Origin of the sequence: Paenarthrobacter sp. NPDC058040, from assembly GCF_042885775.1 — a bacterium.
Taxonomy (GTDB): domain Bacteria; phylum Actinomycetota; class Actinomycetes; order Actinomycetales; family Micrococcaceae; genus Arthrobacter.
The window spans coordinates 1-56,128 of sequence record NZ_JBHVRN010000016.1; the positions used below are offsets into that span (position 1 = coordinate 1).

The window sequence follows — 56,128 nt, forward strand, 5'->3', positions numbered from 1 at the left end:
CCCGAAGCCGCCCTCGAAAACCTCCGCGCCAACCACGACGTCCTCGCCTGGGAAGGTGAGGGGTCCATCAGCCGCGAAGAACTCCTCCGCCGCGTGGCAGGGGCCGACGCGATCGTCAGCCTCCTCACCGAACGCGTCGACGCCGAATTGCTCGACGCCGCAGGCCCGCAACTGAAGGTCGTCTCCAACGTCGCCGTCGGCTACGACAACATCGACGTCTCGGCCTGCACCGAACGCGGAATCACCGCCACCAACACCCCCGGTGTGCTCACCGAAGCCACCGCGGACATCGCCTTCGGGCTCATCCTCATGGCCACCCGCCGCCTCGGCGAAGGCGAGAGGCTCATCCGCGCCGGCCAACCGTGGAAATGGGGCATGTTCTTCCTGCTCGGCTCCAGCCTGCAAGGCAAGACCCTCGGCGTCGTCGGCATGGGCGGCATCGGCCAGGCCACCGCACGCCGCGCCAAGGCCTTCGGCATGGAGATCGTCTACCAATCCCGCAGCGAAATCGACCCCGCCATCGCCGCCGAACTCGGCGCCCGCCGGGTGGAACTCGACGAACTGCTCGCCATCTCCGACGTCGTCTCCCTGCACTGCCCGTACGGACCGAACACCCACCACCTCATCGGTCCCGAGCAGCTCGCCGCCATGAAGGACACCGCGTACCTGGTCAACACCGCACGCGGACCCATCATCGACGAAGCAGCCCTCGCCACGGCCCTGCGCGAAAACCAGATCGCCGGCGCAGGACTGGACGTCTTCGAGAACGAACCCAAGGTCCACCCCTGGCTCCTCGAACTCGAAAACGTCACCCTCGTCCCCCACCTCGGCTCAGCGACCGTCGAAACCCGAACCGCCATGGCCGTCCTCGCAGCCACCAACACCCTCGCCGTCCTCGGCGGCGAGCAACCACCAACACCCATCAACTAAGCGGCAGCATCGTTCGCGTGCTCCAGGATTAGAACGCCCGGAGCACGTGATCGGCCCGACCGAACGTCTGTGCTGATTGAAATGTTGCCCGGCGGCTTATGAAGGAAAAAACATGAAAACCATCGTTCTCGACGATGACCCCACCGGGACCCAGTCTGCGACAGCCGTGACCGTTCTCTTCGACAGCAATCCTGATCTCCTGACGGCTGCCCTGAGGGAAGCTTCCTCGGTCTACGTCCAGACGAATAGTCGCGCTCTCAGCGAAGAGGATGCCGTTGCTCTTGCCCGCAAGATCAAGAGCGATGGCGAAGCCGCCGCAAGACAGCTTAATGAAGAGGTGCGATTCGTTCTGAGGGGAGACTCCAACTCCGGGGTCATGTCTTTCCTGAAACCGAGGTGTTTCTCGGCAACGAGGGCGTAATTCTCTTCGCCCCTTCGTTTCCCGATGGGGGACGAACAACGCGTGATGGCGTCCACTATGTCCGCATCGAAGACAGAGAAATCCCGGCGCACGAGAGCGAATACGCCCAAGACCCCGTCTTCCCATTCACAACAGGAGTCCTTGCCGAGTACGTCGCGGAAAAATCCTCGCGTTCCGCTATCTCGGTAACAGCCGGACAGGTCCATAACGGCGAACTCGCCCAGATTCTCACCGAAGCCCCTGCAGGTGCTGTGATCATCCCTGACGCCGTCGACTCAAGAGACATCGCCGCGATCGCAGCAGCGGTAAACTCCGTGACGAACCGTCAGGTAGTGGTTCGTTCAGCGGCTCCTCTGGCTGCTGAGTTGGCCGGCGTTCCAAGCCGCCACTTGTTGCGAGCTCCACTCGTGGGTCACCCCGTGCGCGTCCTGGTTGTCTGCGGTTCCCACACCCAGGGAGCCAGCGCACAACTGCGTCCCCTCGCAGATTCCTGGGGGCATCCCGCCGTCGTGGACACTGCTGCGGCGCTCGACGCGCCGCTGACGGCCGGCCTCGAAGCCGCCGACCGCGCGCGTTTGACCTTCGACGGCAAACCCGTCGTAATGGTGGCCACCGAACGCACACGCTCGGCACAGCACAACACACTCGCCCACGGCGAAAACATCATGAGCGCCTTGACGACAGCTGTCCGTTCACTCCTTCCCAGCGTTGCCGTAGTCGTAGCCAAAGGCGGGATCACATCGGCAGAAACTGCGCGCCATGGCATAGGTGCCACCTCCGCCTTGGTACTTGGCCAAATCCTTCCGGGCATCTCAGTGTGGCAGCTGATGGATCGCGCTGGCAGGGAACTGCTCTATGTGGTGGTGCCCGGGAACGTCGGCGGCCCCGAGACATTGAAAACTGTTCTTGAATCATTGAACGTCAAAACCGCTTCGGCGTCCTGACCGTCTCCCAAGCCAGGAAGCTTCAGGTAGAGGCACTTGACGGGTGGTTATACATCCCCGGCACGAAGGCTTTGCTTAGTGTATTCCAGCTAGTATTCTAGTTTCTGTACTGGTTGGCTGCTTATTCATTAGGCACATCTAGAGGAGCAACATGACCGCTGCCCCTTTTGATCGACCTTGGAATGGAACAAACGACGACCACGACCCGCCTAGCCGATTTGGAATGACGACATGGGATTCAACGAAGATTTCGGCAAGCCTGGGCTGCTGGAAACGCTCAAGGACGTTTACCACAAGCAGTCGGTGTTTTACCGCAACCTGCGTGAGACTGCCGAGCGGGAACTAGGCCAGGATGCGACTGCTGCGATCAAGTCAGGTTTGGTCGAGTACGGTCGCTGGCGGGCCATGACCAACAGGACACAGTCAGCTGTTGTGATTGCCGGAGATACCGCGAGTTCTTGGCTGGAAAACTGGGAATGTGCCGACTTTCTGATGTTCAGCGGCGATGCCGGATTCCGTGTCAGCGAAGGTGTAAACAACGTCTCCGTAACCATGTCTACGCCACCAGAGCTGCAGTACTTCGAGCAGTACGGCCAGGGGGAGTGGCTGTTCGATTTCTGGGAATGGACCTTGCAGGGCGTCTCGGAGGAATTTGGTGCTCTGAATGTCGGCCCGAGCCGCTCGGTTGAAGAACCCTGGACCATTACCTTTGAGGGTGAAGCTGTCGAACAAGCGGCCGATTCGCTCGGAGAATCAGACACGACATTCGACCACCCGGTCCGCGCCATAGAGCTCATCCGGCAATCGGCCATCCACAACGGCGCCCTGTATTTCTTCCTCGCTCGCTCGATTTTCAAAGCCTATGACGCCTCAGGTGAGATGAGCGTCCGCAGCGCTGTAAGGTCCATCGGGCGGGAGCGGGGTGAGGCTCTCCGTGCCGATCATCTCAAACGCGGACTGCCGCTGAACATCAAGACCGAGATGGACAACTGGGACGGACCCCTAGTATCAGTGTGGACGTGGAAGCAGGAAAGCACGCTGACGCCAAACACTTGGAAACAGGAGTGCACGTGGTGCCCCTACGCTTCGGCATGGAGCCAGTTCGGGGCTGAGGGGCAAAAGTTCGGTTATCTATACGATGTCGAGCTTCATACGACTCTTTACAACACATACTTGCCCGGCACAGTAGTCCGCTGGGAGACACTGAAGACACGCGGCGATGCAACCTGCGGCTTCCGGATCGAAGCTTCTGACGAAGTGATAGCTGCAGCAGCCAACTCCCAATGACACCCCTCCAGGGGTGCTGCACCCTGCACTATGTGCCCTCTCAACATAGCCCTAACGCGGATGGCCTGTTCGGTCGCAGCCTGCCGAACACACGCCCGTCCTGGGTAAGTTAATGCTTGGCAGCCTGATGTTGGAGATGGCAGCCAATGGCCCGTAGGTCACTCGCAGCGGAGATCGCCGCCAGGATTCTGACCAGAATTGTCGATGGCGAGTTCCCGCCCGGGATGCCAATCCCCGGAGAAGTTGACCTGTCAGCCCAGTACGGAGCCAGTCGTATCACGGTGCGCGAAGCGGTAAAGACGCTGGAAGCGCAGGCAATCTTGAGCATCCACCGCGGTCGAGCAACCTTCGTCAGGCCTACTGCACGCTGGAACTCGCTTTACGCCATCCTGCGCGCCAAATCAGCCGACATGCTTGACGAAATAGCGGTTGCTCACCTTGCCGACCTTCAGCGCATCATCGAGACAGGCGCTTGCAGCCTGGCGACACGGCGAATCACTCAAGGAGACCTCGAAAACCTACAGGCGGCCGTTCGGGACATGCGACATGCCTACGAGACCAATGACATTGACCAGTTCAGGACCGCCGACTGTACTTTCCGAAACGTCCTTCTCGAAGCCTCTGGCAATGTCCTGCTCTCTGCAGTAATCCGGCCGATTTCCCAGATCCTGGCAGAGGAGCCAGCAGCAGGCGCCGAGGATAGGAAACACTTGCAACAAAGACTCATCTGGTATCAAGGCGAACTCGAAGCACTTCAGACGGCGTTCCGCTCGTGATCCGGGACGCGGAGGCCGACCGTCGCCGCCGGGGTAGAGACTACGCCATAACAGTAGCCCCATCGTTTAATGCACGATTCTCTCGTATCGTTGCGAATGGATCGAACTGGCATACGCGGGTATTCACGAGCCGGGAGTCGCGAAATTGCTTGGTTGATACGCGTTGGGTTCGCTCGTCAGGACATACTCGAATCATGACGCGATTGGAGTTCTGGCCCGACTACGGCCGCGGACCGCTGTGGAACGATGATGGCCAGCACGTTGAGCTGGACTCGCTTGCTATCTCTCCGGGATTGGCGGCCCGAGTCCGGTTGTGGAACTCGGCCTACGCAGAGGACAAGCTTCCACTTGACGGCTCTGGCGATGCGGGGTGGCTGGCCCAAGGCGTCGAGCTGCTGCTCCAGCTACGTACAGAGGTGTGCGATGGCGTCCACATACAGGTGACGGAACCCTGGTGGGGCGAAGCCCCCAGTTAGCAAAACCGTCGGTTTGAAAAGGCAGCAAGCATCCGGCCTGAAACCTGCATTAGATGCAGAAGACCTTTATTGCCGGCGCTGCTCGCGCCCGGCTCCGGCGACGCCAACACGTGCCGGCATGGATGGAAACCGGCGTCTGACCTGCGAAAACCCCTAATCCGCGCGTGGGCGGGAGTTCTTGCAGCTGCTTCCAATCCCGTGATCTGCCTCGCGACAACCATCGTTACGTCTTGCTGGCATAGCAAGACCCCCAGTGCGCATTCCTGGCTCCGCACGCTCACCCACAGCCGCGCGCGACCAATACAGTAGGCAGGTTCACTCTCCCCGGGGCGCAGCCTCTCCTGACCGGCAGGGGCGGTGGCCAACCGCTTCCGGCGGCATCGGCTCGCCGCGTGGTTCGAAGCTCTGCGTTGCACTTATATTCTGTCCTGAGACCCACCCGCATTATCCAAAGAAGCCGGGTCACGCAGCGAACGGAGCGCCTTGGTGTTGTTTGACGCGTTGGAGCGGCAGATCGTAGCCGCCCTGCAACTCGATCCGCGCTGCCCGTGGCGCAAGATGGCCGCCGTCCTGGGCGAGGCGGAGCGGACGGTCGCGCGGCGTGGGTCGCAGCTGCTGGAGTCCGGTGCCGTGGCCGTCGTCGGGGTTCGTCCCCGTCCCGCGGCGGTCCTTGTGGAGATGCGCTGCACTCCCGGGACCGTCCGGGCGGCGGCGAGGGCGCTGGCCCAACGTGGTGACACCACATTCGTTTACACCACCACCGGCACAGGAGACTGCGTCGCGGAAATCCTCACGGAACCCGATCAGATGGGCGACGTCCTCACCGACGAGCTCCCTTCCACCATTGGGCTCCGCGACTCCACGAGCTACCCGGTGCTCCGCTATTTCCGCACCATCCGGGGTTGGCGTCCAGAGATCCTGAGCGCCGACCGCGTGGAGGCACTCCGGTCCAGCCTCACCACGGACGCCGGAATCCTGGAGGCGCAGAAGGAGCTGAACCGCCAGGACACCGAGCTGGTGGAGGCCCTTTGTGCCGATGGCCGGATGAGCTTCGAGGCGCTGGGCCGCCGCGTGGGGGTTTCCGAGGCGACGGCCCGGCGCCGCAGCGAGTGGCTGCTGGCCAACAACCAAGTCCAACTGAGGGCCGTGATCGAGCCTGCCGCTTTTGGGCTCGCTGTTGAGGCGCTCCTGTGGATCCGGGCAGCGCCGCAGCACGTTGAGCAACTCGGGAAGAGCCTGGCTGAACTCCCTGTGGTCCGTTATGCCGCCGCGATCGCGGGTGACTACCAGGTCATTGCCGACGTCACGGTAGGGGACATGTCCTCGCTCTACCGCTTCATCACGGCCTCCGACTGGGCGCAGTATGCAGCCGGCGTCGATGTCTCCATCCTGCTGGACGCACACAAGCGCGGCGGCCGGTTCATGCGGACACGGTAGAGAGCGCCGCGGCGACGGACGGTGCGACGGCGGCGTACCCCGTCTGCTGCTCGAACGCCCGGCCCCAGCGGAGCAACTGCATGTCCGTGTAGTGGTTGCTGGCCAGCTGCAGTCCGATGGGCAGGCCGGCGGAGCTGAAGCCGGCAGGGACACTCAATACGGGAAGTCCCGTAGCGGAAAGCACGCAGGCCGAGCGCATCCAGTCGAGGTAGGTCTCGGAGGCCACGCCGGCCACGGAGGCTGGGTACCTCAGGCTCGCATCAAAGGGGAGCACCTGAGCGCAGGGGCTGGCGAAGAGATCGTAGCGGCCAAAGAATTCCTGGACACTCCGTTCCAAGCGGGTACGGGCCGCCGCGGTCTCGATCAGGTCCCGTGCGGTCAACGCGAGGCCCTTGTTGACGTTCCAGTGGACTTCCGGCTTGATCACATCGCCCGAGCGCTCCAGGACCGGGCCCAGGCCGGCGGCGAAGTCCATGGCCCGGGTGTTGCCAAAGACCAGATCCGCTTCGCTGAAGTCGGGCGTGGCTTCTTCCACGATGGCGCCCAAATCCTCAAACACGGACAGTTGCCGTTCCAGATGCTCCACGATTTCGGGTTCCACAGGCACGCCAATGCCGAAGTCCCGCGACCAGCCAATCCGCACGCCACGCAGGTCCGTCTCCAGGCTTGAGCGGAAGATATCCGGGTCCAGGCCGGCCCGGTGCGGAACCCTTGCATCCGGACCAGCCGTGACGGACATGAACAACGCGATGTCTTCCACGGTCCGGGCCATCGGCCCTGTCCTGCCCAGCCAGGCGTAGGCGTTCACATCCGACGGCATGGGGATCACCGCCGTCGACGGCCGGAAGCCAACCACGTTGCAGAAGGACGCCGGGATGCGGAGCGAACCGCCCATGTCGCTGCCGTCGCCCAGTGCTTGGATGCGGGAAGCAACGACGGCGGCAACTCCGCCGCTGCTGCCTCCGGCGCTCAGGGTTGGCGCATAGGGATTCGTGGTGGTTCCGAAAAGGTCGTTGAATGTGTGCGATCCGGCGCCGAATTCGGGGACGTTGGACTTGCCGGTGGTGACCACGCCGGCCGCCTTGAGCCGCGCAATGATGAGGTCGTCGGCGTCGGGCACGAAGTCGCGCAGGGCGAGTGAGCCCTGGGTGGTTCGCATCCCGGCGGTGTTGTTGGTGTCCTTATGCGTCATGGGCAGGCCGTGGAGCGGCGGGAGTGCGCCGCCGGCTGCCGTCAGTTGGTCGGCTTGGCGAGCCAGTGACTGGGCGCCTTCGGGGTCCAGCGTCACCACGGCGTTGATGACAGGGTTGATGTCCTCGATCCGCTGGAGGTGCTCGGCAAGGGCCTCCCGCGCCGAGATCTGCTTGGTGCGGATGGCGGCGGTGAGTTCGACGGCGGACAGCTCGCCAATGGTGCTGGGCATGGTGCTCCTTTGCTGGATATTCGCTTGCTGAAAAGTGTGCCGAGTCACACGCGGTGGCGGAAGTGTGTGCATCGGCAGAGTGTTGCTTTGACTGTTTCGGCCATTCGAGTGGCCGATTCCGTCATCTATTGTGTGTGATCCGGCTCATAGCAGAAGGTGTAGCTAACCCGCTGGCCGATTCGGTCGACGGACCCGAATTCGCCCTTGCTGCAGCAGCGCCGCACAATGTGGTCCGGACGTGGACCTGCAGAGGGCCTTTCAACCGGAGGTTCCCCATGCACCAACCCCTGGCCGTCAACAATCCAAGCGACATCCTCGCCATCGCCAACAACCCCGTCCTGTGGATCTGCGTCGCCGGCGTTTTTGGCGTCATCATCATCCAGTCCCTCATTTTCATGAAAGCCGCCCGCCGCGCAGCGCCCTCGGTGGAGATGAGCACGGAGGATATCAAGACGTCCTTCCGCTCCGGAGCTGTCTCGGCCATCGGACCCTCGCTGGCCGTTTCCCTGGTTGCCGTCGCGCTCCTGGGCCTCTTCGGCGCTCCTGCGGTGCTCTCGAGGATCGGCCTCATCGGTTCGGCCGCCTACGACGTCTCGGCAGCAGGCATTGCCGCGGGCTCAATGGGTGCCAAGCTCGGCGATGCCAGCTACACGCAAAGCGTCTTCGCAGTGGCTTTCTTTGCCATGAGTATCGGTGGTGCCATGTGGATGCTCGCCACTTTGATCCTTACCCCGCTGCTCCGCAAGGGCGACGCCAAGATCCGCTCCGTGAACCCCGCAGCCATGGCCATCGTTCCGGCCGCGGCACTGATCGGCGCGTTCTCCTGCCTGGGTCTGACCGAGCTTCCGAAGTCCGCCATCCACGTCCTTTCCTTCGTTGTCTCAGCTGCGGTCATGGGCCTTTGCCTCCTGCTGGCCAAGAAGCTCGACAAGAGCTGGCTCCGTGAGTGGGGACTCGGCTTTTCGATCGTCATTGGCCTCGGCGCGGCCTTCCTGGCCGCGGGCGCCTGAGCCCACACCCATCAGCTCCAGCACAAGAAAAGGAACAACCCCATGACTTCCACAACTTCTGCCGTTGCCACGCCAAGTACCACCAGCGCCATGGCGGACTTCAACCGCACCACGTCCCGCTGGGGCCAGATCACCATGATCGCCGGCCTGGTGATTTCCGTGGCCGGTCCGTTGTATCTGGTCTTTGCCGGCGGACTGGACATTGCTCCCGCCCAACTCTGGCTCGCCTTTGCCGCAGTGGCCGCAACCTTCGGCATCATCTGGATCGTTGAGCCGCTCACCTACTTCCCAATCCTCGGTCCGGCCGCCATGTACCAGGCCTTCATGATCGGCAATATCTCCAACAAGCTCCTCCCGGCGGCCCTCATTGCCCAAACCAACATCGGCGCCAAGCCGGGCACCAAGCGGGCCGAACTCGCCGCCGTCGTTGCCATCTGCGGAGCCGCAGTGGTCCACCTCGTCTCGCTCGCCATCTTCGTGGGCCTCCTGGGCAGCTGGCTCATCAGCGTCATTCCGCCGTCGGTCCTGACCGTCACTCGCCTCTATGTCCTGCCGACCGTCCTGGGCGCCGTACTGGTCCAGGCCATCGTCTCCATGAAGCAGCCCCGCACCACGGTGTTCGCGCTCCTGGTCTCCGCCGTCGTCGTGCTCGTCGTGCTGCCGCTGGTGCCGTCGCTCGCGATGGTGTCCACCGCCGTCGCCGTGCTCGGGACCATCCTGCTGGCCTGGTTCTTCCGGGGGAAGCAGGTGGCAGCTGCCAAACCTATCCACATCGAGTAGCAGCCGTCCGCGGTACCCACAACCACAGCACGCAGCAGAAAGAAGAGAACAATGACCCAAACCGCCACCGCCCTCGAACTCGATACCGATCAGACCGCAGCCCTTCACGCGCTGTACCGCCGGCTGCACGAACACCCTGAGCTGTCCATGCAGGAGCACGCCACGGCCGCCGTCATCGAGGAACAACTGGATGGCCTGGGCATTGAGCATTTCCGCTGCGGCGGCACAGGAGTGGTGGGTGTCCTCCGCAGCGGGGATGGCCCGGTGGTCGCGTTCCGTGCGGATACCGACGGGCTGCCCATCGAGGAAGCCACCGGCTTGGACTACGCCAGCACGGACAAGGGGATGCTGGATGGTTCCGAGGTTCCGGTGATGCACGGTTGCGGCCACGACACCCACGTGGCCAGCCTGCTGGGAGCCGCGGAAATCCTTGCTGGCAACCGGGACGCGTGGAGCGGGACCTTGGTGCTGATCTTCCAGCCCGGCGAGGAAACGGCGGCCGGTGCGCTGGCCATGCTCGACGACGGGCTGTGGGACAAGGCTCCACGTCCGGAGGTGGTGTTCGGGCAGCACGTCATGCCCCGGCCCGTAGGCACGGTATCCATCTCGAGCGGCCCGGTGGCGGCGATGGCCGATTCGCTCAGGGTCACCGTCCAGGGACAGCAGTCGCACGGCTCGCAGCCACAGGATTCCATCGATCCCATCGTCATGGCAGCCCACATGGTCACCCGGTTGCAAACCATCGTGAGCCGCGAGCTCGACCCCCGGAAGTCCGCCGTCGTCACCGTGGGAACCTTCCATGCGGGACTGAAGGAGAACATCATTCCCGCCTCGGCCGAGTTCACGCTCAATATCCGCACCTTCGATGAGGACGTCCGCGGCCAGGTGCTGGCCGCCGTCCGCCGGATCATCGAAGCCGAGGCAGCAGCCTCGGGGGCGCCCAAGCCGGAGATCGAGGAGCTGTACCGCTTCCCGCAGTGCTACAACGATCCCGATGCCGTTCCTTCCGTTCTGGAAGCGCTGCGCGGTGCGCTGGGGGCTGAGTCAGTGGAGGTCACTCCGCCCATGATGGGCAGCGAAGACTTCGGTCACCTGGGGACGGCCATTGGCGTGCCGTCCGTGTTCTGGATGTTCGGCGGCACTCCCGCCGCGGCCTTCGACGGTCAGGGACCTGTCCCCGTGAACCATTCGCCTTTCTTCGCCCCCGAGCTGGAAGGCACGCTGGCCGGCGGAGTCTCTGCCGCCGTCGCCGTCCTGCTGTCCCGGCTGGGCAACTGACTTTTCAAGGAACCTGTCATGACTTCGACACTGACCGAAACAACACCCGTCCTTCGGGACGCCGCCGGTCCGCTTTCCGGCAGGCTGGTGGTGGATCTCAGCCGGGCGCTCGCGGGTCCACACGCCGCCATGATGATGGGAGATCTTGGAGCGAGGGTGATCAAGATCGAAAACCCTGGCACGGGAGACGACACCCGCGGGTGGGGTCCTCCGTTCGTTGGCCCAGAGGAGCAGCAGCAGGCCACGTACTTCCTCTCTTGCAACCGCAACAAGGAATCCCTCGCCCTGGACCTCAAGAGCGAGGACGGCCGGACCGTCCTCCGGCAACTGCTGGAACGGGCAGACGTGGTGGTGGAAAACTTCCGGCCGGGCGTGCTGGAACGGCTGGGCTTCAGCACCGAGGCCATGCACGCCATCAACCCGCGGCTGGTCATCCTGTCCATTACCGGCTTCGGCCACGATGGCCCCGAATCGCACCGCAGCGGCTACGACCAGATCCTCCAGGGCGAGGCGGGGCTCATGTCGCTCACGGGTTCCGGTCCCGACGACCCCCAGCGCGTGGGTGTTCCCATCGCGGACCTCCTGTCCGGGATGTATGGCGCGTACGGAGTGGTGTCCGCGCTGCTGGAACGCGAACGCACGGGCCAGGGACAAGTGGTGCGGACCTCGCTGCTCGCGTCACTCGTGGGGGTGCATGCCTTCCAGGGAACCAAGGTCACCGTTGCAGGGGAGTCGCCCGAGGCACAGGGCAACCACCACCCCTCCATCGCGCCGTACGGGCTCTTCCGATGCCGGAACGGGACCGTGCAGATCAGCGTGGGCAGCGAAAAGCTGTGGACGGCGTTCACGTCTGCCTTCGGCCTCGATCCAGCGACCGAAGGCCTCGCCACCAACGCGGAGCGGGTGCGGAACCGCGCCCGGGTCATCGAGATCGTGGAAGGAGTCTTCGCGGAGTACGACGCCGAACCGCTCCTCGCCAAGCTCGCTTCCGCCGGCATACCCGCCGGAAAGGTGCGCTCCTTGAAAGAGGTCTACGAGTGGCCGCAAGTGGCTTCCCAAGGCCTGTTGGTTGACGTCGACCATCCGCTCCTGGGACCGGTCACCCTGCCTGGCCCGCCGCTGCGCTTCTTCGACAACGCGGCCGGAACGGAATCCACCAAGCGGGTCCACACCGCACCGCCACTCCTCAACCAGCACAGCGAGGGCATCCGGTCATGGCTCGACTCAGGGGAGGAGTCCTGAATGACTGACACCGCCACCCGCCGTCGGCTCGCCGCCCGGGACCTGCTGGACGTAACGCTCGACGCCGGGACCTTCCTTTCGTGGGACCGTCCGGTTCGCGGGGCGGCCGGCTTCCCATCGGTCCCCGCGGGGTACGCCGCCGATCTGGACGCCGCCGTGGAAAAGTCCGGCAGCGACGAGTCCGTCCTCACCGGCGAGGGCCGGATACGGAACCATCGCGTCGCCGTCGTGGTTTCCGATTTCGCCTTCCTGGCCGGTTCCATCGGGCGGGATGCGGCGCAAAGGCTGGTAGCCGCCGTCGAACGCGCCACCGAACTGGGCCTGCCACTCGTGGCCATGCCTGCCTCCGGGGGGACCCGCATGCAGGAGGGAACCAGCGCATTCCTGGCCATGGTGGAGATCGTCGCGGCGGTCCAAGCGCACCGCACCGCCGGTCTTCCCTACCTCGTGTACCTGCGGCATCCAACCACCGGGGGCGTCATGGCATCGTGGGGTTCGCTGGGCCATGTGACCGCCGCCGAACCCGGCGCTTTGTTGGGATTCCTGGGACCACGGGTTTATTCGGCCCTCCACGGCGAAGAATTCCCTGCAGGTGTCCAGCTCGCCGAGAACCTGTTCGATCGCGGACTCGTGGATGCAGTGGTGCCGCCGGAAGGGCTCGGCGACTACTTTGGCCGGGTCCTGGACCTGCTGCACGCTCCCGGTGCCCAAGGGACGGTTCCTTCCCGGCCTGCCCCGGAGCCCGATTCCGCCGACGCCTGTTCCGCCGACGCCTGGGATTCCGTCCTGCGTTCGCGGAACCCTTTGAGGCCCTCCACCGAGGAGCTCCTGCGTGAGGCAGCGGGCAACGTGGTGCTCCTGCGCGGCGCGGGCGACGGGGCCAAGGAACACGGCATGCTGGTGGCCCTCGCCCGCTTTGGGCCCAACCCTTGCGTGGTGGTGGGGCATGCGTCCGGGAACGCCATGGGACCCGCGTCCCTGCGCGACGCCCGGCGTGGGATGCGTCTGGCCGAGGAACTTGGGTTGCCCTTGGTGACCGTCATTGACACTCCGGGCGCAGCGTTGTCCAAGGAAGCCGAAGAAGGAGGGCTGGCCGCCGAGATCGCCCGTTCCCTGTACGACCTCCTCGGCTTGGGCACCCCCACCCTGTCCGTGCTCCTGGGCCAAGGTACCGGCGGGGGAGCGTTGGCCCTCTTGCCCGCGGACCGCACCATCGCAGCCCAGCACGCGTGGCTTGCCCCGCTGCCGCCCGAGGGTGCCTCGGCAATCGTCCACAGGACCACGTCCCAGGCTCCGGCGCTCGCGGAGAGCCAAGGCATCACGGCAGCGGCGCTCGCGGCCAGGGGAGTGGTGGACGTGGTGGTGGAGGAACTGCCCGATGCCGCCATGGAACCCGGTGCGTTCTGTCGGCGCCTGGGTGACGTGATCGCCGTCGAACTTCAAAGCCTGACCCGTGCGGGCGAGACTCGGGAGGCGGGTGCCCCTGGACTTCGGACGCGCCGGGCAAGGTACCGCGCGCTGGTGTCGTAGCGCCAATCACGTTGTGTGGCCCGCTTTACGTGCTTTGGGGCGGTCTTGGGGCGCAAAGCGGGCCCCACAACGCGGTGGTTAGTGCCGCCGTCGGGCGTTTTGGGTCAGTGGCTGCCCGGCGTTTCGCCGTCTTCGAAAATCCGGGACGCCGGTCCAACGATCAGGGCGTCGGGTTCGCCGACGAGTTCAACGTCCAGAACGGAGAAGCCGGGGAGATGGGAACCAAGAGCAGTCATGGCCAGACGGTAGCGCCGGGAAGTTAACGCATCGTGAATGCGCGGCGTTTCAGTGAGCGGACGGGGTGAGGGCGCTACGATGACCTCGTTGAGCAGTTCCCTGATAGGCCGGCCCCAGACCGGCAGCTACAAGGAGGAGCACGGCAATGGCAGGTAAGTTCGAAATTTACAAAGACAGCTCAGGGGGATTCCGTTTCCGGCTCAAGGCCGCCAACGGGGAGGTCATCGCCACCGGTGAGTCCTATACCACCAAAGCAGCTGCCAAAAAGGGCATCGAGTCAGTGAAGACCAACGCAGGATCGGTCGTGGTGGACCTGACTGAGTCGTAATCGGATGACTTGGCCGGCTGACGCCAGCCAAACCGGTTAAAGAAAGCAAGGCCCCGTGGTCCTTTACTGGACACGCGGGGCCTTGCTGCGTTGTCAGGCGCTGGTGGCGTCCTGAACTTCGCCCACGAGTTCTTCGATGATGTCCTCCAGGAACAGCATCCCCGTGGTGATTCCCTCCGCGTTGAAGACGCGGGCTATGTGGGCCCCGCTCCGGCGCATGGAAGCCAGGGCATCTTCGAGTTCGCTGCCAACGTAGGCAGAAGCCAGGCGACGGATCCGTTTCTCCGGGACGGGCCGGTTGAACTTCTCCGGCGTGGTCAGGTCCATGACGTCCTTCAGGTGGAGGTAACCGGACGGTTCACCGTTGGCATCCGTGAGGATGTACCGGGAGTAGCCGTGTTCCGCCACTGTTCGCTGGATGTCCGCCGGCGAGGAGGTCGCCGGCAGAAGCACCATGTTGGCAATGGGCACTTCCACATCACCGACCGTTTTTGACGTGAACTCGAAAGCCGCCGTCAGGGTGCCGCTGGTGTCATTGAGGGTTCCCACGCGAGTGGACTGCTCAACAATGTTGGCTACTTCGTCCAGGGTGTACGCGCTGGTTGCCTCGTCCTTCGGTTCAACACGGAACAGCCGAAGGATCGAGTTGGCAATGCCGTTCAGGGTCCAGATCACCGGCTTGAAAACCTTGGCGACCATGACCAGCGGTGGTGCCAGGATCAGCGCTGCCCGCGTGGGCACGGAGAACGAAATGTTCTTGGGGACCATTTCACCCACCACAACGTGCAGGAAGGTCACCAACAGGAGCGCCACCGCAAACGCGATGATGCCGATGGCCTCCGCCGGAAGCGAGGTCAGGCCCAGCGGGATTTCGAGGAGATGGTGGATGGCCGGTTCGGACACGTTCAGGATCACCAAGGAACACACCGTGATGCCCAGCTGGCTGGTTGCCAGCATCAGGGTGGCATGCTCCATGGCCCACAGCGTCGTCTTAGCGGCCTTGCTGCCAGCCTCGGCCTTGGGCTCGATCTGCGAACGGCGGGCTGAGATCACAGCGAACTCAGCGCCGACGAAGAACGCATTGACCACAAGGAGGATCACCAGCCAGATGATGCCGGGAAGGTACTCACTCATGGCCAAGCTCCTCGGAAATCTTGTCGATGATCTGGTCGTGGGTGCTGGTGGTTTCCGCTTCGGGGTCCGGTGTGAAGCGGACGCGTCCCAACTGCGGACCGGCTACCCTCTCCACGCGGAGCACGCCATCGGAGATGGCCACTTCGTCGCCGAGCTCCGGAACGCGGTCCAGCTGGTCGGACATGAATCCGGCCACAGTGTCGTATTCCTCGCCTTCGGGCACAACGATGCCGGTCCGGTCCAGCAATTCGTCCGGGCGCAGGGACGCGTCGAAGGTGATGGAGCGGCCAACGCGGACCACCCCGGCCCTGGCACGATCGTGTTCGTCCTCAAGTTCGCCCACGATTTCCTCCACGAGGTCCTCAAGGGTGACGATGCCGGCTGTTCCACCGTGTTCGTCGGAGACGATTGCCACCTGCAGGCCCTGCTTCCGGAGAAGCACCAGCAGGGCATCGACGTCCTTGGACTCGGGAACATACAGCGGTTCGGTCATCAATTCCGTGGCGGTCACGGCTTCGCGCTGATCCAATGCCACGGCGAAGGCGTGCTTGACGTGAAGGACACCCAACACGTCGTCACGGTCCCGACCGATCACAGGGAACCTGGAGAAGCCCGTGGCGGTGGCCAAAGCCACGATTTCGCCCGCCGTGTCATCGGCGTCTACTGCAACCATGCGGACACGCGGTGTCATGACATCGCCGGCTGTGTGCTCCGAAAAGCGGAGCGTCCTGTCCAGCAGTTCGGCATGGTCCTGGTCGAGGACACCTTCCAGCGCTGAGCGACGCACCAACGAGGTCAGTTCTTCCGCGGACCGGGCCCCGGACAGCTCTTCCTTCGGTTCAATACCGAAGGAGCGGATGATCCGGTTGGCGGTGTTGTTGAAGAGCAGGATCACGGGCTTGAACACGGTGGTGAACAGGGCCTGGAATGGAACAACAACCTTGGCGGTGGCCAGTGGCAGGGCCAGGGCGAAGTTCTTGGGAACCAGTTCACCGATCACCATGGAGAACACCGTGGCAATGAAGATGCCGACCACAGCACCAACGCCCGGAATGAACGCGTCCGGTAATCCGGCGGACTGGAGCGGGCCACGGAGCATGCTGCTGATGGCAGGTTCAAAGGTGTAGCCGGTGAGCAGCGTGGTCAAAGTGATGCCGAGCTGGGCACCGGAGAGGTGCGTCGACGTGATTTTCAGGGCATTGATTGTTGGCCCCAGCCGCTTTTCGCCGCGGGCTTGGCGGGCTTCGAGCTCGGTGCGGTCAAGATTGACCAGCGCAAACTCGGAAGCGACGAAGAATCCTGTGCCGACAGTGAGGACAAGGCCTATGCCGAGCATGATCCATTCATACATTCGGGCGCCCCTCTCCCGTGAGGACCGGCAATCCGGTCAGGGGGCAGAGGGGCCTGGGCATATGTGAAGGAGGGTCATCCATAGTGTGGCCAAGTCTACTGGGTGACCGTCCGCCGTCGTGCGCTTGTGCGCCGGAGGCTGAAACCGGAACCGGATGGTGGGCCCGGACGTTGGGTGTTTGGCTTTCCCTTACCAGGAACTCGCGCCCGCCTGATGTGACGCATAGGGCCCTTTAGTACAGTTGTACATATGGCTCACGACTACTTCTTGGGTGATCCGCGAACGAACCATCAACGCATGGTCGCCGGTGATCTCTATATCTCGGACGATCCGCAAATTTCGGCGCTTCAGCAGGCAGCGATCTCCTTGGCCGGCAAGTTTCATGCGGTTTTCCTCGAGGACGTCGACAAGGCGCAGGAGGTACTGCGGCAGTTGTTGGGCTTCGTAGGCGATGAGGTTCATGTCCGGGCCCCAATCTTTGTGGACTACGGTTCGAACATCAGCATAGGTGATGGAACGTTTATCAATTACAACCTCACCGCGCTGGACGTGGCGCCGATCCGTATCGGCAGGAACTGTCAGATCGGTCCAAATGTTCAACTGTTGACGCCTACTCACCCCGTCGAAGCAGGTCCGCGCCGGGACAAACTTGAAGCCGCAAAGCCAATCACCATTGGCGACAACGTGTGGCTGGGTGGCGGGGTCATCGTCCTCCCGGGCGTATCCATCGGTGATGACAGTGTCATTGGCGCAGGCTCTGTCGTGACCAAGGACATTCCGGCGGGCGTTGTGGCCATGGGCGCACCGGCACGTCCAGTTAAAGCAGTGGAGGAGGGTGTTGACCATGGTTCGTAGATTTGACCCCGAACGCCGGGACAGGATTATTGAGGCAACCCTCGATCTGATCGCATCCGAAGGTGTCGCCGGAACATCGCACAGGAAGGTTGCCGCCCTCGCCGACGTCCCGTTGGGTTCCATGACATACCACTTCTCCGGAATGGACGAACTCCTGCACGAAGCGCTGACCCTCTTCGCTACGAGGATCAGTGACAGATTCGAGCGACGCATGGATGAGGCGACTTCAGGGGAAGAGGTCAAGGAAGCTGTCGTTGAGATGATCCTTGAGGATACCTACGGTGACCGGAATGGGCTCGTTCTCACATTGGAGCTGTACACGTTGGCCGCCCGTAAGCCGGCGTTCCGCCACCTTACTCATGACTGGATGATACGAAGTAGAACCGCGTTTGAAAGACACTTTGACCCGGAGGTCGCCCGGCAACTGGATGCTTTGGTTGAAGGCCTTTCCATCCACAGGGCTTTTGAGCCGCAGGACTACGATCGAATTCTTGTCATGGACGCGGTGAGCAAGCTGCTCGACGGGGGAGTAGCTATCAAAGCATCCCCCGAACCGCTGGGCCCCGGGCTACTTTTCTCGGACGGGCCGACCACGCCTTGAGCCGTTAGGACAATGGTCCGCGCTGCTGCCTGCTTCGTTCAGCGGCCAATGTTTTCAATGCCAGTGCAACCTGGTCCAGGGAGTCCTGGCGCGATCGGCGTCGTCGTGCGGGGGACGCCTGTACCCGTTTCTGCCGTCCCTTCAATGGGGTAGCCGGGCGCTGGTAGTCCTTAACGCTGCCCCCGTCCTTGGCGAACGGGTCGTGGAAGATTACGTGGACGCTTCCGTCACGTGACCTGCGAAACGAACGCTGGGAGTGGATGTTGAGCTGAGACACTTTGCGTCCTTTCATTGGCTGCAGCATGCGTCGCCTACAGGAGAACTTGTGATCGTCGAACAGTACGAAACGACTGGAGCCAACTATAGGTAGTTCTTATGAAAAATTCTAATCGTAGGTATATTTACTTTTATAAAGTCGATCAAAGCTTTGGCGGGTAGTGGGGCTAGGAGTGTGGCCGATGCAGAGCCCTGTTCTAAGTGACATGGACAGGGCGGCCATTTCATCTCTGATGCTGGGGGAGAGCCGCTGACGGTGAAGGATTTCCTGTCGGAAGCGACCAGATCTTCAACAGACAACCTCATTCAGCAATTGGGCCTGGTACAGCCTGTTGAATATCTCCCGACGGGGACTTTTCTGACGGTGGAGGTCTCGCCACGTCAACGAACCGACCCGTCCCCACTCCAAATGGAAATCTCCGGCGAGGGCGGCGTGATCCTATGGGGCCCCCGCGCTGCAGGCGACGTCGCGTTCTTGGACCTCACTCGTCCGGTTCAAGAGCAGCGGTTTGGCTCTCTGAAGTGATCCATGACGCCTCTTGGCCCGCTCTGTAGTTGGCTACTTGTTACGCATCGCCGGCTCACCGTCCAGGTCCTGCTTCCGGCGAAGCTTCCGGGCGCTGCCAATATTCGCCGCCGAAGCCTTCGCCAGGAGATCCTCGCCCAGGAACCGGGAGTCGGTTTGCTTCAGTGCGACCCTTCGGAACGCGAGGCCGTCAAGTAGAACTTCCAGAATCCGCGCCGTCTCTGGATCAAAGCATCTTTCAAGAATCTGCAGACTCCCCTCGATCCACTCCGTTACCAGGGGAAGGCATTCCTCGTCGTGAAGAACCAGGGCCTGAAACTCGCGTGTTAGGGCCAACGCAAGTGAGGCGCTGGGGGACTCTTCCGTAATGAATGCCACGAGTTCTGCGCAGGCCTCGTCTGGATCAGAGATGCCGGAAAGGGAAACGTCCAAGCGATCCAGTTGAGCGTCTACGAACTGTCGAAATACCGCGCGAAGCAAGTCTTGCATCCCGGCAAAGTGATATGTGAGGGATCCAAGCGGAACATCCGCTTGCGCGGCAATCCTGCGAAGGCTCGTTCCGGCGACTCCGGTCTCTGCCACGACGAGAAGCGCAGCTTCAACGATCCGCTGCTTGCGTTGAGGGTCGTACCGGCGGGTGCGCCTTGGTGAAGGCCGGACAGACGCCTCACGTGCATTGCGGATTTCGAGGTTCTGGCCTCCTCTGGGAATGCCTCCATCATGGGTCGGAGGTGCATGGTTCTCGCTGGTCATTTCATGCCTCTCGAAAAAACCTAAAGATACGTACGTACGTACACTGGACTAGGGTTAGGGACGATCGTACACTAGATGCAGCAAGAATGTGACGAGGGTCACCAAATGGGGGCCAGAAATGGCCCATTCCGAACCCTATCCAAAGTTCATGCTTGAGTAAATCAATATTCCGTGTACTCTTGCTTATAGGTGATGCGCCTCACTGAGGACACCCATAACTCGTAGCCCCGGAGCACACCAAGGCTCAAGCAGACACTAGATGGCTACAATCGAGAGGTTTTTGAGGAATGACTGTTCAGACTTCTTTGCCGGCCCTTGGCCCGTCAAAGACGCACTACGATGTCGTTATCATCGGTAGCGGCATGGGCGGCGGGACCCTGGCTTATGCCGTGAAGGACAGCGGCGCCAGTGTATTGATCATCGAACGCGGCGGCTTTGTTCCACAGGAGCCGCAGAACTGGGATCCGGACGCCGTTTTCGAGCATGGCCGGTACAAGAACGCCGAGAAGTGGTACTCCTCTTCAGGAGAGCCCTTTAGCCCGGGCACGTATTACTACGTCGGTGGTAACACGAAGTTCTACGGTTCATCGCTGGTGCGATTCCGCCGCGAAGACTTTGCCGCTTCCGAGCACGAAGAAGGATCTTCCCCCCAGTGGCCCTTTGACTACGACGCCCTGGCTCCCTACTACTCGCGGGCCGAACGCGTCTACAAAGTCCACGGAGACAACACCGACGACCCCACGTTGCCCCGCGACGAACCGTTCCCATACCCCGCTATTGGGCACGAACCGGAGATCCAGAAGGTCGCCGATGATTTGCGCCGACAGGGACTTACCCCCTCCAACATCCCCCTGGGCATTGACTATCGGCAGGGCGGAGCCTGCATTCGCTGCCGCACGTGCGACGGATTCCCGTGCCGGGTCCTGGCCAAAATGGACGCCGACGTCGCGTGCGTCCGCCCCGCCCTTGAATCGGGGAACGTAGAAATTCTGACCGGCGCCTATGCCGAGAAAGTCCTGATGGACGCTTCCGGCCGTACAGCAACCGGCGTGCAGGTTGCGGTCGGTGGCGAGAACGTCATCGTTGACGCAGGAAAGGTCGTCATTTCCTGCGGTGCTGTGAACTCGGCCGCCCTGCTGCTCAGGTCGGCGACGGATAAGCACCCCCAAGGGCTCGCCAACTCCTCCGGTATGGTCGGCCGGAACTACATGGTGCACAACAACAGCATCATGGTCGCCTTCCACCCGAAGCGAAACAAGGTTGAATTCCAGAAGACTCTCTACTTCAACGACTACCTGCTCAAAGGCACGAAGGATTTTCCGTACCCCCTTGGCCATGTCCAGCTCATAGGCAAGCTTCAGGGAGCCATGCTGGTTGGGCAAAAGCCTCTGATCCCCAAGTGGGTCCTGGACATCGCTGCTGGCCACAGCATTGACTGGTGGCTGTTCACCGAAGATCTCCCTGACCCCGAAAACCGCGTGACCCTTAGGGACGACAAGGGAATCCAAATCAACTGGAAACCCAACAACGTGCGCGCCCACCAGTTGCTGGTCAAAGAGGTCAAAGGGATCCTGCGCAAAATGGGCTACCCGATGATCTTCAGTGAGACCACCGGAATCGCCGTGAACTCGCACCAGGCAGGCACGATCAAGGCCGGAGTTGATCCCAAAACATCCGTCCTGGACCCAAACTGCCGAACCCACGATGTCGACAACCTCTTTGTCGTTGACTCGTCCTTCTTCCCATCGCTGCCAGTGATGAACCCGGCGCTGACGATTGCCGCAAACGCCTTCCGCGTTGCAGACCACATAGTGCCTGGCGCCAGCCAGCACTGGTCAGCGGCCCGCCAGAACCAATTTCTACCGATAACACCCGTACTTACAGGAAGTAACCACAATGACTGAGAAGCAGCTGACCGGCGGACAAATGATTGTCGACTGCCTGATCCGCGAAGGCGTGGATCGAGTCTTTGCCGTACCCGGCCACGGCAACACCGCGCTTTTGGACGCTTTTGTGGACCGCTCAGATGAAATCCAGGTGATCCCGGCCATGCACGAGCAGGGCGCTGCACATATGGCAGACGGGTACTACCGTGCCTCGGGAAAGATCGCCGCCGTTTGTACGTCGATTGGCCCGGGCGCCACCAACACCCTGACCGGTCTTGTGACTGCCTTTGCTGACTCCCAGCCTTTCATCCTCATCACCGGCGCCGTCCACACGTACATGGAGAACCGAGGGGTGCTCCAGGAAATCGACCGGCCGCACGGTAACAACTTCCCTCGAATGGCCGAACCGGTCGTCAAGCGTTGGTGGCAGCCGAGCCGTCTGGATCAGATCCCGACGGTCATGGCCCAGGCATTCAACACCATGAACGAGGGTCGGAAAGGTCCCGTCCTCGTCGACGTCCCCCAGGATCTGCAGGCCGAGTTCGGCAGCTACGTGCACGTCCCTGGTGACCGACGCGCCCGGACGCGTCCAACCGGCGACGCTGGAGCCATCGCAGAGGCAGCTGCCCTGCTCGCCTCCGCCAAGCGCCCGGTCATTCTGGCCGGTGGTGGGGTGATCGCTGCCGATGCTAGCGAGGAATTGCGTGCCATTGCCGAACGCCTCGGTGCACCCGTCACCCACTCCTTCATGGGCAAGGGCGCATTCCCGGCCGACCACGACCTCTACGCTTGGCCATGTGGCGACATGGGATCCATCCCTGGCAACAGAATGACCACGCAGGCTGATGTCATCCTCGCCGTCGGCTGCCGTTTCAGCGACCGCATCACCTCCTCCTACAAGGAGGGCGTCACCTTCAACATTCCGTCCAAGACCAAGCTGGTCCAGATCGACATCGATGGTTTCGAAATCGGACGTAACTACCCGGTGGAAGTCGGCGTTGTCGGTGACGCAAAGAGTTCATTGGCTCAGCTCCGCGAACAGTTGGGCGAAGGCCCTGACTACCATGGCACTGAGTACTTCGAGGAACTACAGGACTACAAGCAGCGCTGGGAAAACCACCTCGCACCCATGCGCGAAACGGACTACCTGCCCATGACCAACTCCCGGGCCATGGTTGAGATCCGCAAGGCCCTGCCGCGTGAGGGCATCCTGGTTACCGACTCCAGCAACCCCGCCAACCAGGCGTTCAACGAGTTCCCCATCTACGGACCGAAGACCAACATCGTTGCCGGCGGCATGTCCGGCATCGGCTTCGGCCTTCCCGCGGCCATCGGCGCGCAAATCGCCGTCCCGGAGACACCCGTCCTCGCGATGGTCGGTGACGGCAGCTTCCTGCAGACCGGAACCGAGCTCTCAACGGCTGTCATGCTGGGTACCCCGCTTGTCGTCGTTGTGTTGAACAACGGTGGCTGGGAGGCCATCAAGGATCTCCAGATCAGCTTGTTCGGCGCTGACCGGAGGCTCATCACCAACTGGTGCACTCCGGACGGAAAGCCCTACTTCGCAAACATCGCAGAATTCGCGCGCTCCCTGGGCTGCACCGCCGAACGGGTCGAGGATCCGGCACGACTGGCGGAGGCAATCCAGCGTGGCTTCGCGACGGATGGCCCCGTCGTCATCGAGGCCATGAGCGCCCACGAACTTCCGTGGAGCGAAATGCATCCGACCGGTTGGTGGGACATCACCGTACCCGCCTACCACGGTGAAACCCGCGACGAATACGTCGCTCAGCGCGGTTTCTAAGCGAGCAAAGCCATGGGCACCGTCCAGCTTGGTCTCAATCTCGAGTTTGCACGCTACGAAAATGGTTCATTCGATTGGGCCATGGACCAGGCGGCTGAAATCGGCTACCGGTATGTGGAGCCCATGGTTCACTGGGGCCGTGAACTCCTGAGCGAGGCCGGCTACTTCCACAGCAGGTCCATGCTCGATGACCCGCTCAACCTTAAGAATGCAGCACAGAGACGTGGGCTGCAGATCTCCTCGATCTCAGCCCACGCTCCGCTGGCCAAACCGGACATCGCCGTCGACTACCTCAAACAGGCCATCCGCTATGCAGCCGAATGTGGCTCACCCATGATCATGGTCGACGACGGTCCGGTTCCTGGCTGGACCACGGAGGAAGAAAACTTCACCCTCATGAAGTACACCCTCCAAGAAGCTGCTCGGGTGGCAGAGCCTCGCGGCATCGCCATCGCCATCGAAACACACGGCCCCCACACGGCAACACCTGAAGGGCTGGACCAGCTGATGAAGCTGGTCGACACTCCCGTCCTGACCATTAATCTGGACACCGGAAACAGCTACCTGAGTGAGAACGACCCTCACACCTGGCTGGAAAACATCATCTCCAGCGTCACCCATTTGCACGCCAAGGACATCTCCGTCGAAGACGCCAGGAAATACCGCGGCAAAGTCCGCGGCATGCTTGGCTGCGCCTGCGGGGAAGGCGTCATTGATTGGGAACGCATCGTTCGCACCCTGGCATCCGCCGACCACGACACAGTTCTCTCCGTTGAATGCGGATCGTTGGATGCCGCAACCAAGAGCTTCCACTACCTGAGCGATGTCATCAGACGTGTAGGCCAACTCTCTCCCCAACCCATCAGCTAATCGGAGGAATAGTAATGAACAACAACTCTTCGCTGGTTTCCAACATGTCCCGGCGCGGTTTCTTCTCCCTCACGGGAGCGGCGGCCCTGACAGCCTCGCTGGCCGCCTGTGCAGCAGGCGGGGGCAGCAGCTCCGGAGGTTCCGGAACACTGAAGTTCTGGGACATGCCTTGGGGTCCTTCAGGGTACGCCGCTGAAGCCGAGAAGCTTGCAAAGTCGTTCACCGGTGCCGGGAACGTCAAAGACGTCTCCTACCAGCAAGTTCTCTGGAACGGCTTCAACGAGACGTATTCCTCGGCCATCGCATCCAAGACCGGCCCGGCCGTTTCGACGGGCGGCGGATTCCAAGCATTCCAGTTCGCAGCTCAGGGTGCCGTCGAGTACGCGGACAAGCTCATCGAATCGTTCAAGTCCAACGGACTCCATGACGACTTCCTGCCCAACGTCCTTGACGCCATGAAGACCCCAGACGGTTCTGTTGCCATTCCGTGGGCTGTTGACATTCAGACCATGTGGTACCGCAAGTCCGTGCTGGACGCCGCAGGGGTTGCTGTCCCAACCACCTGGCCGGAGTTCATCGAAGCCGGCAAAAAAATCGCCGCCAAGGGATACTACGCCTGGGGCATCAGCGGCGGTAGCGGCAACTTCGGTCCCATGGCTGTCTTGAGCCTCATGATCAACAATGGAGGCGGCCTCTTCAACGACGGTGGGGAACTCGACATCCTCACGGACCGCAACATCGAAACATCAGAGTTTGTCATCGAAGCGGTCAAGGCCGGCCTCACCGATCCTGGTGCCGTTAGCCTGAAAGACGACGACTTGGTCACTCAATGGACCAATAAGAAGATCGGCATGGGTTTCTACTACCTCGGTCTTGACGATGCAATTGGCGATAAGGACATCGTCGTGATGGATCCGTTGACGGGACCTCACGGAGACAAGGGAACGATCCAATACGTCAACAACATCATGATGTACAAGAACACGCCTTCCCAGGAAGCGTCGGAGGCCTTCGTCACGCATTACCTCCAGAATATGAAGGTCCTGTGGGAAAAGAAGCTGGTCACACAGCTCCCAGCGCTCAAGTCCATTGCTGAGGCCCCCTTCTTCACAGAGAGCGCTTCCAACCTCGAGATCGTAAAGAAATGGCAGCCGATCGCGAAAACACTTGCTTCCAAGGGAAACCAATCATCGGCTAAGCTCGCCGCGATCGATGGCGGCCAGGCCATGGCTGATTTCTGTCAAACCCTCCTCGGCGCGAAGACCGACGCCAAGTCGGCCCTCACCAAGCTCGAGAGCGATATCAAGGCTGTTATCTCATCATGACTTCCCAATCTTCAGTAGTTGACTCACCCGCTGGGGGATCACAGATCCCCCAGCGGGTGAAGCCCCAAGCCTCAACCCGCCGGCCCAAGCCGCGGCGGCCGCACGTGCCTGGACAGTCACGCATCACGATGGCGATCCTGATCGCGCCATCAGTCCTCATCCTCTTGCTGACCAACGCATACCCGATCATCTACGCGGCCTTCCAATCCGTTCATGACGGATCGCTGATCAACACGGGCGACTTCGTCGGGCTGGATAACTTCGCCCGGGTTCTCAGCGGGGAAGCATTCTGGAGGGCCGCCGGCTTCACGTTGGTATTCACCATCACTGGAGTCTTTGGCAGCTGGCTGGCCGGACTGGGCATAGCACTTATTTTGCAGAAAAGAGTCCCAGCGCGTGGTCTCATCAAGACCTTGCTGCTCCTTCCCTGGGTCGTCCCGGTAGTAGTTTCCTCGACATCCTGGAACTGGCTTTTGGGTACGGACTCAAGCCCTGTACCCACGCTCTTCCGCTCGCTGGGGCTGGGCGAAGTACGGTTCCTCTCAGATCCGTTCCTCGCCCAGGTCACTGTCTGCTTGTTCATCGTGTGGCTGAACTTTCCATTCATGATGCTCATGATGAGCGCTGCACTAACATCCGTAGATGAAAGCGTGTACGAAGCCGCCAAGATCGACGGTGCAACGCCGCGTCAGCAGTTCATGTACATGACCCTTCCCATCATCGCGAAGCCGACCTACATCTCGTGGGTTCTCATGACGATTTTCTGCGTCAACGAATTCCCGGCAATCTACCTCCTGACACATGGAGGACCCGTAGGCTCCACCAGCACCCTCGTCGTGCTTGCGTACAGGACCGTTTTCCAAAACTTCCAAACCGGACCTGGCGTAGCCATCGCCTTCACCATGACCCTCGCATTGGCGACGGTCGCAACCTTCCTGTTCAGGCAGATCCGAAAGTCGAGAGTCGAATGACCACCACCCAGCTCCCCCGAACCCTCGGAAGCGCACAGGTACGTCGGAACCTCGATCCGGCAGACCGCGGAAAATGGAAGCGTTTCTGGCTCCTGATCGCCATCGCAGCAGTTGCCCTGGTTCCCATCGCAGGCACCTTCATTTTGTCGTTGCGGTCCAACAACGGGACCGGGGACTTCACATTGGAGAACTTCATCCACGTCATCGCCGACACCCAGGTCGTCGCGTGGTTGCTAAACAGTCTCCAGGTAACCTTGGCCACCGTCATCGTGTCCGTCCTGGTGGCAGCTCCTGCCGGGTACGTTCTCTCCCGAGGTCGTAGCCGGCTAGTCGAAGGATACTCGCTGCTGCTCTTCGTCATTCAGTCTCTGCCGGTGATCACTTCCGTCATCCCGCTGTTTATCCTGTTTTCGGGCATGGGGCTGGCGGATAATCTGATCGGTATCACCATTCTGTACGTGGCCAGTTCGATGTCGGTGGCCACCTGGATGATGGCCTCCTATATGGATGGAATCCCGGGCAGCCTTGAAGAGGCCTCCTGGATCGATGGTGCATCCGTCTTTGGGAGTTTCTGGCACATCGTGCTCCGGAACTCACTCCCAGGGGTACTCTCTACGGCGATTTTCACCTTTCTCATGGCCTGGAACGACTACCTGGTTGCCAGTATCTTCCTCCGTTCATCCGGAACCTTCACCCTCCCAATTGGTGTACAGACCTTCTTCCAGCAACACTCCACCGACTGGGGCTCGGTCATGGCCGTTGCTGTGATCATGATGCTTCCACCGGCGATAGTGTTCGCGACCATGAACAAGTACTTCAGCGTCGGCGGCGTTGCCGGGTCACTCGCCGGACGATAAGCACGTGGCGGTCGGGCAAATTCGCGAACGAAGCCGTGCGGCCGCCACCCTTCACGATCACAGCTGGCACCAAGCCCCCAGATGTACCCATAACGAGAACGAAAGGAGCACACGCCTTGGAATCCAAAGACAAGCCGTCCGACAGGTCGTCCTCGGCAGCCGGCGACGACGTCTACTTACCGTTCGGTGCAACCGATCCGGATTTCTACTTCCCTGCTGAGCAGGACCGCGCAGGTCGGATATCCAAATGGCTGCGCTCAATCCCGATTTTCGGACGATAGAAGAATGCCTTCTGCGACCTGCAACGCGCGAGGGACCTTGTCTTTGCCCTGCAGAGACGACAAGGCGGGTTTCACCTCGGGAGGTGACACCCGCCTTTTGGCCGACCTGATACGTCCTCGGATGACCGCAGAAAGTTCTATGTCAGCCCAGAAAGGCCTCTATGTCATGCGCACCAGTGAGGATTTCGGCCGTCCCATGATCGGAGGTTTGATGGTCGATCAGCGCCGAATGAGCAAGCCGCGCCATCTCCTTGGTCGCAGGCGAAAGCAACTGTCCGTGGCGCTTGATCAGCGCGAGAGTGTCGTACATCGGGTCGGCCATGGAGATCGCATGTAGTCCGAGGGGATACACCTCGGACTCCAGAGCCGCGCGGCACGCTATGGTGTCGCCGAACCCATCGGCCGCCAAAGACAGGGCCGCGGACAGATACTCCACCTCAATCCCAGCGTTGATGGCTTTGCCACGAAGCCGGGCACGGGAAGAGAGCTGCTTCCGGGCGGGGTCTGTCTGGGCGTAGTGAGCGTCATAGAGAATCAACGGAGCCTCGCAGATAGCGTCAATATCAGGCGGGGTTTGCGTCCGCTCAGGGTTCGCACTGATATAGACGACCTCATCCCGGGCCAATGGCAGCACATCCAGGTGATCGTCCTCGATCGGCAGAGTGACAAGGCCCGCCTCCAACTGTCCGCCAACGACGTCGCTGACAGTCTCGGCGCTGTTCTGTCCGACAAGCCGGATACGGACGTTAGGGTGTTTCTGGCGGAACCGTTTAGCCAGGTCTTGCCGGATATAGAACTCTGCGTTCCGCAACAGGCCGAACGTTGCGGTGCCACCCCCCAAGGAAAGCAGCGCATTAACCGCATCCGTGCCCTGTTTGGCCGAGAACACCGTCTGCTCAGCGTAGGGAAGGAGCTCTTCACCTGCCGCCGTGAGCACGAGCGCCCGGGCGCTCCGGTTAAAGAGCGGCACGCCGAATTCACTTTCAAGCCGGCGGATGAGATCCGAGACGGCCGGCTGGCTCATACCCAGCTCGGCAGCTGCGGCCGTAAAGGTCTGTCCCGTGGCTGCTGCCACAAATGCTTCAAGCTGGGCCAATGTCATAAGTCAATCCTATAGGTCGCGGGAAAGGGCCGCCGGAACCGGTGGCTGATCCGGTAACCTTCCGCCGCCCGCAACAACGTGCGGCTGCAGAAGCTGCTCCAAGAGGTCAGGATCCATAAGCTCCCGTTGAAGCACAAGATCGACAACCGGGGTTCCTGTCCGCAGGGCTTCGGCAGCTATCTGGCCAGAGACGTGGTAACCCAGGTACGGGCTCAATGCGGTGACGATCCCAATACTGTGGGCAACATGGTCCTCAAGTGTCCTCTCGTTGGCGGTGATGCCTGCAATGCAGGCCTCAGTCAACGTGATTGCCGCAACGCGCAAGTGGTCAATACTCCGAAAGAGGCATGCGGCGATGATGGGCTCGAAGGCACTCAGCTGAAGTTGGCCTGCTTCGGCTGCCAAGGAGACAGTGACATCCGCACCCATGATTTCGAAGGCAACCTGGTTCACAAGCTCCGGAATCACCGGGTTGACCTTACCGGGCATGATGCTGGACCCAGCCTGCCGGGCAGGGAGGTTGATTTCTGCCAGGCCTGCCCGCGGACCGGAGGACAGCAGCCGAAGATCGCTGCTGATCTTGGACAGTTTAATGGCGGCCCTCTTAACAGTGGCCGAGATCAGGACGAACACCCCACAGTCCTGCGTCGCTTCCACGAGGTCGGGACTGGTTGTCACGGGCAAACCCGTGATGGTCTCGAGCTTCTCACGGACCGTCGCCGCGTAGAGGGGATGTGTGTTGAGCCCTGTCCCGATTGCCGTCGCTCCCAGATTGATCTCATGCAGGTGGGAAACGGCTTCGGTTAACCGTTCCACGTCTTCGCCTATGGTCACGGAATACGATCTGAACTCCTGTCCGAGCGTCATCGGAACAGCATCCTGCAGTTGCGTCCTTCCCATCTTGACGACATGGTCGAACTCGGCAGCCTTGGCTTCACAGGACCTCTGAAAGCCATCGAGGGCCGCGAGCAAAGCCTGGCAGTTCCAGATGGTGGCCAGCTTGAGCGCCGTTGGGTAGACGTCGTTGGTTGACTGCCCCAAGTTGACATGTTCGTTGGGGCTCAGGACGCGGTAAGACCCTTTTGGCTGCCCTAGGTGCTCCAGTGCGCGGTTGGCGATCACCTCGTTGGCGTTCATGTTTGTTGACGTTCCCGCGCCCCCCTGGATCAGGGACAGCGGAAACTGGTCCGCCAACTTTCCGGACCTCAATTCGCGGCACGCGTGGATGATCGCCCCACCGACGCTGGGATCCAGGAGGCCGAGTTCCACGTTGGCCTCAGCAGCCGCCTGTTTGACGGCGGCAAGGGCGCTGACCAGACCAGGCGTTTCTCCCACCGTTTCGCCGCCAAGGCGGAAATTTTCTGTCGCGCGGAGAGTATGGACTCCCCAATAGACGTCCGCAGGGACTTCGCGGGCGCCGAGCAGATCGGTTTCAACGCGAGTGCGCGCTTCCTGGATCACGTTCAACCACTCCTGACTTGGTCGGCTGCGAGGCGTGGAACCACGAGATTCCACTCTCGAGCCTTGTATAAGCTAACCTTGTGTTTATGCTGAAAAGCATAGCATTAGCTTTTATCTGACAGCTAGAGGTCGGATCTAAAATAAGTAAAAGCTTTCGAGTCTGTCGCTTACCCGGTGATAATGCTATGGTTGAGGCGTTTCCAAAGTAACGTGGAGCACACGCACTACCTGCGCTTTGGCTCCAGAAACGAAAGAGAATCCATTGCGCACTTCCCTTAAAAATGCAGAAGTTACAGTGTCGGACCCCACCTCTCCTCCGGGCGTGCGTGAGACCGTCGAAACCGTCATCGCCGATGTGCGTGACCGCGGCGACGAGGCCGTTCGGAGCTATTCCGAAAAGTTCGACAAGTGGTCACCCGAGTCATTCCTGCTGTCCCAAGAACAAATAGCCGCTGCCATCGCGCGTCTACCGGAGCAGACCGTCGAAGACATCAAGACGGTCCAGCGCAACGTTGAGCGGTTCGCCCGGCTGCAACTGCAGTCACTGACCGAGTTTGAGGCCGAAGTTGAACCCGGAATTATTCTGGGTCAGAAGAACATTCCGATCGACGCTGTGGGCGCCTACGTCCCCGGCGGGCGATACCCGCTTCTGGCATCAGCGCATATGACGATCGTGACCGCCAAGGTTGCAGGCGTCCGACGGGTCGCCGCCGCGACGCCTGCAGCAGGTGGAGTCATTCCTGACGCGTCGGTTGCTGCCATGCACTTCGCCGGCGCCGATGAGATCTATCTGCTCGGTGGCGTCCAAGCCGTAGCCGCTTTGGCTGTTGGAACCGAGACCATAGCACCGGTGGACTTCCTTGCCGGTCCAGGCAACGCCTACGTTGCCGAGGCCAAGCGTCAGCTGTTCGGCGAGGTCGGTATTGATCTCTTCGCCGGCCCGACCGAGGTCCTGATCGTTGCAGACGAAACGGCCGATCCTTTCCTCGTCGCTGTCGACCTGCTCAGCCAGGCAGAGCACGGCCCGGACTCTCCTGCCATCCTGGTTACGACCTCACGCGAAATCGGCGAGCAGGTCCTCGGGGAGATCGAGCAACAGCTCGTCGGGCTTTCAACTCGGGCAGTTGCCGAAGTAGCCTGGCGCGATCACGGCCAAGTAATTCTCGTCGATGACCTCAAGGAGGCCTATGAAGTCGCGGACGAGTTTGCCAGCGAGCACGTCCAGATCCTGACCCGCAACCCACGCGAAGCCCTGGACAATATGATCAACTACGGCGCCTTGTTCCTTGGTGAAAACACTTGCGTGTCATTCGGCGACAAGGTCATCGGAACCAACCACGTACTTCCCACCCGGCACGCCGCCCGATACACCGGCGGGCTCTGGGTTGGAAAGTACCTCAAGACGGTGACCTACCAGGAAGTCACGTCCGCAGCCGCCAGCGCAGAACTTGGAGAGCTGCTCGGCAGGGCCGCCCGGGCAGAAAACTTCGAAGGACACGCCCGGTCAGGTGATATCCGGGCTGCCCGCGCGGCCGGTAAACGACCGGCCTGGGCTTCCTAGACCCTCAGCTTCGGTGGGGCGCCCGAGTGGGGGCGCTCCACCGGAGGTTACCAACCTGGCAGCGTAGCCCGGTCACAACCGAGGAGCACAGAATGAGCATCATCCCCAAGCATCGCCGAGGCAAGAGTGAACATGCCGCCCGGTGGCTCGCCACGGCTAGACAGTTCTTTCGCGGTGCAACTGCTGAGAAGAACGTCTCTGTCAGTCACACGACCATGCTGCCAAGCGGCAGCCTGTTCAGCACTCTTTACGCAGGCAGCCATCTGCCCGTCCAGCGACCCAGCCGCAGCCAGTGGACTCGATAGCCCCGCCGTCGTCGCCGCTCACCGCCCGGCCCCAACTACAACAATGGACCGATTCGCCATGTACCTCAACAACTCCAGCACCCCAGACGGCACCGGCCTGATCCGTCAAAACGACTGGCTCCTCACCAAGGGCATGTTTGTCCAGGCCAGGCACCACTACCATCCGTCCCAAGCAGGTGTGGTTGACGACGTAACTCAAGATGGTGAGGTCCTCTGGCTGGCGGCCGACGGTGCACTTACCCGGCACATGATCGACAAGTCGGACGGCTTCGAAATCTGGTCCTTGCCCATATATACCTTCGCAGCAACCACGCAACCCTTGCTGCACCATGAACACAAAGAGGTGCCTAATGATCGCTAACGTCGCTCTCCCCAGAATCATGAAGGTCGGAGGTGGGGCAGTTACCGAAGTCGGCGCGCTGGTTGACGAGCTTGGAGCGTCCCGGCCGCTCATCGTTACCGACTCTTTCATGCTGACCACAGGCCACGTTGAGAGAATCGTGAAGGCGATCGAACACGACGGCCATGCTGCAGCGGTATTTTCTGGTGTAGTTCCTGACCCGACAACGGATTCCTTGACAGAAGGTGTCGAAGCAGCCCGCCGACACGACGCCGACCTCATCATCGGACTCGGTGGTGGCAGTGCCATCGATACAGCAAAAGCTCTGGGCATTCTCAGCCGCCAGGGCGGGCAAATGCGTGACTATAAGGCCCCACGGAACAACAACGGCCCAGCCGTGCCCGTCGTCGCGATTCCAACCACAGCCGGAAGCGGTTCGGAGGCCACCCAGTTCTCCATCATCAGCGATTCTGAAACACACGAAAAGATGCTGTGCGCCGGGATTTCCTTCCTGCCCGTGGCAGCCGTCATCGACTACGAACTCACGCTCTCCATGCCGGCCCGCCTAACGGCTGATACCGGAATCGACGCGCTCACCCATGCAGTCGAGGCCTACGTCAGCCGGAAGGCAAACCCCTTCTCAGATGGCTTTGCTCTCTCAGCAATCCGGACGATCGGCGCCAACCTGCGTCGCGTTTACGCTGACGGATCCAATGCAGAAGCCCGGGAAGCCATGATGCTTGCCTCAACGCAGGCAGGCATCGCGTTCTCAAACTCCAGTGTCGCCCTCGTCCACGGCATGAGCCGTCCAATCGGCGCTCATTTTCACGTTGCACACGGCCTGGCTAACGCCATGCTGTTTCCAGCAGTCACAGAGTTTTCTGTCTCAGCCGCCGAATCCAGATACGCGGACTGCGCCAGAGCACTCGGCATTGTCAGTTCCAGTGTCTCCGACCAGTACGCCGCTGGCGCCTTGGTTGCCGAACTCCATGCCCTCAACCGGGACTTGGAGGTCCCGACTCCCGATGGTTTCGGAATCGACCGGGCTTCGTGGGAAGAAAAGATCCCCCTGATGGCGCAGCAAGCGCTGTCCTCCGGTTCGCCGAGCAACAACCCTTTGGTCCCGGATGCCGAACAAATCCAAGGGATCTACCAAAAAATCTTCGCCTAACATCCCTGCGCCCGGACCCAACACCGCCCCGTCCGGGGACTGAAGATTCCTGGCCAAAACACCAAATCAAAGGACCAAGCATGACCACCACCACTTTGACCACTATCAACCATTTCATCAACGGTGCCGAAACCACGGGTGAGGGCGACCGCACGCAGCCGGTCTACAACCCCGCGACGGGGCAGGTCACCGCCGAGCTGCGCCTGGCGAACGAGAACGACCTGAACACGGTTGTTGCCGCTGCCCGCAAAGCCGCTGATTCCTGGGGTGATATTTCCCTGGCCAAGCGCACCGCGGTGCTCTTCAAATTCCGTGAGCTCGTCGCAGCCCACGTCGATGAACTCGCCGGGTTGATCACGGCCGAGCACGGCAAGGTCCTCTCCGATGCCAAGGGTGAGATCGGCCGTGGCCTGGAAGTGATCGAGTTCGCCTGCGGTATTCCTTCCTTGTTGAAGGGTGATTATTCGGATCAGGTCTCCACCGGCATTGACGTGTTTTCCTTCCGGGAGCCCCTGGGCGTGGTGGCGGGTATTACCCCGTTCAACTTCCCGGTCATGGTGCCGTTGTGGATGGCCCCGATGGCGATCGCTACGGGTAACGCGTTCATCCTCAAGCCCTCCGAGCGGGACCCGTCCGCGTCTCTGCTGCTCGCCAAACTCTGGCAGCAGGCCGGCCTGCCCGATGGGGTGTTCCAGGTCCTGCACGGCGGCAAGGAAACCGTCGATGGCCTGCTGACCCACCCCGACGTGGACGGTATCTCCTTCGTGGGGTCGACCCCGATCGCGCAGTACGTCCACGAAACCGCTACCAAGCACGGCAAGAGGGTCCAGGCGTTGGGTGGGGCGAAGAACCACGCGATCGTGCTCCCGGACGCTGACCTGGACAACGCCGCGGACCACCTCGCCGCCGCTGCTTTTGGTTCCGCGGGGGAGCGGTGCATGGCGATCTCCGTTGCCGTGGTCGTCGGGGACGCCGCCGATTTGTTGGTGAAGAAGGTCGAAGAACGTGCCCTGGCCGTGAAGGTCACCAACGGTACCGAGCCTGGCGCCGAGATGGGCCCGGTGATCACCCCGGCCTCCAAGGAACGCATCCTCCGGATCGTCACCGAAGCAGAGCAAGCTGGTGCTGCGATGGTGGTGGACGGCCGCGACCTCGTCGTCCCGGGCCACGAAGAAGGCTTCTGGGTCGGCCCCACCGTGATCGACCACGTCAAAACCGAAATGACCGCCTACCAGGAGGAGATCTTCGGACCCGTCCTCGTGGTGGTCCGGGTCGACACCCTCGAGGATGGTATCGCGCTGATCAACTCCAACCCCTACGGCAACGGCACCGCGATCTTCACCTCCTCCGGCGCCGCGGCACGGAAGTTCCAGCGCTCGGTCACCGTGGGCATGATCGGCATCAACGTCCCCCTGCCCGTCCCGGTGGCCTACCACTCCTTCGGCGGCTGGAAAGCCTCCCTCTTCGGCGACAAACACATCTACGGCCCCGAAGGCGTCTCCTTCTACACCCGAGGCAAAGTCATCACCTCCCGCTGGCCCGAAACCCACCACGCCTCCGGCGCCTCCTACAACTTCCCCTCCAACTGAACCGCATCAGGGCCCTTGGCCCGTGAGGTGGCCCCGGAAAGCACTCCGGGGCCACCTTTTCAGCATCCGGCAACGGACCGTTATGACAGACAACAAAAGGAAAGTTGGCCCGCATGATCAAGTCGTTCAAATACCTGATGCTGGGATGTGCAGCTACGGGAGCATTCCTTTCGATCAGCGCCACATCAACCCTGCCCCTCGCGCTCGGTTTGGCTTTGCTCATGATGGGCGCCGGCGGCCTCACAGCCACGTGGATGTCTTTCACCGACGACGGCGACCTCCCGCGGACCGTTACTGCGAAAGAGCCCAAGAGATGAGCGCCCAGCCCCTGGTATGGGGACTCGTTGGAGCAAGCGACATCGCCGCTGCACGAATGATTCCGGCCATGCGTCGCGTGGGAGACAAGGTCGTCTATGTTGTCAGCAGCGACCGCGGCCACGCGGAGTCGTACGCCAGCCGCAACGACATCCCGAAACACACGACCGACATTCAGGCACTACTTGCCGACCCGGAAATAAACGCCATCTACATTTCGAGCAAAAATGAGCACCATCAGGAACAAGCCATCTCGGCGATGGTCGCCGGAAAGCATGTTCTCTGCGAGAAGCCGATTGCTACAAACCTTGGAGACGCACTCGCCATGTGGGACGCAGCCAAAAACAACGGGACTGTCCTGGCAGTGAACCATCATCTGCCGGCGGCCGGGACACACCGCAAGATCCGCGAACTTGTGGCCGATGGTGCGATTGGGCAGTTGCTAAGCATTAATGTTCGCCACTCCACCCTGCTCCCGGAACGCCTGAGGGGCTGGCGTCTGGCTGGTGGCCCAGGCGCCGGCGTGGTCATGGATCTTTCCTGCCATAATGCGTCCGTGGTCAATCCGCTGGTGGGTACCGCGCCACTGGATGTTGTTGCCTCGGCACTATCCCAGGGGCCTTGGGGACCGTCTGCGACGGAGGATGCTTGCAGTTCCTCCATCCGGTATGGAGGGGGAGTCCTGGTCGACTTTCAAGACTCTTTCACGTTGCCCTTCACCACGTCGTACATCGAGGTCAATGGTGACAGGGGAAGTGTCCTGGGCAACGACATCATGACCCCCGAACCTAAGGGAGCGGTGATGCTCACGGACTCCAAAGGGACACGGGAGGTAAACGTCGCGGATCGCAGACATACATACGACATCACACTCGACCATTTCCGGGCCGCCATTCGGACGGGCACCCGTCCAATCGTCGACGGTGTGGACGCCGCCAACACCTTGGCACTCTGCTTGTCCATACTCAAGTCCGCGGCCTCGGGTCAGCGGGAGCCAGTCGAGCATACCTCCCGCTGACCCGGCACGACAGGGGCTATTAGCCCTGGTCCACCGCTGTGGGGATACTGCCTTCTCTCGACAGGGATGGCCTGTCCGGAGCCACCGCTTTAGCCAGCACTACACCCAGTACACAGAAGAGCAGGGGAAGTACAAAGGCCAGAGTCAGTCCCACGAGGCCACCCAGCCAACCGATTACGGCCGGACCCGCGAGGAGGCCCAGATATCCGGAGCTGACAACCCGGGAAAGTGTCTTGCCGGAGTCACTTTTTCCCGCTGCCCCAGCAGCGGTGTAGATCTGCGGGATGATCCCCGACAGTCCCAGCCCGAACAGCATCCATCCGACCAGCGACAACGGGTATACGGATGACACAACCACTGTCAGCATACCCGCGGCGGCGGCCAGGGAACCGTAGCGGACTACGTGGACGGGTCCCACGGCGTGGGAGATGCGATCGGCGACAAGCCTGCCGATTGTCATGGCGGCAGCGAAAGCGCCGTAAGCCAACGCTGCGGCGGCTTCTGACTGTTGTAAGTGCTCAACGGTCTGCAAGGCGCTCCAGTCATTTGCTGCCCCCTCCGAGAGGAGTATCAGGAACGCCAGTGCCGCAAGGATGACGATTCGTCCGCGCTTGACCTGACCTTCGGCAGCCTCCTCCGAAACCTGCGCGCCGGAGTGGGTATGGGAGGCTTCCATACGGACTTCCTCCGCGGTGGGAAGCAACAACCGCACCGACCAGAGAGTCCCCGCGCCCGCCACGATGGAGGCGAGCAACAGAATCCATGGCAGGTCCAGGGAGGCCCATTGTGCGCACGCAGCGGCCACGGCTCCGAGAGCACCTCCCAAAGAATAAAACGCGTGAAAAGCCGACATGATGGGGCGTTTGAAGCCTCTCTCAACCACGACCGCGTGCTGGTTCATCGCGACGTCCGTAATGCCGTGTCCCAAACCGAAGACGAACAGCGCGCTACCCAGTGAGAGCGCATCCGTTGCCAAGCCTGGCAGATTGACCGTCAGCACCAGCAACAACAGTCCGAACAACACAGAGTTCCGGCTCCCGAACTTCCTGATGAACAGCTCCGCAAACTGCATTGAGACAAGAGCTCCAAGTCCCAATAGGAGGATCAAGCCACCCAGGACAGCATGCGAGACCCCCGTTCGTTCCTGGATATCGGGGATGTTCACAAGCCATATCGCGGTAAGGAATCCAACGATGGTGAAGGCCCCGAAGACGCCGAACCGCGCAGCCCTAAGGCTCCAGTGCGGCTGAGGTTTGCGGTAAGAAGTCATTGCTGTTCTTTCGATTGACGGTAAAGTCAGCGGCTACTGCTCGAAAATGATCTTTTGATCGAATCTGGATTGCGACTTTCCCACGAGTGGAAGAGGGCGACATCTACGCACAATCGACCGCATCAGACCGATGGCTCGCGGCACTGGCCTCACCGGACGACCCGTCAAGGAAGAAACGTGCCAGATTGGCAACGCCGAGCCATGTGTACGATCGTACGCCATGTGGGCCTGTGATGGTCAAGTCGACCTGTCATGGCCCCGGTTCATCACCATAGACGCCCGTGCCGCAGGGACTGGTTTCAGCACGGTCATTGCGTTTCTCATCGCTTCGGCCGTGCTGGCCGCGTTCCCTGAAGCAGGGGCTTTAGTCCAGCGTCTTCTGGGCGTCTACGCGCCCGGTAGGAAGAATCCGGGAGACAAAGGGGGAGATGGCAACAATGAAAATCAGCAAGGCAAGTGCAACGAAGGGGATCGATGCTGAGCCGAAGAGGCTGACCACAAGGGTCATTCCGAGCGGTCCGGCGAGCATCGCAACATAGCCAACACCGGTTACAACGCCAATGCTCCTGCCGGCATTGAGCGGATCGAGTCGTCCGGCGCTCGAGAGCATGACGGGCGCCATGCTGGCGACGCCGACGCCCACCAGGAACATGCCGCCGGACAGCGCAATGTCCCCCCGCCCCAGGATGAGCACGGCTGCACCTAGGATCCCAACGAGACCGCTGACGAGAAGTACCGGAACTTCGCCGAAACGCATGACAAAGCGGTCGCAGACGATGCGTCCGGCGAACTCCCCGAGGGAGAAGAAGGAAATCGCCACAGCCGCCAGCGCAGCGGTTGATCCATACACCTCGACGCTGAACGTTTGACCCCAATCCCAGATTGAGGACTCGACCCACATCGAAAGGACAAGCATCCCGCCAAGTACTCCGGCCAGCGCCAACAAGCCCTTGGAGGTATCGCGGCCGCGACCATGGTCTACGAGACCGTCTTCCCGTGCAGGGGGAGCGATCTGGTCTCTATCGAGGACCCAGAAGCCGACAAAGGCGCCCACGGCGGCAAGGATAAATCCTTCAACTCCGTAGAGTGGCAGGGGCGAGCCGTGGACGTTCAGGACGACGAGCAAGGCACTTGAGCCCCATCCGCCCAGGAAGCCGCCGATGGGAAAGATCGCTTGGAAGCCTGCCATGAGAGGCCGGTTGTAAAGACGTTCGAGTGCGACGGCAAGCGCTCCTGTCGCGGTATCAAGCCCTCCTCGCACCAGCCCAATTGCTACTCCCAGGAGGAGCGAATTCACGAACGAATCCGTGAGTCCCAGAGGGAAGAAGCTGGCGGGGAAGAGGACGAGAAGTGGCCATATCACCGCTCGCGGTCCGAGGCGGTCTACCAGGGGGCCGGCGACAAAACTTCCGATGACGGCTCCAACGCCGATCACCGTCGTGAGCATGCCGAAATGGAAGGCATCGACCGTCCCGTCGGATCCAACCCAGCCGTAACTGCGCTGGAGCGAAGACGTGCTTGCGGACCACATGTTGAGGGCCACGCCAATCTGGAAGTACCCGTAGAACGTGGCGATGCGGGCACGCCGCAGCTGAGAGGGCGATACAGCGCTTTTATTGGCCAGCGTCTTCGTGAGGGTCATAGCTCTTCTCCATAGATTGCTTCCCCGACGGATCCATCGCGACGCCCGAAACCTGGCCGAGCAGGGCTAGGGGGCAGGCGGTACGGCAATCCGGGGCCGAACGGCACTTGGCATAGTGCACCGATTTCCTGCTAAAACCTTGCATGCGAGAAAATCTTATATCCAAAAGATAAGCTTATGGTAGCGCGGATCGCAAGTCTATGGATGCATGATCTCACATAAGGCAAGCTGTAGCTTTGACCGTCTTTTGTGGGGGTAAGCTTGTAGTCTGATTCGGGCGGGCGCATTCCGTCTTAGTGAAGCCCGGATGAACTACGTCGTAGGAGAAACGGTGACTAAGGCTCTTTACCTATTTGGCGGGTGGCCCGGCCACAACCCGTACGGCGTGGCCGATTGGACACGCTCGACACTTGAAGGTCTCGGATTTGCCGTCGAAGAGTCCAATGACATTTTTGTTCTGGATCAGGATCTGACCGGTTACGACCTCATCATCAACAACTGGAATAACGCGCTGCTGAGTGAGACGCTGACCCCGTCCCAGGAACACAGGCTCCTCACCGCGGTCGAGTCTGGAACTGGATTCGCTTCATGGCACGGCGGTGGCGCCGCATTTCGCGGGAGCGTCATGTATCACATGATGCTCGGCGCTGATGTCTTCTACCATCCTGCGGGAGAAGGCACGCGGCATCCATACCCGCTCTACGTGGTCGATAGGGACCATCCCATCACGGAAAATATTGAGGACTTCAGCGCCGCGAGTGAGCAGTACTACATGAATGTAGACCCCCGCAATCATGTGTTGCTCGAAACCGTCTTTGATGGTGAGCATATGCCATGGCTCGCCGGGCAGCGAATGCCTCAAGCCTGGACCAAGACTTGGGGCAAGGGGCGAATTTTCTACAGCGCCCTTGGCCATTACCTCGAAGATCTCACGGCCGACCCGGTGCAGGAAATCATGCGGCGCGGATTCCTGTGGGCACGACGCGACCACGGCTAAATCACTAGTACGTAGTCAGGCCTGTCGAGAGAAAAAATGAGAACCCCCTGGAAATCCTTGATTTCCAGGGGGTTCAACCGAGCTTCCTATCAGAATCGAACTGATGACCTTTTCATTACGAGTGAAAACCTGTAGGCAGTGATCTATAGGGCTTAAAGCCGGTAAGGTGTCGAAAAAGTGACGAAGCTATTTCCAGTTCATCTCTTGCAAGGCTCGATTCAGACGCTCGGCGCTGTCGTGGAGATCGTGGTCAAAGAGGCCAGCGTAGGTGTCCAACGTCATGGTAGCGCTCGCATGGCCAGCGATTCGCTGGACAACCTTGATGTTAGCTCCAGAGCTGATTGCCAGGCTGACGGCGGTATGGCGGAGATCATGAAATGTTGGGCGGAGAAAGTCTGGATCTTGAGCCCGGACGCGTGCGATTGCGGGGGAGTAGTGGCGCTTGGTCCAGGTGCCGTTGCGCAGCGCTGATCCTCGCCCGCCGCTGAACACGCGTGTTCCGGGGGACGCGGATTCGACGGTGGCCGCAAGTCGTTCCGCTATAACCTTCGGCAATGGCACAACCCGGGTTTCTCCGCTCTTTGTGGGGCCGAGGACTAGTTTGCCGCCGATTTCGGAATAGGCTTTGCTTACGCTCAAGCTCGGCTTCGCTCCGAGTCTGAGATCCGCGTGAGTAAGAGCGGTGATCTCACCCCACCTGAGGCCACACGTTCCAGCCAGCATGACCATGAGTTCGAAGCCTTCGCACGCTTTGGCGAGGGCTGCCAGCTGAGGCATCGTCAGATACACATGTTCGCGCTGCTTTACGCGTGCTGGTATGTAGTCTGTCTGGCCGAGGGCGTCCTTCGCTGGGTTGGCTGATAGCAGGCGTCGCTTGACGGCGTGGTTCATGAGCCGCCCGAAGTACAGGCCTACTTCGCGCCTTGTGGTGACACCAGCAAGCTTCCCGTCCCGGCCTTTGAGGCTGACAACCCATGCCGCAACATCGTCGTATCGCACCTGATTGATTGGCGTCGACTCCCAGCGCGGAGCCACGTAATTCTCATAGCAGCGCTTGTAGTTGTCTACAGTCTTGGGGCTCGCCGGTTTGCGGCCAGTTGCGCCTATTGTAGAGATCCTGTGGATCCATTCCTGATAGAGGCCATCGACGGTGAGCTTGGTCGCTGCCTTGGGGTCGATGTATGTGCCGCTTCGGACAGCCCGCGTCATCTCGTGCCAATGATCCTCGGCCTCCCTCTTGGTGAAGAAGCATTTGCGGTGCCGACGTCCATCTGGGGTGGTCCAGTCTGCTTGCCAGCGCTTCCTGCCGCTGGAGAGCTTAGTGACGGCCATCGGAAGTGTCCTTGCGTTTGCGCAGGGTCGACCAGATTTCGTTCGATTGTTTGATGAAGGACGGCGCGATCCGCGAGTTGCGGCCCCGGCCTTCGAGGATTCCTTTGGAGCGAGCTCGCCGCAGTCTGGCCGACCACGTGTCGACGCTCTCCCCGGTCCACTCGGCAAGCCGCTTGATGGGTTCTACCGAGCATGAACCGAGTGCGACGTAGGCGCTTGACACGTGGACGTAGTCCGTCTCCGAGTCGACGCGGGTTGGTAGCGGCGTTATTTCATCTTTGATGGATGCCACGGAGAGCTGCTCGTGACGGTCCCGCATGAGAGCACGCGCATGTGCCATGGGTATCGACCGCAACAGGGACGTGGTGATTCCGTCTATTGGTCCAACCTGCTGTGCGGATCCTCCGTCAGCTCCGCGCGCAGCAAGTGCTTTTCCGTACTCATGATCGTCAAAGTCAATTTTCAATTCGTGGGGTTCGCGGAAGCTGCCCATTTCGTGGTCAACGATCCACCGGATCTCTACCAGGAAATGGTCGACCCTGTAACGGGCGGACAGCTGGTGGTACGGAGAACCCTCAACGCCGGCGGCCTTCTCGTCAGGACCCGAATCTTTCCCGAGGTACTTGACGTTGGGACTCAGGGGCGGCAGGGAGGGCAACTTCATGCGCAAACTGTAGCACAGCAAAGCTGGCAGGTCGGCTGTATTTTTTCACCCGGTTTTCGTTAGCTAGGCCGTTAACGTAGTTCCTACCACCGAAGAATCCCGCAGAACGCGGTACAACTCTTCGACATAACACACAGTACAGCTGGCAGCCTAGCTGTGCTTATAGAAGGAGATCCAAGTATGAACACCCCTGCCAGTGCCGGCCCGGACTCGAATGCGCTCGTCGGATCCCTGCCTGTGTCGCCGTACATGACCAGGAAGCAGGTGGCGGCCTATCTCAATGTCTCCGAGAAGTGGCTGGCGCAGTCCGGCCGGGCGACCGGTCCCCGCTTCCACAAGTTCGGCTCCCAGTGCCGCTACTTGCGTGACGACGTCATGAACTGGGCACGTCAGCAGAGGGCAACGCGATAGCTGACAGATGTCCCAGCACGAGCAACGGTGAGCGGCTCACCCGAACCTCACCCGATTTCGCCGTTTCGGCATCACGGCCGCAGCCGTCCGCACCCGGTCCAAGCGCGCGGCACCAATAACCGAGTCCCACGGGACACACCCATTCATTTAGGAGACGCATGTACCCATTCACCGCCACGCACCGTTCGTGGCCGAGTTTTTCCTCGATCCTCACGGTTCCCGGTTTCGTCAGCGGAGTTGGTGGCAAGTGAGCTTCGGGGTGAATACGTACAGGGATAACTGGATTCAGGCCGTCAACGGCGACTTCAATGTGAGCACCAGGGCGTGCGCGGTGGCGGCCGCAGTAGGGCGCTCCATGGGTATCGGGCGCATTGCCACTAGGAACTGGCAGAAGCTGAATTCACTGCTCGGACGCGAGCGCAGGGATGATGTTGTTCTGGACGGTATTGCTGAACTTCAGTCCGCGGGGTACCTGGAGAGGTACTTCGGGAACGACTACCGCTACTCAGCCGGATGGCGGCTGACCCTTCCTGGGGAGGTCGGGTGACGATTCCGATTCAGGGAATTCCTTCGCGGCCACTGCAGTACGCGACGGCGATTAGTAACTCGGACCTTCCCACGACAACACGGGCCGTGTGCTGGGCGATTGCCAGTTTTGCCAACAACACAACGGGCAGGGCCATTCCGTCACTGCGGGCCCTTTCCAAGGCTACTGGGCTCTCGAAGGCTACCATTTCGAGGCACACAATTTTTGCCGAATCCAAGGGATACCTTATCAAGCAGCAGCGGTTCGACAACTCCATGGCGTACGTCATTGCAACGCCTGTCCCAGTTGGGCCGGAGCCCAACGTAACGGCCAAGAGTGGCGAACCCGAGATGCATTCGGACGCCTGGTTTCGGTCTATTCATGGGCTTGACGAAGCAGCTGAAGAGCCGTAGGCAACGCGTGCAGGGTTTTTGGGTAGGTGCTTCAGGCCGTACTGGGTGCTGATCCTCCCGCAGGTACCTACCTCGCAATGGTCGAGGTATCCCTACCTCGTACAGACATGGGGAGGTACCCAGACCAAACGGTTCCCTAACAACCTCAGGGCAACTACCTCAGAGTAGAACTACCTCAGTAGTTCTACTTTATGGGACTACCGCAGTTCAACTACCTCAGCAACACGCTGTCCCTTCACCAGCCAAGCGCAGGCGACGCCCTTGCCCCGAAAGGCGCGGGCGTTGCCTGTAGCTGGTATGGGCGGCCCGGCGTTCCGGCCCCCAGAGGGGCCCGGGACCGTGAATTCCAATCCTCCTGCTCAGGCAGGAGATGACATTCAGGCAAGGAGAGTGTGGCCTCGCCTTCGGCACGGCCACACCCTAGTCAGCCATGCGCATTCGGCCTGTGAAGGAACAGCGGAGTGCCGCGTAGCCCGAAGGGCGGAGCAAGCTCCGCTTAGTTAATGCGCATTTCTCACCGACCAAACAGTTTGCCACAATGTGGCGGCGTCAACACTAAGGAAGGCGAAATCACGCCTATGTCCAAGCCATCCCACGATTCGGTGGAAAGCCCGAGTCAAGCCAAGTACTTCGACACGCTGAAGAGGCGCTATGTCGGTTTGGGGCTGTGCCGGCGCTGTGCTGCGCAGGCGGCTTGGGGTCATCAGCTGGGGTTTTCCCGCGTGTACCCCCCTTGCGCCCAGTGTCAGCCAGTTGTGAACACTTTCCCTGTGCCGCGGGCAAATGGGTGGCGCTCGTGGAGCCCCCGCCATGGAGCTAAGTTCTCACCCAGCATCCGCGCTGTATAGGTCACCACGGGCTGTACGCAGCGAATTTCTGACGACGACTGTGCCCCTGCTGGGGGCGGGACTGCACGCGGAATACCGTCGTCAGATAATTTGCGTTAGGACAGTCCCGTGAGGGCCGAACGCCTCGAGAGGTCAGACCTGAAAGGGCCGGCGAAAAGGCTTCTTCTTGTCGTCCGGCATCCGCGTGTAGGACCTCGTGAACCAAAGCTTGCTGTTGCAGATGGTGATCTGGGTCCGGTTCGGAACGACGGGCCCATGCCAAAGGCGCTCGCACGGGCGCGACGCGGAGGCGGGCCCGATGCCCACCACCCTGTATCTACTGGTCAGTTCAGTTCACGCGGTCGGCAGTGACTGGGTATCCAGTGCGGCATGCAGATCGTCCTTTTGGCCAACGGGGCGGAGGGTAGTCTTCAGCCTGCCGCATTTTTCAGCTAAGAAGCGTAAGTGCGGAGTCGTTGAGCAGCACATATGCGGCAGCAAGCAGTAGTATCTCGGCGTTTTCTTGCAGCAGTCCTAGGCCTTGGTTGCACCTTTGGCACAGAAGCCCGCGTATGCAGTGTCCGCAGGAAGCGGGACCGGGGCAGCATTTGTGGTTGTGATCTACCACGAGAGGCATCTCCGCGTTTGGCGTATGGGGGCAGAGTCTGCAGTGCCCGTTCTGGGCGAACAGCAGGGCCTCGTATTCATCGAGGCCAATGCCGTAGACCCTATTCCGCCTCTTGGAAGAGTGACACTGGCGGCATATGTAGTTAAGCCCATCTGTGGCAGCGGATGCCTTAGAGAAACCGTTTTCAGGTTTCCATTCCACGCAGCCAATGCAGAGCTTGTTACCGTTCTCGTCACGCCTAAGCACGGACCGACCTCTGTGGGAACTCCCCTGTAAGGGGGTCAGGGGATGGCCGTTCTTATTCTGGCGCCAATGATGGTGACAGTATCCCTCGCCGCCAGGAGCGTCGTTGTATCGACAGCCTGGAAAGAGGCACGACGCAACGTCGCCGCGTTTCCGAACCACCTTGAGCGGTGTCAGGTCCTTACCTTTATGGTGCTGAGCGTAGTGACCGGAACAAAGTCCGAGGCCCTTGTTCGTGATAGGGCGCCCGCACAGGGTTTCGCCGGGTCCCGGGCCGGTGCAGGGGCCGTCGGGAGTGTTGACCCTCCGGATCGGTTTGAGGTCTCCATTCTTCTTGAGCTGTCGGTCGTGCGGCGAGCATAGAAGCGAATCCCGGGCTTCCGACGGGCGTCCGCAGACCGTCCCGCTGACGATGCCGGGTCCCGTACAAGTACTCGTCAGCGGGGGCAACCGCAACTCTATCGGCGTCATAAACCCCCGGCGCTGCATCTGTTCGTGATGGGTCTTGCAGACGCCGTCGTCGCGTCCCGCTGGGCGGAAGTACACCTTACGACCACATGGGCTAATCACCTGACCGGGACCGATGCAGGTTGACTTTTCCGTTCTGGTTCGAAGCGGTTTCAGTGTCCCGTTCTTCTTTTGCTGGAGTCGATGCGAGCTACATAACTCAGAGGTTTTTGTATCTGTGGGTTTGCCACAAATCTGTTGGCCGTTACGCCCGGGACCGTTGCAATTCCGCGCTCTGACGCCGTCATCGAAAGGCTTTTGACGAACGCCTCCTTCCAGCATCTGCTTTCCTTCATTCGCGAAATCGAGTTGGTCTTCGCCACCGTTGGATGCCGTCACCTTGCACAATCCTCCTTCGTTCTCAATATCTTGCATGTGTCACTAGTGGAGCAGACAACCCTGACAATATTAGTTGGCATAGATGCATGCCTACCCGCCCGGATCAGTTGTCGAAGGAGCAGGTGCTCCGATGGGCGAGTAGGAGGGAGCAGGTCGGCGGGCGCATTCGCGAACTGCGCCTTGAACAGGGTCTGTCACAGGAAGCCTTGGCTTTGGAAGCCGGGCTGAGCAGGAACATGATCATCGGAATCGAATGGGGTCGGAAAAGCTTGGCCTATGAGCGCCTATGGGACATAGCTGCCGTACTCGGGTGCGACGTGGCGGAGTTCCTCGTAAGTGCGGATCGACCTCCTTCCACTAGTCCGTATCGTGGGGGGCGTAGGGCGATGAAAAGCAGCGATAAACACCTGGGCGGATAACTTCAGACCAGGCAACGGGTGGGCCGGTTACCCTATGGTCACTAACCCTAGGGGTCAGGAACGAAGCGGTACCAACCACCGCGTTCCTGACGCGCCACGTCTGAACCGCTGCGGTGTTCATCAGGGAGTGCCGGACGGAGACGACGATGTACCTTGGCATCTCACCCGCCTACGGACACTGAAGTCCCTGCCATGAGGCCGGTACTTAAGAGCGGCTGCTCTCTGAGGATCCGGGGTGGGGTGTGCCGTGGACTTTTGGCGCGGACTCCTCGGCGAGCTTACTCCCTTTCGGATTAGTGCTTTCAAGGTGGCGCGAATCGAATCACTGAAACGAAGTTACGCGCGGTGCCTGTGTTTAACGTCTTGGTCGGCGAAGCAACTGCCCAACCGGCGGGTAATGTTGCGGACCATATGCCCATGCTCAACTGGCTGACCATCCAGACCGTAGGCAAAAGGCCCTCCGCCGGGAGTCGCCCTACCGATGGAGGCAAACCTAGCTTTGAGCATGGCCCAGAGCATTGTCTTCACGCTCATTTGCTTGATGCTGAGGAGATCCTGAATTACTGCCTCGGGTTGTTCGAGGATTCCGCGTTGTTGCTGGGAAGGGTTACCTGGGGCGACCAATCTCGGGACGTTTTGGAACCCCGGCGAAACCGGCAAGGTCTCCCATCCCGGCCGGGTTCCCGTAGGGCAGGCCATTGGCTTCGGCCCACGCGTCCATTTCCGGGCTGACAGGGATGTGGCCCAAGAGCCAGGCCGTCCCGGCGGGAGCAAAGGCTCTCGCATCGCGGCGCTTGGTGTTTACAGTCCCGGTGACAACCTGCATGTGGTCTGGCCGCACGCAGAGCTTACGGTTGCAAATGTGGTCCAGAGTCTTACCCTTGGCGTGGCCACCGTAGAACCAGACGTAGGCGAAGCGGTGGGCTAGCCATGGCCCGCCAGCGTGGAACTTCCCGTAACCGTCATCAGGGGTCTCTCGCCATAACCAGCAGCCATACACCCAGTCAGGTTCGATGGCACTAAGGAATCTGGCCAGTGTCTTCTCTTGGGCAGCTTTGGATCTGGTCGTGAGAGCAAGCTGCTCGTGGGGCCGACAGTAGTCGGATCTCGTTTTCCTGTCCTTGGGGAACAACCTTGTGGTGCAGCCTTCCGCCCGACACTGCGGCTGCTTACGCAACCACGCCTTGTAATGCTTCTCGCACATGTCCCGCTTGATTGCCGGTGCCTCGCAGCCGCCCTTAAAGCAGGTCTTTCCCTTAGCCAAATCGCTTCCATCCTTGTCCCACTTTTTCAGCCCCCTCAGCCTATCCGGCCCCCGGTTCCCCGGCGTCACTGGGCGGTTTTCGGGCTGCTTTCGATTGCTGGGTGGGCAGTGACCCTTTAGGCATTTGGTGGGTGTTGGCTACTGGCGGCTGCGGGAGCCAACACCGGAGCGGCGGGCTGACAAGCTACCAGTGATGGTGGGGCTCGGCGGGAGACCATAGAGTGTCTCCATCTGGGATCTGTAGCGGGGCCTCCGGACGGAACGTCCTGGCCGTCATACCCCCACCGATTACTTAGTTGCTCGCGGGCACCTATGGCATATACCCACCCTGACGCGGTGCGTCGCCAAGCTCAGCGGGCAGATCCATTGGCCATCCCCGGGCAGAATTTGCTGGCCACCAGCGGGAACATCAACTGGCCGCCCGTGGGCAGAAACTAATGGCCATTGACACCGTGCCGTCAAGACAAGCGTCCGTGGCTTGTATCGTCGTGCCTCCTTTTTCGGAGTCACCTGCGTCTCTCGTACGAGCTAGGGCGATTAGGAGGGCGAGGTGGGGAGGGAAACTAACCCGCGTCTCTTGCGCGGAAGAACGCAGAGCGCACTTGCGTCACTCAGATGCAGTACGCGTGGCCCATCCCCAGAACCAACCGTCTCTCGTGGGGATCGAGGATGCTCGATCGCGGAGACCAGGTTGCACGGCGAAAATGCACGTGTGTTTGGTCGAGCTACCCTGCCCCGGAGGGAATCGAAGCGTCGTCAGAATTTCGGCGCACACGGCCTCCTGTGGGGCTGCTGAGCCGGCAGGCACCACTACGAATGTCACCGCCAGCGGGGTAGGAATGGCTCTCTCCTAAGTGTCGCTGTGCCCACGCGATTACTTGCTTGACAGGTGCTGCTGACTGAGCCGTGGGCATGTCCGACCCTACTCGGCGTTCGTCTGTTGGGCCCGTTCCTGTCGGATTTCCTCGCGGCCCCTAAGTATCGACTCCGCAAGCGACATTGCCATTACCAATGCGATGTAGGTCCAGGCCCACAAGCCACTCAGGACGCCGGTCGCCAGCAGCAGGAAGCCGAGGGCAACCAGTGCCCACGACGTGACCTTGAGTGTGCGCACAACGCTTGCGACTGGCATGAAATGATCATCCCTTTCCCAGTGACTGCCGTAAAGAGCATGCCAAAGCCCTTGGTGGCGACTTCGAGCAGTCCATGAGTGCATCATCTCGACGCATTACAGGGTGATATCTGCCTTGTCTGATGCGTCTGGTCCAACCGGCATCTGGGAATCAACAATGATGGCAACCGTTGAGGCCGATAACCGGTTCTACATAGGTGACAACTACCATGCCCTTGCCCCGATGCAGCTCGTCCCGAAAGGGTGGGGGGAGACTCTCAATTCCTGCGGGCGCCCGCCCGCCGGTGATAGCGCCTAGGGTACCGTACGGGATCAGAAGTTCCAGAGTCGTGCCATATCGCGTCAGGCCGGGGTTGGCCCCTTGGCCTGATATCGCCCCTTAGCCTGATTGACGGCTTGCATCCGTTCGGTTATCTCGGGGGCCACAAACAGCTCGTGAAATGCTGCCTCTATGAACTGCAATCCATCGATTACGTCGTTGACTGTGAGTGGTTCTCCGTCGTGGGTTCCCTCGTTTCCGATCCATTTGACAGCACGGAGCAGTTCGGCTGCTCGATGGCTCTTCGTTTCTGCCTCCCAGGTGTCAATGCGGGTATGAAGAGGCTGCCACGTTCCCTTGTGATTAAATGCCTGGATTCCCTGGCTTGACATGAAACGTTCGACCGAACCGCGCAGAGCGGTTGCTGCGAAGCTCGGATCGGCGAAGAGGATGGGGGATGCTCTTTCGACGGCAGCTCTAACGCTTCCAGGAACGACCTCAGGAAGGGTTAATAAGATAAGCGGCGGGCTGAAATATTCCAGTTTGTAGTACTCAGAATAGAACTCGCCATGGTGTTGGCTGTGTGTAGTTTCAATGGCCGTTGATACGCCCACCCTGTACTTTCCGACGGCAGCCATGAGCTGTTCGCAGGCGCCGTTCTCGCAGTGGCCAGTCACGTACATCCTGCCGGAAATCCAATCAGGTTCCCAGCCCGGGAAGTCCCACAGCTCCTTGGATTGGTTGTTCTCGGTCGCCGTTGGCTTATCCCACGAGACACAGCCTTCTCGGCAGACGGGGCAGTGGGGACGAGGCCACTGCGCGCCTCCTTCGATCTCGTGGCCGAACCTTTGGACGACCTTGAGGTCGTAGCTCACCATTCCTTTTCCCCCTAGCCTGGCCTGAGGCAATGCCCGGTAAATAAGTACTGACATGACTGCAGCATGAAGAGCATACCCAAAGCATCCTTTTCTGGTTGCGACGAGATGGATACACGCGGCAAGGCGCCAAGCGGTTCCACAATGCCTCCATCTGCACGCACTTAAATGTGTTCCAGAGTCAGTCTTTTTGTGTGGTCATGTGGCACGGCACCAAGACGGAAAAGCGTGGGCGCTGTGGGTGACGTTCGGAGAACAAGCGTCAGGCAGGATACAAGCTGCGCCAGGACAAGTGCGTTGAAGTCTCTGCCTCTGACGCCAACAGGAGGACGTTCGATGGCTGCGAAGTGCAGCCCGGCCTTACGCAGGGCATTCCGTTCGTGATCTACACGAAGGATCTTATGATCGAGGCTGACCAGAACATCAAATGACGCCTCGGCGGCTGCCTCAAACAGCTTCGGGTCAAGAGTGCCGCGCCAATCCAAGGACGCCACTGAGTGGAACTGACAGTTTCTGAAGGCAGCCTCCAAAGAAGGCAGGAGTCGGTCAGACACGCACTCGTCGAGGAGAAACTTCAAGCGACAGACCCCCGGTTGACGGCGCTGACTTCTACTTGAAAATCGACGGCATCCTCGGCCGCCTCACGGCTGACGTTGGGATAGTAGTACTGGAGATCATCGAAATCTTCTTCGTCAGGCTGCTCGCCGAGGAACTGGGTTACGACATCATAGGGAACCCGGGTCCCTTCGATGGTTGGCCAACCGCCGAGGCGTTCGCCGTTCACCGCCAAACGGGGCCGGGGATGTTCAAAGTCCCCGACAGTCTGATTCTGAAGATTCGCGAAGGGACGGAAGATATCTGCGAGGGTGAAGGCAGCCATTTGGCCCTTGTAACGAACAAGGTCAACGGAGTTACCCGAAGCGTCGGTAACCGCAATCGTCTTCCCATCGGTTTCGAATCTATATGCCGAGGGATGATCGTTGAAGTTTAGGGTCCGAAGGGCACCAAACGCGGTTCGGATGCTCTGCAGGGATGTGCGCGCCCGCAAGTAGGCCATGGCTCGAAGCGCCGTTACGTCACGAAAGGAGTATAGGGGCGGGCGACCAGCACTAATTTCGGGGATCAGCAGGCCAGACTTCCGCCATAGGTACAACTGATGGACAGAAGTGCCCGAGAGAGTAGCCGTAAGATCAGCTGGAAATGACATGCCTTTCCCCTACACTCACTGGCCATTGTCTTGGTCAAACGATCCCAGAGGGGACCGACAGAATCATACAGGCGCGCCGACAAGGCCGATGCCTAGGTCATCGGCCTGGGCAAGTCGATGTGGAACCTCGACCTCGACCTCGACGCCTGGCACCCCGGAATCGTCGCCCTATAAATGGCCCATCCGGCGGTAAGCCACAGACGCCACCGTAAGAACCGGCCTCGGCCGAGCTGAACCGCAACATATGGATTGAAGAACAACTCCCCAATGTGCCACAAGCCATGGCGAGACCACCAAGTTTCAAGGGATGCAAGACGGCAGTCTCGTTCGAGCTGTGAAGACCTTGGCGGCCATTAGGTAGTGAAGTGGGGACGAATACCGGCACAATCATGCCGATGAGCACCCATATGTCTTGCAGTGCTCTGGTTATCTAATGCGGCATCATGCGAGTCCTGCGGCACGGATTCCCTGCAGTCGGCGCATGATGATGCCTCGGCGCGCAACTGGCTTCCTGCGGCTTCTGAGTCAAGACGTGGTCCCAGGCCCTGAGACTGTCTCTCTCGGTCATATTGGCGGTCTTCCTGCAGGGCCGGCGCCCAGCGGCCTGCTGGCAGCCAAAACCTCGATCTCGTCTGGCAAGCTGTTTGGATGATTACTGAAAAGCATCCCGAAACTTGGCGGGATCTCCAGAATGAAGTCGCTAAAATCCTTGCCGATTGCGGTATGCAGACGGATGTCGAAAAGACGGTGACTCTTGTCAGAGACGTGGCTGACATTGATGTCGTGGCCCTTGAGACGGCCAATGGGCGGACCAACACGATCTTCTGTGAATGCAAACGGTGGAAAAGCTCAATTCCGAAGAATGTGGTTCATGGCTTCCGCACCATTGTGCAAGACGGCGGAGCGAACGTTGGTTACATCATCACTTCGAAGGGCTTTCAACGGGGGGCATACGGAGCCGCTGACCTCACGAACCTGCGACTTGTGACGTGGCGTGAGTTTCAAGATGAGTTTGAGGATCTATGGATTGAACAACATCTTCGGCCTGAGGTCACGAGACGTCTGGACGAACTCATGGAGTTGGTTGAGCCGCTGCTTCCGCGGGCGTTCAAGCAGCTGAGCGAGCCGGCCAAGGCCAAGTACTTGGAGTTGCGCGAAAAATACTGGGAACTAGGTGCAACCGCAATGCTATTTACGACATACTTCAAAATGATTCATCCTGAAGTTCCTGATCTTCCACTTCGAGATCGGGTGAGCTCCTCGAGCACGGGGATGCCGGATGCTCTGCTCGACGCAACAGGTTACAGGGATTTCTTGGATATCCTTTTACCTCTCGGTGAGCAGGCGGCAGAAGAGCTCAAGGCAGTTCTACATTCCGAGCCCACGGCCTCATCTATTCAAGCTTAAGGCGAGTCAACAAATCCTGCTTCACGTGTCTGACCTGGACCTGATCTCAGAGTCGGAGTGGCCCGTAGGGTCACCCTGCCCGGACTCCCGATGAGTTAGTTGCTACTTCGACTGTTGTGTTCGGTCTGCGCCGATGGACACTTTAGAGATCCCATCAATGGATCCTTTGATGGGACGTCTCAGCCGAGTGCAGGTGCCCCCTATCAGCCCGTTGTTTCAGGGCTTGCCCGTCCAAGAAAGGGTGTCTCGCCTCGATGTTCTCAACGTAGATGTGATCACGCCTTTATCGATACTGCGGGCGAGCGAACGTTAGTAATCGCTACTGGGGTGCCCTTGCCTTGGCCGTGGTGTAACCCTTAAAAACGACGACGACCTCAGCTGCGGGGAGGTCGTCGTCGTAGTGACCGTTCTGGAGGAATAGTGCCCTTCGTTCCAGCCGGCCGGTGTTGATACTCAGCTTGACGCTGAGTAAGCCTGGGTCCTAAACCTCGTGGCGGCGGAACATGACGAACCACTGTCCTTCTTGGCAGACCTCATCTTTTTGGTTCTTTACCTGAACGTCAAAAGTGACGATTCCCCGGTCAGACTTCGACTTGGAGGCCCGAACTTCAGCCACGGTCTGTTCGACGCGGATCGTATCACCGATCCGGACTGCACCGGTGAGTTTCCAGTTCATTCCCAGGAAGGCGATGGCTGTGCCTTCTTTGATTCCGAGGCGTGACTCGAGGCCGGTCGCGATGGCGAAGACCCCGGGGCCGTGGAAAATCCTTCCTCCGAACTGGGTTGTTTTCGCGAACTCCTCATCGGTGTGGAGTGGGTTGAAGTCCCCTGAGATGCCTGCGAAGGCGGTCAGTTCGCCGTCCGTGATGGTTCGGCGCGGGCTGACCCAGGACTGGCCGACGTAGAAGTCCTCGAAGTAGAGGCCGGTTCCTTGCCCTGATTGTTTGACAGTGGTCTCCATATGTCAGTTGCTCCCTAGAAAGTGCAGTGGATATCTATACGTCGATTTTCCGTCGCGAGCTTCGGCAGCGGCAGTGTGAGAGAACCAATGAAGAGGGGTGAAAAATGGAAAGTCCACAAAACGGTGCTCATGTATGTCAGTTGCGCCGGGAGTTTCGTGGGCCATCTTCGTCTGCCGGGTCGAGGGCGACGCCGAGGGTTCTGTTCATGGGGCGGGGGCCGAAGCTGGTACTTCCAGCACTTTCCGAGGTATCGGTACGACGTTCCCGGGCTGTACGAGGAATGGGGGTATCCTCCTGATGCTCTTCTGCGAATTCGAGTGCCGTGAGTGCGAGAAAGAGTGACGAGATGGCGGCTGGGTCCTTGAGGTCAACGTCAAGGAGTTCTTCGGCCTTCGTTAGCCGGTACCTGAGGGAGTTCGGATGGACGTTGAGAACCCGTGAAGCTGCGTTGATGTTTTGTGCCAAGGCGAAGTAGTGCCTTAGGCCTTCCATGAGCGGCTCTTTATCCATGAGCGGGCCCAGGAATTCGGTCGCCCAGGCGACCATGGCCTCGATTCCTGCGATGGAGAACAGCCTGGTTGACAGGTCGAACTGCTCAAAGGACATCGCTTGTTCGCTGGTACGCCGGTTGCGGAGTGATCGGATGCCCAGCCAGGCGTCGGTATAGGAATCGGCAATGTCGCCCACGTGTGACACGTCCCGACCAATACCTATGTGGGAAGGCACCTCTGGCTTGTCGATTTTGATCATTCGTTGCAGTTGCGATTCATCGCAGTTGGCGAGGAAGACCACCGCGTCGTCCCGGATCGTGGAAAAGCTGACAATTTCAGCTGCGTCCAACAGTAGGGATAGGGACTCGTGCAATTGTTGCAACGCTGAGCGCTGCATGGGCCCTGACTGTCCGCGGCGGGGTGTGGCAACCACGACCCGGAGCGGGTCGGAGAATGCTATTCCTAGGGCCGAAAGCCGGCTGGCAAGTTCAGAATCTTCACGGACCGGTTTAAGCGCCAGCGCCTGTTCAAAGAGGGCAGAGCGAATGGCAAGTTCCTGGACACGGATTTGAGACGTCATTCTTCGGCTGGTCTCAACCAGTGTTCCTGCCATGTGAGCCGCAGCTATGGACTTCTCATCAGGGAATCCGTCACGACGACTGACCAGCATCAACCAGCCAGCACCTGCATTGTTGCTGCCCTGCGTCTGAAGGCGAATGGCTATCCCATTCCAACCTTGAATGTTGACCAATTGGGATGCCGCCGGTGTTTTGGATACCTGCTCGAATAGGGGCTTCAGCGGTGCTGGCCCGGTGCTCTCACGGAGGCTTCCTCTGGGGCTGACGATCAACGCTGTGGCGTTACTTAGAGTTTGAAGCCTGTCGATGATGTCCTGGACAGGTGAGGGCCCTGAGAGTGCCTGGCTGAGCGAGCGTTGGATAATGGTGAGCTGCCGGACAGCGGTCGTGTCCGCTGGGCGAGTGAGTTGATCCAACGCACCGGTGACCTGCTCCGGGGAGGTTCCGGCGCCTGCATCGATGATGACATGCTCGTGGGTGTTAACGGACAGAGACTTCAGGTCCTTCGCGGGCCATCCAGTGACGGCTATGAGAGAGGGCGACCGGTCTTTGAGTGCAGCTGCCAGTTTTTGTTTGTGGCTGCCCGAGGATTCATACGAAATGACTACCAGTTGCAGGCGAGGCTCTTTCGAGCCGCTGGTCTGGTGTGGCTGTTGCTGAATGGACACGGATGATGAGCCGACAAAACGGCCGGCTACGTCCCCGCTGATGATGGAAGCGCCGGTTCCGAGGACTCCTAGTAGTTCCTGAATCGGAACGGAGCTGTGCAGCTCGTCCATGAGCCTCCTGCTCCTGCACTTGAGAGACGGACCCTTTTCGCCCTATAAGGACGAAACCCAACATACGCATCCTGCTCCAACGGCGAAAGTCATGGTACTGAGAAAACAACAATGGTTCATCGTCTGGGTTGGAGTTATCACAATGTCAATCCTTCATTGCTAGTTCTATCGTCATGCTGACCACGGGTATCCGCCGCCCGCGGCGACTGCCAAGCAACTGAGGAGCAAGTGATGGGAACGACCATCGAAGAGAACAGCAAAGGTACACCGGATGCCGCGCCGGAACGATACTGGCGGACCGAAATCAGCGAAATCCACCCTGAGCGTGTAACGATCCGAGGCTACGACCTGGAACAGCTCATTGGAATGCCTTTTGGTGCAGCAACGTTCTTGATGATCAGGGGGCGGATTCCGACCCCCGGTGAGACCAAGGTGATGGACGCTCTGCTCACGGGCGTTCTCGATTACGGCTTGGAGAAGCCCGGAACTGCCGCTGCACGATATG

55 protein-coding genes and 1 pseudogene (1 of these 56 cut by a window edge) are annotated in these 56,128 nt (G+C 60.5%); 36 read left to right on the forward strand and 20 right to left on the reverse strand.

Translation table 11 applies throughout. From position 1 onward, the window contains the following. The 7 genes from ACFVSJ_RS20105 to ACFVSJ_RS20135 all read left to right on the forward strand — a co-directional run. The coding region (locus ACFVSJ_RS20105; RefSeq protein WP_387438834.1) for a 2-hydroxyacid dehydrogenase at positions 1–930 on the forward strand (930 nt) is incomplete at its 5' end. A gap of 112 nt (positions 931–1,042) precedes the next feature. Then, positions 1,043–1,351, forward strand: a complete 309-nt coding sequence (locus ACFVSJ_RS20110; protein ID WP_387438835.1) for a four-carbon acid sugar kinase family protein — start codon at positions 1,043–1,045, stop codon at positions 1,349–1,351. Beyond that, on the forward strand, positions 1,327–2,295 hold the full coding sequence (locus tag ACFVSJ_RS20115) for a four-carbon acid sugar kinase family protein (RefSeq protein WP_387438836.1): 969 nt from the start codon (positions 1,327–1,329) through the stop codon (positions 2,293–2,295). The genes ACFVSJ_RS20110 and ACFVSJ_RS20115 overlap by 25 nt, the downstream gene beginning before the upstream one ends. A 231-nt stretch (positions 2,296–2,526) precedes the next feature. Next, a complete protein-coding gene (locus ACFVSJ_RS20120) occupies positions 2,527–3,582 on the forward strand; it encodes a hypothetical protein (RefSeq protein WP_387438837.1) in 1,056 nt (351 codons plus the stop codon). A 146-nt stretch (positions 3,583–3,728) separates the two neighbouring features. After that, entirely contained in the window at positions 3,729–4,358 is a 630-nt protein-coding gene (locus ACFVSJ_RS20125) for a FadR/GntR family transcriptional regulator (RefSeq protein ID WP_387438838.1), read from the forward strand. A 194-nt stretch (positions 4,359–4,552) separates the two neighbouring features. After that, complete coding sequence (locus tag ACFVSJ_RS20130; protein ID WP_387438839.1) at positions 4,553–4,834, forward strand: hypothetical protein; 282 nt, start codon at positions 4,553–4,555, stop codon at positions 4,832–4,834. Between the two features lie 483 nt (positions 4,835–5,317). Next, positions 5,318–6,271, forward strand: coding sequence for an AsnC family transcriptional regulator (locus tag ACFVSJ_RS20135; RefSeq protein WP_387438840.1), 954 nt, complete (start codon positions 5,318–5,320; stop codon positions 6,269–6,271). Here the strand turns inward: ACFVSJ_RS20135 and ACFVSJ_RS20140 are convergent. Beyond that, positions 6,255–7,694: an amidase gene (locus ACFVSJ_RS20140; RefSeq protein WP_387438841.1), complete on the reverse strand. Its 1,440-nt coding sequence runs from the start codon at positions 7,692–7,694 to the stop codon at positions 6,255–6,257. The two genes, ACFVSJ_RS20135 and ACFVSJ_RS20140, sit on opposite strands and share 17 nt — an antisense overlap. A gap of 275 nt (positions 7,695–7,969) precedes the next feature. Here ACFVSJ_RS20140 and ACFVSJ_RS20145 point away from each other — a divergent pair, with 275 nt between their 5' ends. From ACFVSJ_RS20145 to ACFVSJ_RS20165, 5 genes are read left to right on the forward strand one after another with little or no spacing between them, the layout of a single operon-like run. Then, positions 7,970–8,704: a DUF5058 family protein gene (locus tag ACFVSJ_RS20145; protein ID WP_387438842.1), complete on the forward strand. Its 735-nt coding sequence runs from the start codon at positions 7,970–7,972 to the stop codon at positions 8,702–8,704. Between the two features lie 42 nt (positions 8,705–8,746). Further along, positions 8,747–9,484 (forward strand): hypothetical protein, encoded by a 738-nt coding sequence (locus tag ACFVSJ_RS20150; RefSeq protein ID WP_387438843.1) that lies wholly within the window; start codon positions 8,747–8,749, stop codon positions 9,482–9,484. A 51-nt stretch (positions 9,485–9,535) separates the two neighbouring features. Continuing rightward, a complete protein-coding gene (locus tag ACFVSJ_RS20155; protein ID WP_387438844.1) occupies positions 9,536–10,762 on the forward strand; it encodes an amidohydrolase in 1,227 nt (408 codons plus the stop codon). A gap of 18 nt (positions 10,763–10,780) precedes the next feature. Further along, a complete protein-coding gene (locus tag ACFVSJ_RS20160) occupies positions 10,781–12,004 on the forward strand; it encodes a CaiB/BaiF CoA transferase family protein (protein WP_387438845.1) in 1,224 nt (407 codons plus the stop codon). Next, positions 12,005–13,534, forward strand: coding sequence for a carboxyl transferase domain-containing protein (locus ACFVSJ_RS20165; protein ID WP_387438846.1), 1,530 nt, complete (start codon positions 12,005–12,007; stop codon positions 13,532–13,534). Positions 13,535–13,638: 104 nt separating this feature from the next. On the opposite strand, the gene ACFVSJ_RS20170 is transcribed toward ACFVSJ_RS20165, so the two are convergent. Next, positions 13,639–13,770, reverse strand: coding sequence for a hypothetical protein (locus ACFVSJ_RS20170; protein WP_387438847.1), 132 nt, complete (start codon positions 13,768–13,770; stop codon positions 13,639–13,641). Between the two features lie 146 nt (positions 13,771–13,916). Between ACFVSJ_RS20170 and ACFVSJ_RS20175 the strand changes: the two genes are divergently transcribed. Continuing rightward, positions 13,917–14,099, forward strand: a complete 183-nt coding sequence (locus tag ACFVSJ_RS20175; RefSeq protein WP_387438848.1) for a YegP family protein — start codon at positions 13,917–13,919, stop codon at positions 14,097–14,099. Positions 14,100–14,192: 93 nt separating this feature from the next. Here the strand turns inward: ACFVSJ_RS20175 and ACFVSJ_RS20180 are convergent, their stop codons facing one another. Together ACFVSJ_RS20180 and ACFVSJ_RS20185 are read right to left on the reverse strand one after the other, a co-directional pair. Further along, the gene (locus ACFVSJ_RS20180) at positions 14,193–15,233 is read right to left on the reverse strand and encodes a hemolysin family protein (RefSeq protein WP_387438849.1); all 1,041 of its coding nucleotides are present in this window, start codon (positions 15,231–15,233) and stop codon (positions 14,193–14,195) included. Continuing rightward, positions 15,226–16,584, reverse strand: a complete 1,359-nt coding sequence (locus ACFVSJ_RS20185) for a hemolysin family protein (protein WP_387438850.1) — start codon at positions 16,582–16,584, stop codon at positions 15,226–15,228. Before ACFVSJ_RS20185 ends, ACFVSJ_RS20180 begins: the two co-directional genes overlap by 8 nt. A gap of 249 nt (positions 16,585–16,833) precedes the next feature. Between ACFVSJ_RS20185 and ACFVSJ_RS20190 the strand changes: the two genes are divergently transcribed. Together ACFVSJ_RS20190 and ACFVSJ_RS20195 are read left to right on the forward strand one after the other, a co-directional pair. Beyond that, the gene (locus ACFVSJ_RS20190) at positions 16,834–17,439 is read left to right on the forward strand and encodes a sugar O-acetyltransferase (RefSeq protein ID WP_387438852.1); all 606 of its coding nucleotides are present in this window, start codon (positions 16,834–16,836) and stop codon (positions 17,437–17,439) included. Beyond that, positions 17,429–18,040, forward strand: a complete 612-nt coding sequence (locus tag ACFVSJ_RS20195; RefSeq protein WP_387438963.1) for a TetR/AcrR family transcriptional regulator — start codon at positions 17,429–17,431, stop codon at positions 18,038–18,040. Before ACFVSJ_RS20190 ends, ACFVSJ_RS20195 begins: the two co-directional genes overlap by 11 nt. 835 nt (positions 18,041–18,875) lie before the next feature. On the opposite strand, the gene ACFVSJ_RS20200 is transcribed toward ACFVSJ_RS20195, so the two are convergent. Continuing rightward, on the reverse strand, positions 18,876–19,595 hold the full coding sequence (locus ACFVSJ_RS20200; protein ID WP_387438853.1) for a TetR/AcrR family transcriptional regulator: 720 nt from the start codon (positions 19,593–19,595) through the stop codon (positions 18,876–18,878). A 287-nt stretch (positions 19,596–19,882) separates the two neighbouring features. Between ACFVSJ_RS20200 and ACFVSJ_RS20205 the strand changes: the two genes are divergently transcribed. The 7 genes from ACFVSJ_RS20205 (at position 19,883) to ACFVSJ_RS20235 (ending at position 27,589) form a co-directional block, all read left to right on the forward strand. Continuing rightward, entirely contained in the window at positions 19,883–21,499 is a 1,617-nt protein-coding gene (locus ACFVSJ_RS20205; protein WP_387438854.1) for a GMC family oxidoreductase, read from the forward strand. Next, positions 21,492–23,285, forward strand: a complete 1,794-nt coding sequence (locus ACFVSJ_RS20210; protein WP_387438855.1) for a thiamine pyrophosphate-binding protein — start codon at positions 21,492–21,494, stop codon at positions 23,283–23,285. The genes ACFVSJ_RS20205 and ACFVSJ_RS20210 overlap by 8 nt, the downstream gene beginning before the upstream one ends. A 12-nt stretch (positions 23,286–23,297) precedes the next feature. After that, positions 23,298–24,155, forward strand: coding sequence for a sugar phosphate isomerase/epimerase family protein (locus tag ACFVSJ_RS20215; protein ID WP_387438857.1), 858 nt, complete (start codon positions 23,298–23,300; stop codon positions 24,153–24,155). Between the two features lie 14 nt (positions 24,156–24,169). Then, positions 24,170–25,480: an ABC transporter substrate-binding protein gene (locus tag ACFVSJ_RS20220; RefSeq protein WP_387438858.1), complete on the forward strand. Its 1,311-nt coding sequence runs from the start codon at positions 24,170–24,172 to the stop codon at positions 25,478–25,480. Between the two features lie 104 nt (positions 25,481–25,584). Continuing rightward, a complete protein-coding gene (locus tag ACFVSJ_RS20225; RefSeq protein ID WP_387438859.1) occupies positions 25,585–26,451 on the forward strand; it encodes a carbohydrate ABC transporter permease in 867 nt (288 codons plus the stop codon). Further along, a complete protein-coding gene (locus ACFVSJ_RS20230; protein WP_387438861.1) occupies positions 26,448–27,308 on the forward strand; it encodes a carbohydrate ABC transporter permease in 861 nt (286 codons plus the stop codon). Before ACFVSJ_RS20225 ends, ACFVSJ_RS20230 begins: the two co-directional genes overlap by 4 nt. A gap of 116 nt (positions 27,309–27,424) precedes the next feature. Then, on the forward strand, positions 27,425–27,589 hold the full coding sequence (locus ACFVSJ_RS20235; RefSeq protein WP_387438862.1) for a hypothetical protein: 165 nt from the start codon (positions 27,425–27,427) through the stop codon (positions 27,587–27,589). A 142-nt stretch (positions 27,590–27,731) separates the two neighbouring features. Here the strand turns inward: ACFVSJ_RS20235 and ACFVSJ_RS20240 are convergent, their stop codons facing one another. Together ACFVSJ_RS20240 and ACFVSJ_RS20245 are read right to left on the reverse strand one after the other, a co-directional pair. Then, positions 27,732–28,691 (reverse strand): LysR family transcriptional regulator, encoded by a 960-nt coding sequence (locus ACFVSJ_RS20240; protein ID WP_387438863.1) that lies wholly within the window; start codon positions 28,689–28,691, stop codon positions 27,732–27,734. 9 nt (positions 28,692–28,700) lie between these two features. Further along, positions 28,701–30,152, reverse strand: a complete 1,452-nt coding sequence (locus ACFVSJ_RS20245) for an aspartate ammonia-lyase (RefSeq protein ID WP_387438864.1) — start codon at positions 30,150–30,152, stop codon at positions 28,701–28,703. Between the two features lie 322 nt (positions 30,153–30,474). Between ACFVSJ_RS20245 and hisD the strand changes: the two genes are divergently transcribed. From hisD to ACFVSJ_RS20280, 7 genes are all read left to right on the forward strand, one after another. Continuing rightward, positions 30,475–31,713 carry a histidinol dehydrogenase gene (hisD, locus tag ACFVSJ_RS20250; RefSeq protein WP_387438865.1) on the forward strand — a complete coding sequence of 413 codons (1,239 nt, stop codon included), beginning with the start codon at positions 30,475–30,477 and terminating at the stop codon, positions 31,711–31,713. Between the two features lie 92 nt (positions 31,714–31,805). Then, on the forward strand, positions 31,806–32,018 hold the full coding sequence (locus ACFVSJ_RS20255; protein WP_387438866.1) for a hypothetical protein: 213 nt from the start codon (positions 31,806–31,808) through the stop codon (positions 32,016–32,018). Between the two features lie 43 nt (positions 32,019–32,061). Then, complete coding sequence (locus ACFVSJ_RS20260) at positions 32,062–32,379, forward strand: hypothetical protein (protein ID WP_387438867.1); 318 nt, start codon at positions 32,062–32,064, stop codon at positions 32,377–32,379. Further along, a complete protein-coding gene (locus ACFVSJ_RS20265; RefSeq protein WP_387438868.1) occupies positions 32,369–33,529 on the forward strand; it encodes an iron-containing alcohol dehydrogenase in 1,161 nt (386 codons plus the stop codon). The genes ACFVSJ_RS20260 and ACFVSJ_RS20265 overlap by 11 nt, the downstream gene beginning before the upstream one ends. 80 nt (positions 33,530–33,609) lie before the next feature. Next, positions 33,610–35,118 (forward strand): CoA-acylating methylmalonate-semialdehyde dehydrogenase, encoded by a 1,509-nt coding sequence (locus ACFVSJ_RS20270; protein ID WP_387438869.1) that lies wholly within the window; start codon positions 33,610–33,612, stop codon positions 35,116–35,118. A 113-nt stretch (positions 35,119–35,231) separates the two neighbouring features. After that, complete coding sequence (locus tag ACFVSJ_RS20275) at positions 35,232–35,435, forward strand: hypothetical protein (RefSeq protein ID WP_387438870.1); 204 nt, start codon at positions 35,232–35,234, stop codon at positions 35,433–35,435. Then, the gene (locus tag ACFVSJ_RS20280; protein WP_387438872.1) at positions 35,432–36,451 is read left to right on the forward strand and encodes a Gfo/Idh/MocA family protein; all 1,020 of its coding nucleotides are present in this window, start codon (positions 35,432–35,434) and stop codon (positions 36,449–36,451) included. Before ACFVSJ_RS20275 ends, ACFVSJ_RS20280 begins: the two co-directional genes overlap by 4 nt. Positions 36,452–36,470: 19 nt before the next feature. Here ACFVSJ_RS20280 and ACFVSJ_RS20285 read toward each other — a convergent pair whose 3' ends face one another. Together ACFVSJ_RS20285 and ACFVSJ_RS20290 are read right to left on the reverse strand one after the other, a co-directional pair. Continuing rightward, entirely contained in the window at positions 36,471–37,721 is a 1,251-nt protein-coding gene (locus ACFVSJ_RS20285; protein WP_387438873.1) for an MFS transporter, read from the reverse strand. Between the two features lie 364 nt (positions 37,722–38,085). Next, positions 38,086–39,363: an MFS transporter gene (locus ACFVSJ_RS20290; protein ID WP_387438874.1), complete on the reverse strand. Its 1,278-nt coding sequence runs from the start codon at positions 39,361–39,363 to the stop codon at positions 38,086–38,088. A 307-nt stretch (positions 39,364–39,670) separates the two neighbouring features. Between ACFVSJ_RS20290 and ACFVSJ_RS20295 the strand changes: the two genes are divergently transcribed. After that, the gene (locus ACFVSJ_RS20295; protein WP_387438875.1) at positions 39,671–40,360 is read left to right on the forward strand and encodes a ThuA domain-containing protein; all 690 of its coding nucleotides are present in this window, start codon (positions 39,671–39,673) and stop codon (positions 40,358–40,360) included. 186 nt (positions 40,361–40,546) lie between these two features. On the opposite strand, the gene ACFVSJ_RS20300 is transcribed toward ACFVSJ_RS20295, so the two are convergent. Further along, entirely contained in the window at positions 40,547–41,692 is a 1,146-nt protein-coding gene (locus tag ACFVSJ_RS20300) for a tyrosine-type recombinase/integrase (protein WP_387438876.1), read from the reverse strand. Continuing rightward, a complete protein-coding gene (locus ACFVSJ_RS20305; RefSeq protein WP_387438877.1) occupies positions 41,679–42,356 on the reverse strand; it encodes a hypothetical protein in 678 nt (225 codons plus the stop codon). The genes ACFVSJ_RS20300 and ACFVSJ_RS20305 overlap by 14 nt, the downstream gene beginning before the upstream one ends. Positions 42,357–42,536: 180 nt before the next feature. Here ACFVSJ_RS20305 and ACFVSJ_RS20310 point away from each other — a divergent pair, with 180 nt between their 5' ends. From ACFVSJ_RS20310 to ACFVSJ_RS20320, 3 genes are all read left to right on the forward strand, one after another. Continuing rightward, complete coding sequence (locus ACFVSJ_RS20310) at positions 42,537–42,767, forward strand: helix-turn-helix domain-containing protein (RefSeq protein ID WP_387438878.1); 231 nt, start codon at positions 42,537–42,539, stop codon at positions 42,765–42,767. 259 nt (positions 42,768–43,026) lie between these two features. Continuing rightward, positions 43,027–43,314 (forward strand): hypothetical protein, encoded by a 288-nt coding sequence (locus ACFVSJ_RS20315; RefSeq protein WP_387438879.1) that lies wholly within the window; start codon positions 43,027–43,029, stop codon positions 43,312–43,314. After that, on the forward strand, positions 43,281–43,706 hold the full coding sequence (locus ACFVSJ_RS20320; protein ID WP_387438880.1) for a helix-turn-helix domain-containing protein: 426 nt from the start codon (positions 43,281–43,283) through the stop codon (positions 43,704–43,706). The genes ACFVSJ_RS20315 and ACFVSJ_RS20320 overlap by 34 nt, the downstream gene beginning before the upstream one ends. Positions 43,707–44,981: 1,275 nt before the next feature. Here the strand turns inward: ACFVSJ_RS20320 and ACFVSJ_RS20325 are convergent. Further along, positions 44,982–46,286, reverse strand: coding sequence for an endonuclease domain-containing protein (locus ACFVSJ_RS20325; RefSeq protein ID WP_387438881.1), 1,305 nt, complete (start codon positions 46,284–46,286; stop codon positions 44,982–44,984). Between the two features lie 50 nt (positions 46,287–46,336). Between ACFVSJ_RS20325 and ACFVSJ_RS20330 the strand changes: the two genes are divergently transcribed. Continuing rightward, complete coding sequence (locus ACFVSJ_RS20330) at positions 46,337–46,669, forward strand: helix-turn-helix domain-containing protein (protein ID WP_387438882.1); 333 nt, start codon at positions 46,337–46,339, stop codon at positions 46,667–46,669. Between the two features lie 607 nt (positions 46,670–47,276). Here the strand turns inward: ACFVSJ_RS20330 and ACFVSJ_RS20335 are convergent. The 6 genes and pseudogenes from ACFVSJ_RS20335 to ACFVSJ_RS20360 form a co-directional block, all read right to left on the reverse strand. Beyond that, complete coding sequence (locus ACFVSJ_RS20335) at positions 47,277–47,873, reverse strand: HNH endonuclease (protein WP_387438964.1); 597 nt, start codon at positions 47,871–47,873, stop codon at positions 47,277–47,279. Between the two features lie 982 nt (positions 47,874–48,855). Continuing rightward, positions 48,856–49,065: a hypothetical protein gene (locus tag ACFVSJ_RS20340; protein WP_387438883.1), complete on the reverse strand. Its 210-nt coding sequence runs from the start codon at positions 49,063–49,065 to the stop codon at positions 48,856–48,858. A gap of 342 nt (positions 49,066–49,407) precedes the next feature. Beyond that, positions 49,408–50,199 carry a DUF4145 domain-containing protein gene (locus tag ACFVSJ_RS20345; protein WP_387438884.1) on the reverse strand — a complete coding sequence of 264 codons (792 nt, stop codon included), beginning with the start codon at positions 50,197–50,199 and terminating at the stop codon, positions 49,408–49,410. A gap of 164 nt (positions 50,200–50,363) precedes the next feature. Next, positions 50,364–50,777: a hypothetical protein gene (locus ACFVSJ_RS20350; RefSeq protein ID WP_387438885.1), complete on the reverse strand. Its 414-nt coding sequence runs from the start codon at positions 50,775–50,777 to the stop codon at positions 50,364–50,366. Then, the gene (locus ACFVSJ_RS20355; RefSeq protein ID WP_387438965.1) at positions 50,774–51,079 is read right to left on the reverse strand and encodes a DUF433 domain-containing protein; all 306 of its coding nucleotides are present in this window, start codon (positions 51,077–51,079) and stop codon (positions 50,774–50,776) included. The genes ACFVSJ_RS20350 and ACFVSJ_RS20355 overlap by 4 nt, the downstream gene beginning before the upstream one ends. 147 nt (positions 51,080–51,226) lie before the next feature. Next, positions 51,227–51,406 (reverse strand): annotated as a pseudogene (locus tag ACFVSJ_RS20360) (MerR family transcriptional regulator); the annotation flags it as partial. Between the two features lie 648 nt (positions 51,407–52,054). Here ACFVSJ_RS20360 and ACFVSJ_RS20365 point away from each other — a divergent pair. Further along, positions 52,055–52,813 carry a restriction endonuclease gene (locus ACFVSJ_RS20365; protein WP_387438886.1) on the forward strand — a complete coding sequence of 253 codons (759 nt, stop codon included), beginning with the start codon at positions 52,055–52,057 and terminating at the stop codon, positions 52,811–52,813. 481 nt (positions 52,814–53,294) lie between these two features. Here the strand turns inward: ACFVSJ_RS20365 and ACFVSJ_RS20370 are convergent, their stop codons facing one another. Next, the gene (locus tag ACFVSJ_RS20370) at positions 53,295–53,774 is read right to left on the reverse strand and encodes a MaoC/PaaZ C-terminal domain-containing protein (protein ID WP_387438887.1); all 480 of its coding nucleotides are present in this window, start codon (positions 53,772–53,774) and stop codon (positions 53,295–53,297) included. 136 nt (positions 53,775–53,910) lie between these two features. Further along, positions 53,911–55,623, reverse strand: coding sequence for a PucR family transcriptional regulator (locus ACFVSJ_RS20375; RefSeq protein ID WP_387438888.1), 1,713 nt, complete (start codon positions 55,621–55,623; stop codon positions 53,911–53,913). A gap of 231 nt (positions 55,624–55,854) precedes the next feature. On the opposite strand from ACFVSJ_RS20375, the gene ACFVSJ_RS20380 reads away from it, so the two are divergent. Continuing rightward, positions 55,855–56,128 carry the 5' portion of a citryl-CoA lyase gene (locus ACFVSJ_RS20380; RefSeq protein WP_387438889.1) on the forward strand. The gene runs 620 nt beyond the window's last position, so only the first 274 of its 894 coding nucleotides appear in the window; it begins with the start codon at positions 55,855–55,857; its stop codon lies off the right edge, out of view.

Bases quoted from the DNA above. Each gene is read 5' to 3' on its own strand.
- ACFVSJ_RS20220 (WP_387438858.1), top strand. From the start codon at position 24,170: ATGAACAACAACTCTTCGCTGGTTTCCAACATGTCCCGGCGCGGTTTC.
- ACFVSJ_RS20340 (WP_387438883.1), bottom strand. From the start codon at position 49,065: ATGCCAGTCGCAAGCGTTGTGCGCACACTCAAGGTCACGTCGTGGGCA.
- ACFVSJ_RS20210 (WP_387438855.1), top strand. From the start codon at position 21,492: ATGACTGAGAAGCAGCTGACCGGCGGACAAATGATTGTCGACTGCCTG.
- ACFVSJ_RS20140 (WP_387438841.1), bottom strand. From the start codon at position 7,694: ATGCCCAGCACCATTGGCGAGCTGTCCGCCGTCGAACTCACCGCCGCC.
- ACFVSJ_RS20200 (WP_387438853.1), bottom strand. From the start codon at position 19,595: ATGACCAGCGAGAACCATGCACCTCCGACCCATGATGGAGGCATTCCC.
- ACFVSJ_RS20190 (WP_387438852.1), top strand. From the start codon at position 16,834: ATGGCTCACGACTACTTCTTGGGTGATCCGCGAACGAACCATCAACGC.
- ACFVSJ_RS20290 (WP_387438874.1), bottom strand. From the start codon at position 39,363: ATGACCCTCACGAAGACGCTGGCCAATAAAAGCGCTGTATCGCCCTCT.
- ACFVSJ_RS20185 (WP_387438850.1), bottom strand. From the start codon at position 16,584: ATGTATGAATGGATCATGCTCGGCATAGGCCTTGTCCTCACTGTCGGC.
- ACFVSJ_RS20275 (WP_387438870.1), top strand. From the start codon at position 35,232: ATGATCAAGTCGTTCAAATACCTGATGCTGGGATGTGCAGCTACGGGA.
- ACFVSJ_RS20110 (WP_387438835.1), top strand. From the start codon at position 1,043: ATGAAAACCATCGTTCTCGACGATGACCCCACCGGGACCCAGTCTGCG.
- ACFVSJ_RS20300 (WP_387438876.1), bottom strand. From the start codon at position 41,692: ATGGCCGTCACTAAGCTCTCCAGCGGCAGGAAGCGCTGGCAAGCAGAC.
- ACFVSJ_RS20170 (WP_387438847.1), bottom strand. From the start codon at position 13,770: ATGACTGCTCTTGGTTCCCATCTCCCCGGCTTCTCCGTTCTGGACGTT.
- ACFVSJ_RS20175 (WP_387438848.1), top strand. From the start codon at position 13,917: ATGGCAGGTAAGTTCGAAATTTACAAAGACAGCTCAGGGGGATTCCGT.
- ACFVSJ_RS20120 (WP_387438837.1), top strand. From the start codon at position 2,527: ATGGGATTCAACGAAGATTTCGGCAAGCCTGGGCTGCTGGAAACGCTC.
- ACFVSJ_RS20195 (WP_387438963.1), top strand. From the start codon at position 17,429: ATGGTTCGTAGATTTGACCCCGAACGCCGGGACAGGATTATTGAGGCA.
- ACFVSJ_RS20255 (WP_387438866.1), top strand. From the start codon at position 31,806: ATGAGCATCATCCCCAAGCATCGCCGAGGCAAGAGTGAACATGCCGCC.
- ACFVSJ_RS20285 (WP_387438873.1), bottom strand. From the start codon at position 37,721: ATGACTTCTTACCGCAAACCTCAGCCGCACTGGAGCCTTAGGGCTGCG.
- ACFVSJ_RS20215 (WP_387438857.1), top strand. From the start codon at position 23,298: ATGGGCACCGTCCAGCTTGGTCTCAATCTCGAGTTTGCACGCTACGAA.
- ACFVSJ_RS20230 (WP_387438861.1), top strand. From the start codon at position 26,448: ATGACCACCACCCAGCTCCCCCGAACCCTCGGAAGCGCACAGGTACGT.
- ACFVSJ_RS20295 (WP_387438875.1), top strand. From the start codon at position 39,671: ATGAACTACGTCGTAGGAGAAACGGTGACTAAGGCTCTTTACCTATTT.
- ACFVSJ_RS20305 (WP_387438877.1), bottom strand. From the start codon at position 42,356: ATGAAGTTGCCCTCCCTGCCGCCCCTGAGTCCCAACGTCAAGTACCTC.
- ACFVSJ_RS20335 (WP_387438964.1), bottom strand. From the start codon at position 47,873: ATGTGCGAGAAGCATTACAAGGCGTGGTTGCGTAAGCAGCCGCAGTGT.
- ACFVSJ_RS20160 (WP_387438845.1), top strand. From the start codon at position 10,781: ATGACTTCGACACTGACCGAAACAACACCCGTCCTTCGGGACGCCGCC.
- ACFVSJ_RS20145 (WP_387438842.1), top strand. From the start codon at position 7,970: ATGCACCAACCCCTGGCCGTCAACAATCCAAGCGACATCCTCGCCATC.
- ACFVSJ_RS20265 (WP_387438868.1), top strand. From the start codon at position 32,369: ATGATCGCTAACGTCGCTCTCCCCAGAATCATGAAGGTCGGAGGTGGG.
- ACFVSJ_RS20130 (WP_387438839.1), top strand. From the start codon at position 4,553: ATGACGCGATTGGAGTTCTGGCCCGACTACGGCCGCGGACCGCTGTGG.
- ACFVSJ_RS20325 (WP_387438881.1), bottom strand. From the start codon at position 46,286: ATGCAAGATATTGAGAACGAAGGAGGATTGTGCAAGGTGACGGCATCC.
- ACFVSJ_RS20375 (WP_387438888.1), bottom strand. From the start codon at position 55,623: ATGGACGAGCTGCACAGCTCCGTTCCGATTCAGGAACTACTAGGAGTC.
- ACFVSJ_RS20155 (WP_387438844.1), top strand. From the start codon at position 9,536: ATGACCCAAACCGCCACCGCCCTCGAACTCGATACCGATCAGACCGCA.
- ACFVSJ_RS20270 (WP_387438869.1), top strand. From the start codon at position 33,610: ATGACCACCACCACTTTGACCACTATCAACCATTTCATCAACGGTGCC.
- ACFVSJ_RS20150 (WP_387438843.1), top strand. From the start codon at position 8,747: ATGACTTCCACAACTTCTGCCGTTGCCACGCCAAGTACCACCAGCGCC.
- ACFVSJ_RS20310 (WP_387438878.1), top strand. From the start codon at position 42,537: ATGAACACCCCTGCCAGTGCCGGCCCGGACTCGAATGCGCTCGTCGGA.
- ACFVSJ_RS20165 (WP_387438846.1), top strand. From the start codon at position 12,005: ATGACTGACACCGCCACCCGCCGTCGGCTCGCCGCCCGGGACCTGCTG.
- ACFVSJ_RS20330 (WP_387438882.1), top strand. From the start codon at position 46,337: ATGCCTACCCGCCCGGATCAGTTGTCGAAGGAGCAGGTGCTCCGATGG.
- ACFVSJ_RS20240 (WP_387438863.1), bottom strand. From the start codon at position 28,691: ATGACATTGGCCCAGCTTGAAGCATTTGTGGCAGCAGCCACGGGACAG.
- ACFVSJ_RS20365 (WP_387438886.1), top strand. From the start codon at position 52,055: ATGATTACTGAAAAGCATCCCGAAACTTGGCGGGATCTCCAGAATGAA.
- ACFVSJ_RS20355 (WP_387438965.1), bottom strand. From the start codon at position 51,079: ATGGCTGCCTTCACCCTCGCAGATATCTTCCGTCCCTTCGCGAATCTT.
- ACFVSJ_RS20125 (WP_387438838.1), top strand. From the start codon at position 3,729: ATGGCCCGTAGGTCACTCGCAGCGGAGATCGCCGCCAGGATTCTGACC.
- ACFVSJ_RS20260 (WP_387438867.1), top strand. From the start codon at position 32,062: ATGGACCGATTCGCCATGTACCTCAACAACTCCAGCACCCCAGACGGC.
- ACFVSJ_RS20205 (WP_387438854.1), top strand. From the start codon at position 19,883: ATGACTGTTCAGACTTCTTTGCCGGCCCTTGGCCCGTCAAAGACGCAC.
- ACFVSJ_RS20180 (WP_387438849.1), bottom strand. From the start codon at position 15,233: ATGAGTGAGTACCTTCCCGGCATCATCTGGCTGGTGATCCTCCTTGTG.
- ACFVSJ_RS20320 (WP_387438880.1), top strand. From the start codon at position 43,281: ATGGCGGCTGACCCTTCCTGGGGAGGTCGGGTGACGATTCCGATTCAG.
- ACFVSJ_RS20280 (WP_387438872.1), top strand. From the start codon at position 35,432: ATGAGCGCCCAGCCCCTGGTATGGGGACTCGTTGGAGCAAGCGACATC.
- ACFVSJ_RS20370 (WP_387438887.1), bottom strand. From the start codon at position 53,774: ATGGAGACCACTGTCAAACAATCAGGGCAAGGAACCGGCCTCTACTTC.